This is a genomic window from Nonomuraea sp. SYSU D8015 (assembly GCF_008065375.1).
GTDB lineage: Bacteria > Actinomycetota > Actinomycetes > Streptosporangiales > Streptosporangiaceae > Nonomuraea.
Genome location: NZ_VJYI01000041.1, coordinates 1 through 53926 on the forward strand (window position 1 = coordinate 1; position 53926 = coordinate 53926).

The window sequence follows — 53926 nt, forward strand, 5'->3', positions numbered from 1 at the left end:
TCGATGTCACTGGTTCTTGCCGTCACCCTCGCAATCCTCTCACTGTTCCGCTCCCCATCCACATTTTGCGTGGTCACGTCGTCGCATGACGACGAACCAAGGCGGGCGGCACAGCGTGAGCCCGGGACGCCCGAAAACCGGCACGGCGGCACCGGGGAACCCCGCCAGGATGGGCCCCACTCGGGTTCGTGTCGCCAGCCCCAGTGCGCCACGAAGCGCTGATCTGTCCGTACGGAGGCGAAAGACAGCCGTTGCTCTGTCGTCGTGGCGGCGGAGCAGAGAGGTGGAGGCAGCCCAACCCCGGAATCGTGGGGAAGGGCGGGAGCAGCCTCGACAAGGTCGGGTCGGCCCAGCACTACCGGATGGGCCGGGCCCGGTGAGTGAGATGAGAAGGTGCAGCGTGTGAAACCGGTGTCGTTACGCCGCGCTGATGTGACGCCAGCTCAAATCCGGTGGATACGGGCTGGTCAGCGGCAAGTGGGAGAGCCGTTTCCGCTGCGATCCCGTTGCCGGACGGCCGCTCCCGACCGGCGCCCCCTGCTCCGCGCCGTCCTGGTTGCGGCGGCCCTGCTGGTGGCACTTCTGCTGGCGCAACTGCACGCCGCGTAACGCTGGGGTGAAGCCCGACAGCACTCCACAGGAGAGCAGGAGCACCGGCGGCGCGACCCGCATCCGGCGGGCCGGCGTATGCGAGCTCACGAGGCGGGTCGGCGATCTTCTCCCGACCGGCGAACTCCTCCAGGGTGAGGGTCAGTGGCAGCATCGAGAGGAAGTCCCGGACAGCGGGGCTGTCCTGGTCGATCGTCACCTCGACTCGCGTCGAACCTTTCGAGAACCGTACTACGGTTCCGACGACCTGATCAGCACTCGCCTCCGTAGCCACCGTGGGCGGGGCGGACGGTGTCGGCGATGGGGCGGATGTCGCCGACCGGGTCGAGGTTGACGGCGCGCTGATCGTGTCCGATGCGCCGCAGCCCGCAAGGACGACAGTGGTTAGCAGGCTTCCGGTCGCCACGAGCGTTTTCAATCTCACGTGCCATTCCTCTCAGGTCGACGTGGAGTGGATAGGAGCCGATCCACCGTGGTCCAGCCGCGCTCGCGGCGCTTTTCCGATTGAATCGCGGTCTGCGACTGTGAGGGAGTTCCGATCGGGAGGGGTACTGACAGGGCACCCTTCACGCGCCATCAGTCGACCCGGCCACGGATGTCGTGACAGGGACGAGACCGCGAAGGCATGCCGTCGGGGCGAAAGGAGCAACGATGCCGATACCGCTCACTCTTGGGCGGGACCAGGCAACGGGGAACTGTTCGATCATCCCGTCTCACATGAGTTCGCCACGATGCTGCCACTGACGCTGGCTTTCGCGGACTTCAACAAGGTGGAGAGGGTCGCCCGTCTGGCGCGGCCGCTCGCCCTGCGCGGTGTCCCGGATGCTGATCAGCCTCGGCCGGATGAGATCGGCTATTACGCCCCGGCGCAGAGCCTCGTGCTCTACTACTCGCACGTCGGCCGATGGCCCGGTTTGGTGCGGATGGGATCCTTCGCCTACTACCGGGACGCCCTCCGTGCGCTCCTCGACGGCGTTGCCGTGCACGTCGCTGCGGTTACCCACCGCGGAACGGGTGAACGGTGGCCTGGCATCGCGAACGGGCTGCCGTCACCGACTGCTCGCGACGGAGATTTGGTGATCGCCTCGGTTCACAGGAGATCGCCGGCCGCGGCATCGCCATGCGCATGCACTAAAACAGGACGCCCGGTCCTTGGCGCGCAGCTGTGGAAGTCGATCACCGGCCAAGGAACGGGCGAGCGTAGGAGCATAGGACCCAGAGTGCTGATCTCGGTGGACATGGAGGGATTGCAGGCACCGTCCATCCCCTCGGAGACCACCCCGGAGCGGAATGTCCATGAGCGTGGCCGGAGGTTGATGACGGCGGCGGCCAACGCCGTGGTGAGTGCGTGATCGTTGCCGAGCCGAGGGCCGAGGTGCTGGTGGCCGGTGCTCACAGCCGCTACCGCAACATCCTGCCGAGGAACTCGGCGTCGGCGGTCGCCCGATCGGGTGCGGGAAAGCCGCTCTGGGGCCGCCAGAAGGTGTGCCGGTGAACCATGTGTCCAGCCACCGGTGTCTCGGGCGGGGGGATGCGGTTGGGCTCGGGCGGCCGCGACGATTCGCTCCAGGGCCGCCGCGTGTCGCTCGAAGGCTTGCCGCCCTTCCGGGGTGAGCTGTACGTAGGTGCGCCGTGTCCCCTTCTCCTGGCTCTTGCGTACCCAGACGTAGCCGGCGTCGGTCAGTGCCGAGATTTGCTTGGACAGTGCCGAGTCGCTGGTCCCGATCGTGTCTCTCAGGAAGCCGAACTCCACCCAGTTTGCCGGGGCCAGCAGCGCCACCATCGACAGCCGGGCCGGGACGTGCAGGAACTCGTTGAAGAAGGGGTCCATCAGCCGTGCCTGCGGTCCTGCTGGATGATCCACTTGTAGATCCGGCGGGCCAGGGGGTTGGTCGCGATGAACGTGACGACCATCGCCCCAGCGGTGATCGTGGCCGGGGCGGGCAGATCGAGTGCCCAGGTGATGATTCGGAAGACTGCGAAGGCGACCATCAAACCGACCCCCATCCCACGTAGAACACGACTTCGAGCGTGGTGGGCGTCCTGCGGACGGAGGACCTGCGCTGCTGGACGATCAGCGCCCCCCAGCGACCGCGCATCCGACCAGGCCGGCAGCGGCGGCCCATGAGCCCTGGAGATCGAACGGCGCAAACATGAGGAAGAGCACCAGCATCGAGGTGATGACATAGGGGAGGGCGAAGCCTTGGCGTACGAGTTGATCATGGGTCCTGTCCTGGAGGCGGCGGATGTTCTCGAGCGAGGACTGTGTGTGAACGGTCCGGTCCGTGCCGCCAGCCGGCGCCCTCAATGCCAGGGCCCGGGTGGGCCGGAGGCAGGCCTCCGCGGCGGCGTCTACCATTACCGACGACTCACCGTTAGCGATCGGACAATTACGGATATGCAGGTTGTGGGGCGGGGCCGGTTTCTAGGGGGAGCGCCGAGCCTGTCATGGCGCGGGTGTTTGTGCGCGATGACCAGGAAGGGCGGACGTCCGCGCTCCCACCTCCCGCACACCCCAAGGACACCGACGGCGTGGTCGAAAGCCCAGCGGCCTGAGCGCTGCGCCCACGGCCACCTGCAGCCGTGGAGTCCCCGGCTCTCCAGGCTGGCACCACCATGACCGTCGAGGGGTGGCGCCGAGGATTACCCGCTCGTGCGCTTCGTCGTGGTCCTGCGCCCACCGGCGGCCGCCACAGGCCACTCAAGGACCCCGAAGGCCGCCAGCGCGCCAAGCGCCCCGTAGTAGGCGATGCGCTCGGGCGGCGGCACGAACCTCCGGGCGACGTCGGCGTAGCGGCCGAGCTCCTGCCTGCCGATGTGCGGCATCGGGACGCGCGGCTTCGGGACGACCTCCAGGTGCGGCATCCGCATCTCGGGCGGGCGGACCTCGATGCTGAGCATCGGCAGATCCAGCGTGAGCCACTTGGTCCCGTTCCCGTCCGATATGGCGGAGGCGCGCCCGCGCGTCTGGGATACGGCCATGATCCCCGCCTCCAACACAGGAGAATGAACTCTCCAGGAACCCTTTCCCCCGGCCGTGCGCCCATTCCGGACGGGCGGAGAATTGACGATTTCCGGTGGACCATGGCAGCCGGCTCGGCGACCGCTCTCTCTCCGACCGGGCAATGCGCCGGCTCAGGCGCGCCTGCCTGCCGATCCGATCTTCTCGACAGCTCATGGCGATAACGCCCACGCGATGCCCCGCAAGGCAGCTCCGGCACGCCTGGAAAGATCGCCGGTGGTGTTCTTCAATCAGGCGGTGAAGCTCCTCCCGGGCAATCCTGGCCGCGAGCGCCCTTGCCCTTCCCGATCGCACGCCGCCATCTCATGTCCGCTTTCCGACATCACGGGCGGTTGTGGGAGTCGTGTCCGCGTTGCCGATACCGCATCCCACATTCACCACCAGACGTCTCGACGCAGGGATGTGCTTCTCCTGCTGACAGGCAACCTGCGGTGCCGGGAATCAGTCGTGGCCTGAGGGCCGTGAGCAGCGCGTCCGCCGCGGCGTGTGCTCACGCGGCGGCGGACGCGACGGTGTCTCTTGTTCCGCGAGCGGTCGTTGTGGGGGACCCGTCCGAGACTGATGGTCTCCCTTCGGTCTCCCCGATCCACTTCGCCGGCCCTATAGATGTCGAACGAGGTTGGAACGGTCAGGTCAAGGGCCTGATCCAAAGCCTGCTCTGCAGGATTTGAACCTGTGACCGTCGGATCCCAAGTCCGCCGACTGGCCCTGGCTGGTCTCGATCGCGGCCGAGGATCTGCTCGCGCCGGCCCTGCGGCGCGGCCTCCGCAGGAGGAGGCCGGCCAAGCACGACTTCGACCCGGAGGACAACGTCCTTTCCGGCGGTGTCCCGCCTCGGTGAGGAGCGCCGCCCGCGTTACTCGGCGAAGCTGAGGTTCTGCGGCTCCTCCGGGAGGGTCGAGTCGATGACGGGGATCTCCTGGTCGGTCTCGTGGAATTCCAGATCGGTCAGGTCCACCGCGCCCCGGCCGACCAGGAGCATGCCGAATTTCAGCGAGGTCGACTCCTCCGGGATGTCCATGATGATCTCCATCGGGGTCCAGCCGGTGGTGCCGCGCAGCGGGCGGTCATCCATGTTGTCCAGGACGAGCATCTCTTTGCCGCTGTCGGCGCGCAGCCACAGCCCGGCCGAGACGGTGACCTCGTGCGCGCGCATACGGGCCGCGTAGCGCACCCGCCTGCCCCGGAACCTCTTGGCCGAGATGCCCTGGACGATCGCGCCGAACCCGGGGGCGTGCCCGACGCCGGCACGCAGGCGGAGCCGTACGACGGCGGGCTCCGCCAGGCCCACCTCGTAGTCACCGGAGCGGCTGCCGGTCAGCTGCCAGGGCGGCGGCAGCGGCTGCAACTCCTGCCGGGTGATCTGGGCGAGTGCCTCGGTGTAACGCTCTCCGGTGGTGGCCATCCGCTCGCGGACCAGACGCTTGAGATCCTTGTCACGTGGCATGAACGTCTCCTTCGACCGTCCCCAACACCGGCTCGGTGACGACATGCAGGCAACTGTCGGCCCGGGAGTGTGCCCCCCTTCGCCCGCTCGTGGCCCGGTTGGGGACAGGCCTCAGGGCTCGGCGACGGACCGCGCCGTGAGCCCATTGAACCTCATGCCACCGGGGATCGGAACCCTCGTCCCACCCACTTCGCGGCCCGATCAGAGCTGCAGCAGGCTGCCGTGCTGGTCGATGTGGTCGGCCGACTCGTCGTCGAACCAGACGCCGCCGGTCGCCAGGTAGCGGAAGCGGTGGATGCCCGGCGGGAGGATCACCGAGACCGTCCGCATGCCGTGGCGGCGGGCCCGCAGCTCGTGGCGGCCGGGCGCCCAGCCGTTGAAGTCGCCGACGACGCTGACGACGCCCGCGGGGTGGCCGGCGGGCAGGACGAAGGTGATCCGGGTCTTCTTGCCGAACAGGGGTGTACGCCTGAGCACTGCGATCCTCCCAGGGGGGCGATGAACGGCCCCAGCCTGACGGGCCAGGAAGCCGGGAGGAACAGGACACGCGGCACGTAACCTACATTTCACCTGCGGTGCCACCTGGAACGGGCTCGGCGAAGCGGGCTACCGGCTCTGATCGATGAGCTCGCTGACCTGGGCGGCCTCCGCGGAGCCCAGGCCGGTGAACAGGTCGAGCGCCTCGGCCCACGCGGCCATGGCCGCGTCACGGTCGCCGAGGTCGGCGTGCGCGCGGCCGATCTCACGCAGGACGCGGGCCCGCCACAACGACGCGCCGAGCTTGCCGATCAGATCGCCGCTGCGGGTGAAATGCCGCAGAGCCTCCCGTATCCGCCCCTGCCGGTGGCAGATCTCGCCGAAGGCGTAGGTGGTCAGGGCCTCGCCGAGCGCGTTCCCCGATCGCACGAACTCCTTCAGGCTCTGGCCGAGCACGTGGGTGGCCTCGTCGAACCTGCCGACAGCTCCGTAGGCCTCCCCGAGACGGCGGAGCGTCTTCGGCTCTCCGCCGTCGTCGTAGTCGAGATCGCCGGTGAGCCGCAGGCTCTCCTCGTAGTACCTGATCGCCGCGTCCACCTGCCCCTTCTCGTAGTGGGCGATGCCGAGCCCGCGCAGCAGGCGGGACCGGTCGAGGCTGTTGCGGCCGCCGGCGGTCAGCTCCAGCCCGGAGTGGCAGACGTCGATCGCGTCGTCGTACCGGCCGACCTCCAGGTAGACGGCCGACAGATCGAGCAGCGCGTGGAGGGCGCCGCCGTCGTCGCCCAGCTCGCGGAAGACCGACACCGCGCCGGTGAGGTCGGCGAGCGCCGCCTGATGGTCGCTGAGGACGTGCCGGCAGACGCCGCGGCCGGTCATGGCGTACGTCGCCCCGTGCCGGTCTCCGGCGTCGGCGAAATGGCGCAGCAGCGACTCGAACTCGGAGAGCGCGTCGTGGTACCGGCCGCGCTCGATGTCCATGTCCGCGAGGATCAGCCGGGCCCTCATGACCTCGTCCGTGTCCCCGAGCGTCATGACGGCCCGCTGGATGCGGACGACGTCGTCGTAGAAATGGTGGGCCGCGAGGTACGACGTGAGGTGATAGGCGAGCTCCGCCGCGCTCTCGGTGCATTTCAGCTCCACGGCGAGGGCCACGGTGGCGACCAGGTTGTGGCGCTCGGCGGCGAGCCATTCGTAGCCGACGGCCCGTTGAGGAGCCGAGCCGGTCGGCCCGGGCGCGGCCGGCCGGGGAAGGTCGCGCACCGCGGCACGGGTCCGGTCGAGGCATTCGGCGACCAGCCCGTACAGGGCCTGGCGCCGTTGCCGCTCGTTCTCCTCCGCCTCGGCCCGGTCCCGGGCGTACACCCGGAGCAGGTCGTGCATGAGGTACCTCGGCTGACCGGCCGCGTCGGTCTCGCCCGGGGTGAGGAGCCCGGCCAGGACGAGGGCCTCGATCGCCGCGTCCGCGTTGCCCGCGGGCTCGCCCAGCAGGGCCGCCACCGCCCACTCTGCGGCGCTCTCGAAACCGGCCAGGCCCAGCAGCCGGAAGGCGCGCTGCGCGGTGGGCGGGAGCGCCGCGTAGCTCACCGCGAAGTTCGCCCGCACGCTCTGCTGGCCGAGTGCCAGCTCGTCCAGCCGTTTCCTGGTGTCCTCCAGCCGGGCGGCGAGATCGCGGAGCGGCCACGACGGCCGGGCCGCGAGCCGGGCGCCGGCGATCCTGATGGCCAGCGGCAGCCGCCCGCACGCCTGGAGGATCGCGTGCGCGGCCTCGGGGTCGCTGGCCAGCCGGGACTCACCGGCCATCCGCGCGAGGAGATCGCGGGCCTCCGTCCTCGACGGCGGGTCGAGGGAGACGGCGGCGGCCCCTTCCAGCATGAGACGGCTCCGGGAGGTGATCAGGACCGCGCTGCGCGGAGTGCCCGGGAGCAGGGGCCGTACCTGGGCCTCGTCGGCCGCGTCGTCGAGGAGCAGCAGCACCGCGCGGTCGGCCAGCCGCGACCGGTACAGCGCGGCGCGCTCGTCGCACGACGCGGGGATCGCCGCGCCGTCCACGCGGAGCGCCCGCAGCAGCTCCGCCAGCAGGTCGCTCGGGTCCCGGGGAGAGGGGGAGGCCCCCGCGAGCCGGAGGAACAGCTGACCGTCGGGGAAGTGCGGCCGCAGCCGGTGCGCGAGGTGGAGGGCGAGGGTGCTCTTCCCCACGCCGGGTGTGCCGTGGACGGTGGCGATCAGCGGCGCGCCGGCGCCGCCGCCGAGCATCGCCGCGCTCAGCGACTCCAGCTCCTGCTCCCTGCCGACGAAGTCGCCGATGTCCGGCGGGAGCTGGCAGATCGCCGTCCAGCCTGCGGCTTCGACGACGGCGGGCCGGTTCAGCGACGGGTCGTCCGACAGGATCGCGGCGTGCAGCCGGGTCAGCTCGGGGCCGGGCTCGATGCCGAGCTCCGCCACGAGGACCGTGCGCGCCTCGCGATAGACGTCCAGGGCCTCGGCCCGCCGCCCGGCCCGGTAGAGCGCGAGCATGAGCTGCGTCCGGGCGCGCTCCCACAGGGGATGGGCCTCCACGATCGCGCGTAGCTCGCCGGTCAGCCGGTCGTCCCGGCCCAGGTCGAGGCGGACGTCGATCCAGTCGGCCCGCGCCTGCGCCAGCTGTTCCTCGAGCTCGGTGATCCTGGGGGTCATGGCGCTGCTGAGCCGCACGTCCTCGGCCGGCCTGCCGCGCCAGAGCGAGAGGGCGCGCCCGAACTCCCGGTCGGCGGCCTCGAGGTCGCCGCGTCTGGCCTCGCGGCGGCCCCGCTGGACGGCGTCGTCGAAGACGAGCAGGTCGAGCCGGTCGCGATCGAGGGGGAGGAGATAGCTCGATCCCTGCGTGTGCAACGAGGCGATGCCCGACAGCGACCGCCGCAGCTGCGAGATGTAGGTCTGGAGATTGGCCACCGCCGACGAGGGGGGCCGGTCCCACAGAGCGGCGATCAGGCGGTCCCTGGAGATCGGGGTGTTGACGTGGAGCAGGAGCGTGCTGAGCACCGCGCGCGGCTTGCCGCTGAGCTGAACCGGCCCGCCCGGCCCGTGGGCGAGGACCGGGCCGAGAATCGAGAAGTCCGGCCGGGGGATGTCGTTCACCGCGGAACCTCCTGAGCGTCAGCCGGCCTCGGTCGCCGCGTCGAATGCGACGAAAGATCACCGACATCATGACTGGTCTGCCACGGCTCCGCCGGACCTCTGGTGATATGCGGCGTTCTGTCGCCTATGGCGAATTTATGGGGGCCATGTGGAGCCGCCCAACATCATGGATCTCAGCGCTCCGCCCCTGAGAGGAGGATTGACATGAAGATCGAAGTCCGCAAGGTCGAGGCCGTCAAGGCCACCGTCAAGGACGGGTAGTCAGCCGTCCTCTCATCGCGGGGACGGTACCCCCAGCCGTCCCCGCCACAATGCTGCCCGAACGATTGGGAGACCCGATGCGTGTCGTCTTGAAGGAATGCGCCTGGGAGCCGCTCGGCGAGGACCTGATAGTGGTCTATGACCCCCGGGAGGCGCTCACGCTGGCCGATCCCGACGGGCAGGTCGCCGCTTTCCTCACCGAGCTCAGCCGCGGCCCGCAGACAGTGGAGGAGCTCCGCTCCGCCCTGGCCGCGCGCGGCGTGGACGTGACGGAGGAGGACGTGCGGTCGGGCCTGGAGGGCCTCGACTCGCTGGGGCTGGTCGAGAACGCCGACGAACGGCAGCTCGGCGACCCCGTCGCAGACGAACGCCACTTCTCCAACCTCACCTTCTTCGGCAGCTTCGCCGGTCTCGGCCGGTCGCGCGCCGGCCACGTCCGGCGGCTGCGCGAGGCGCACGTGCTGGTCCTCGGGGCGGGAGGGGCCGGCTCCTCGATCGTGCAGTGCCTGGCGGGACTCGGCGTCGGCGCGATGACGCTGGTGGACCGCGATGACGTGGCGCCGCGCAACTTCGCCCGCCAGTTCCTCTACCGGCACGAGGACATCGGCCGTTCAAAGGTCGACCGTGCGGCCGAGTGGGTACGCGAGTACGACCCGGGCATCGAGGTCCGCGCCGTCGACCGGTGGATCTCCGGTCCGGAGGACCTGAAGGACCTGACCGACGGCGTCGACCTGATCGCGGGCGGCCTGGACGGCGAGGACGACGCCCACCTGTGGGTGAACGAGGCCGCTCTACGGGCCGGGATACCCCTGGTCAGCGGTGGGATGGGCCGTACCCAGCTGATGTACTGCTCGGTCGATCCCGGCAAGAGCCCGTGCTTGCTGTGCGACGAGTCCGACCGCCCCGACCCGGGGGAGCCCACCTCGGCAGGCGTCGCCCAGCGGCTCACCCGCGGGATGCGCCTGAACAACGCGCTCATCGGCCCGATCGCGATGCAGATGGGATCGCTGATCGCGTACGAGGCGCTGCGTTACCTGACCGGGTTCGAACCGCCCCGCGCCGCCGGCGCGCGCGTCATGCTGGACCTGCGGACCGGCCTCGTCCCGGTCTGGGAGCCCTTCCCCAAGGACCCCGACTGCCCGGCGTGCGCCCTGGCCCCGGTGAGATCCGCGTGAGCACCCCCGAGGCGACGACGGTACGGCTGCGCCCCCTGAGCCTCGTCGAAGAGGGCGACGAGGTCCTGGTCGGTGACCCGGAGACCGGGGTCTTCATCACCATCCCCGCGGTGGGCGGGGTCGTGATCGCCGCACTCCAGCGCGGCGCGACGATCGAGGAGACCGCTGCGGAGGCGGAGGCCTTCGCCGGAGAGCCGGTCGACATCCCGTCGTTCGTGGAGACCCTCCAGGAGCTCGGCTTCGTCGAGGACGGCTCCGGCGAGGAACGCGAGGCCGCGCGCACCGCGCCCATCCAGGGGCGGCGGTGGCTGGCGGGCATCAGCCAGGAGGCCATCCGCCCCTTCTTCAGCCCCATGGCCTGGGCGTTCTACGCCGCCTGCGGCGTCTTCAGCGTCGCCGTCTTCGTCATGGTGCCCTCGCTGTTCCCCGACCCGGCCGAGGACGCCTTCGCCTTCGCCGACATCGGCCTGAGCGCCGTGCTGCTGATGCCGTTTTCCATGGTCTCCATGGCCCTGCACGAGTGCGGGCACTGGCTGGCCGCGCGGGCGATCGGCATCCGGTCGCGCTTCGGCGTCGACCGGCGCCTGATGCTGCTCGTCTTCGAGACCGACCTCACGCAGGTGTGGGCGGTGCCGCGCCGGCAGCGCTACGGCCCGCTGCTCGGCGGGATGGCGATCGACGCCGTCGTGCTCGCCCTCCTGCTCGGCGCGCGGCTGCTGATCCACACCGGCGTGTGGTCGCCGCCGGACCCGGTGGACTCGACGCTGGCCGTGTGGGTGTTCGTCAAGCTGGCCGGATTCCTGTGGCAGTGCATGATCTTCCTGCGTACCGACCTGTACGCCGTCATGGTCAACGTGCTCGGGTGCCGCAACCTGTGGCAGGTCAAGACGCTGATGCTGCGCCGGGCGTTCGGCCGGCTGACCCCCGAGCAGGCCGCGGAGCTGGAGGCCGCCGCCCCCGCCGACGTCCGGGCCGCGCGCTGGTTCCGCTGGGTGTGGCTCGCCGGGTCGCTCGGCGTCCTGGCCTGGTTCGCGTTCTTCCTGCTGCCGGTCGTCGTGGTGGTGCTCCAGTGGGCGGCGGCCGGCGTCGCGCTCGGCCCGCTCACCGGCCAGTTCTGGTGGGCGCTCCTCTGCGCGACGCTGCTGCTCGGCCAGGAGACGCTCGCGATCGTGCTGGCCGGCAGAGAGTACGCCCGCCGGTTCGTCGCCTGGCGGCGGCAGCGGTCACGCGCCTGAAGCCGGGCGGCGTCACAGGGCGCTCGCGTGGCCGCGCGGCGGGGCGGTGGTGCCGCGGACGACGAGGCGGGCGTCCAGGATGAGCTCGCGGGAGGGCAGCCTGTGGTCGTCCAGGCGCTCCACCGCCGAGCGCACGGCGAGCTGCGCCATCTGCTCGGCGTCCTGGCGCACGGTGGTGAGGTTGATCCGGGACAGGTGCGCGATGTGGCTGTCGTCGTACCCGACCACCGAGACGTCCTGCGGGACGCCGACGCCGGCGCGGCTGAGCGCGTGCATGAGCCCCATGGCGCAACGGTCGTTGCCGGCCAGCACGGCGGTCGGCAACCGGGCGTCGCCGAGCAGCGTATCGCCGGCCTTCTCGCCGGACTCCTCGGTGTGGTCGCCGGGCAGGACCCGGATCTCGTCCTGCAGGCCGAGGTCGCGCATGGCGGCGCGGTACGCGCGGCGGCGCTCGGCGGAGCCCGGGCCGTCGCCGCCGTCGATGTGCACGATGGCGCGGTGGCCGAGCCCCACCAGATGATCGACGGCCTGCCGCATGCCCTTGTTCTCGGCGGTGTGGATGCTGTCGACGCCGTTCGCCGGCACGCGGCGCCCCACGACCACGGTGGGGGTGTGGGCGCCGAGCTCGGCGAGGTAGGCGTCCTCGGCGTTCGGGCCGAGCAGGATCAGCGCCTCGCAGCGGTGGCCCAGCAGTGACTCCACGACCCTCCGCTCGTTCCGCGCGGGGCCCAGCGCGCTGAGCAGCACCTCGTAGCCGAGCCGCTCGGCCTCGGCGTAGATCGCCTCGACGAGGTCGGCGTGGAAGGCGTTGCGGATGTTGATCATCACGCCGAGGACCATGCTGCGTGTGCGGGCCAGCAGCCGGGCGGCGTTGTCCGGCCGGTAGCCGAGCTCCTCGGCGGCGCGCAGGACCCGCTCGCGCGTCTCCTTGCTCGCGCCGGGCTCGTTGCGGAACACGAGCGACACCAGCGCCCGTGACACGCCCACCCGCGCGGCGACGTCGGCCATCGTGGGGCGTTTGGCCCGCGCCGAGCCGCTGCCCCCGGACGACTCGGCTCCCGCACCGTGCTCCACCATCAACCCTTTGACATCCCGTGTGACCCGCCTCATAGTAGCAGCGACTAGAGCGCGCTAGAAGTACGGCACGATACGGCTCCGGGGCGCGGGCCATCGCCATGCGCCCGGCCGACTTCTTCTGTCTGTCTGGCGTGCTTAACCCCTGCTCAATCGTGTATTGCTATGGCGTGACTTTGTTAGGACATCGTATTGACAGGTGACTTCTCCGCCAGGTTACATCGTCGAAACATCGCCGAACGGATGACTGTCGCGCTCTAGTGATGGGAGAAGACGTTGTCGAAAACCGGCCCCCTGTCCAGGATCCGCCTGGGCACGGCCCCCGACTCCTGGGGCGTCTGGTTCCCCGACGACCCGGGCCAGATCCCGTGGGACCGCTTCCTCGACGAGGTCGCCACGGCCGGCTACGAGTGGATCGAGCTCGGCCCGTACGGCTACCTCCCCACCGACCCGGAGCAGCTCCGCGACGAGCTCGGCCGGCGCGGGCTGCGGTTGTCCGGCGGCGCCGTCTTCTCAGGCCTGCACCGCGGCCGGGACGCGCTGAAGCAGGCCATCGAGGAGTGCCGCGCGGAGGCCAGGCTGCTCACCGCGCTCGGCGCGAAATACCTGGTCTCGCTCCCCGAGGGCTACACCGACCTGGACGGGACCCTCACCCAGCCCGTGGACCTGACCCCCCAGCAGTGGAAGGACCTCACCTCCGGCATGTCGGAGCTGGCCCGCGTGCTCCGCGAGGAGTCCGGCGTGGAGCTGGTCTTCCACCCGCACGCCGACAGCCACGTCGACACCCAGGAGCGCGTGCTGCGCTTCCTGGAGGACACCGACCCCGAGGTCGTCTCCCTCTGCCTCGACACCGGTCACATCTCCTACTGCGGCGGCGACAACATCGAGATCATCCGCGCGTTCCCCGAGCGGATCGGCTACGTGCACCTCAAGCAGGTGGACCCCGAGATCGTCCGGCAGGTCCGCGAGGAGAACCTGTGCTTCGCCGAGGCCGTGCGCCGCGGCGCCATGATCGAGCCGCCCGCCGGCGTCCCGGCCATGGAGCCGCTGCTGGCCGAGCTCGGCCGGCTGGACGCCGACCTGTTCGCGATCGTCGAGCAGGACCTCTACCCCTGCCCGGCCGAGGTCCCCCTGCCCATCGCCACCCGCACCCGCACGTACTTCAACGGCTGCGGACTGCGTCCATGAAAGGAGAGGCTGTGACCATCAAGGTCGGTGTCATCGGAACCGGCAACATCGGATCCGACCACGTGACACGTCTGGCATCCCAGGTCGTCGGATCGGCGGTGGCCGCCGTGTTCGACGTCGACGCCGCCCGCGCGCGGCAGGTCGCAGCCGGGGTGGGCGCGGTGGCGCACGCGAGCGCGCTCGACGTCGTCGAGGACCCCGGAGTCGACGCCGTGCTCATCGCCTCGCCCGGCGACCTCCACGCCGAGCAGGTCCTGGCCTGCGTCGCCGCCGGCAAGCCGGTGCTCTGCGAGAAGCCCCTCGCCACCACGGCCGCCGACTGCCTCAAGGTCCTCGAGGCCGAGGTCGCCGCCGGCCGCCGGCTGATCCAGGTCGGCTTCATGCGCCGCTACGACCCGGGCCACCAGGTCGTCAAGAACGCGATGGACGACGGCACGATCGGCGAGGCGCTGCTGGCCCACATGGTGCACCGCAACGCGGTCGTGCCCGACTCGTTCACCAGCGCGATGGCGATGACCGACTCGGTCATCCACGAGATCGACACCACCCGCTGGCTGTTCGGCCAGGAGGTCGTCCGCACCACCGTCGTCGCCACCAGGCCGAGCCCGCTGGCCGCCGCACACCTGCGCGACCCGCAGATCGTGCTGCTGGAGCTGGCCGGCGGCGGCGTGGTCACCGTCGAGGTGTTCGTCAACTGCCGGTACGGCTACGACGTGCGCTGCGAGGTCGTCGGCTCCACGGGCGTCGTGGCGCTGGAGAACCCCAGCGCCGGCGCGCTCGTCAGCGGCGGGCGGCGGAGCGAGGCGGTCCCGGCCGACTGGCGGGTCCGGTTCGGCGCGACGTACCTGGCGGAACTGCAGGAGTGGATCACCGGCCTGCGCGCCGGCGTCGTCGGCGGGCCCAGCGCGTGGGACGGCTACGCCGCCACCGCCGTCGCCGAGAGCGCCGTCGCCTCGCTCGAAACGGGCGACCCCGTCCCGGTCGGGCTGGTCGAGCGGCCCGGCCTCTACGCCTGAGAGGACATGCGACCATGAAGATCGCTCTCGACCCGTACATGCTGCGCCGCACGCCGCTGCTGGAGCTTCCCGGCATCGTCGCCGAGCTCGGCTACGAGTACATCGAGCTGTCGCCGCGCGAGGACTTCCTGCCCTTCTTCCTGCACCCGAGGGCTGACCGCGACACCGTCGCCGCCTTCAGGTCCGCCCTCGACGCCGCCGGCGTCAAGCTCGCCTCCGTGCTGCCGCTCTATCGCTGGGCAGGCCCGGACGAGGAGGAGCGCCAGGCGGCCGTGCGCTACTGGAAGCGGGCCATCGAGATCGCCGTCGAGCTCGGCTGCAACGTCATGAACTCGGAGTTCAACGGCCGTCCCGAGCAGGCGTCCCGCAGCGAGGCCATGTTCTGGCGGTCGATGGAGGAGCTGCTGCCCGTCTTCGAACGCGAGGGAGTGGAGCTGCGCCTCGAGCCGCACCCCGACGACTTCGTCGAGGACGGCAAGACCGCCGTGGACATGGTCCGCGGCATCAACTCCCCGCTGGTCTCGTTCCTCTACTGCGCGCCGCACACCTTCCACCAGGGCGGCAACATGACCGAGATCATGGAGTACGCGGGCGGCCTGCTCACTCACCTGCACGTGGCCGACTCCTTCGACCACCGCGCCTCCTCCGGCCTGCGTTACATCGTCAACCCGCCGGGCTCGACCGCCCGCGTCCACCAGCACCTGAACATCGGCCAGGGCGAGGTCGACTGGGACGAGTTCTTCCGCACCCTCGGCCGCCTCCGCTTCGACGGCATCATGACCGCGTGCGTCTTCGCCTGGGAGGACAAGGCCCGCGAGTCGAATCTGTTCATGCTCCAGGAAATGACCAAGCGGACCGCTTCATGGTGACCTCGCGATAGTGAACGGTGTCTATGGAGGTGCGCACAGATTAGGCGAGCGTCGCCTCGGTCACAAGAGTGAGAGGAGGAATCCGCCGCGCCGGCGGGCTCGATGGCACGATCCAAGACCGCTTCAACCTGGGAAAATGACGATTCGAGGTCGATGTCCGGCCATGTAACGCATGGGTAACGGCTTCTTGTCGATCCTCTAACTGCGGCCTAATCTCCAGGAGACCGGTTTCTATCCGGCTCCCCCTTCTCGCTGGAGATCGATCTGCCATGCCCGCACGGCACGCCTTACGCGGTCTGCTCGCCGCGATCCTGCTGCTCTCCTTCCTCGCCGCGCCGCCCGCCGCGGCCCGTTCCCTGCCCGCGGGACAGGTGGACGTGATCACGTTCGGCGACGCGGCGTCCGAGAGCGCGCACGCGCTGAAGGGCGAGTTCACCTCGGCCGTCGACGGCGCGCTGGGGGAGCGGGCCAGGGTGGCCCATCCCACCAGCCCGCCCGGCGTCAAGGGCGGGGAACTGCGGTTCAGGATGGCCGTCGACCCGGTCGCCCAGAACTACTTCACGCTCAAGTTCTGGGGCGGCGACGCCTCGCCGTACAAGACGATCGCGTACGTCAACGGCGAGCAGATCGGCTACCGGCGCTCGGGCGACTACGAGGCGATCAACATCGGGTCGAGCAGGCCGCTGCCCGGCCGCTTCCACTACAACACGATCATGCTGCCGCTCGAGCACACGCGGGGGCAGCAGGTCGTGGAGATGACGGTCAGGACGTACGACGGCGGCTTCGCCCAGCCGGTGACCGCCGACTCGCGCGGCTACTACCGGGCCTACACGCACACCACGGCCCACCTGGACGTCTCCGGCGAGAAACAGGGATCGGTCACTCCCGACACCACGCCCGCGGCGGGGCCGTCCGAGGCCGAGAGGCAGGCGGTGATCGACCGCTACCGGCAGAGCCAGATCGCCCTGTTCAACCAGTACAGCGCCCAGCTCGACGCGTCGGCCGGGGCCAAGCTGTCGATCGTCCGCTACCAGGACGACCTGCGCTTCTACGCCTCCGCCCTGCTGGAGCCGTGGTCGCCGGCGAACACGCCCGCGCTCAGGAAGGCCGCCCTGGAGCGGATCTTCAAGGTCGTCGACAACCACGTGAAGGACTACTACGCCAACACGCGCCTGCTGCTGCGCGGCGGCCATCAGGGCGACTGGGGCGGCTACTACGGAGCCCTGGGCGAGGCGCTGTACATCGTCGAGAACCTGATCCCCGAGGTCTACGGCGCGCAGGCGTTCCAGGAGTTCCTGGACAGGCCGTTCGCGACCGGCACCCAGGACGGCCCGACGTCGCTGAAGGGCGCGGACTGGGACGGCGGCGAGCTGTCCCGGCGCGAGGCGTGGGAGCGGGTGCTGAAGGCCAACTTCGACTTCGCCCGGTCACGCCTGTCCTACATCTACAACCAGGTGATGTACACCTACGAGGGCGCGTGGGAGGCGCACGAGGGCCTGCGGGTGATCGGGTCGCGCTTCTACGAGGGCAAGGCGAGGAGCCACCGGATCCTGCTGGAGGCGCTCGGCGTGGAGCCCTTCCTCGGCGAGGAGGTGCTGGTGGGGCCGGACGGCCGCGACCTGGACCTCTACCACTCGCTCTTCTACCACGACCAGACCGCCCGCTTCACCGACGACTACGTCCAGATCGTCGGCAAGGGCCTGGCCAGGTCGAAGCTCGACGCGGCCGGGAGGCCGGTGCGTCGCCTGCCCTACGGCGAGCACTACACCGGCATCACCAAAGCGGGCTTGACCAGGGAGAACACCTTCGTCGCCAACTACGGCGAGGCCACCAACTACCTGCCCGAGTGGTTCTTCCGCACCTGGGGCCACGAGGGCGACGAGCGGCTCAACGACGAGATACTCAAGCTCGCGCTGAAGAACCTGCACGCCCGCGGCTACACGCGCTACACCGACACCGACGACGCCGGCAAGCGCGTCGCCCGCGCGGAGATGGTCGTGGACGAGCGCAACACCGCCTACCCCGGCTGGCCCGCCTACGGGCTTCGCAACACCGAGGGCCGGGTCATGGAGTACGTCGCGCTGGAGAAGCACATGACCGAGCACGCCGGGCGCTACTCCGGCGAGGAGTGGGAGGAGTACCGGCGCTACGCGGCCGAGGCCGCCGGGTTCGTCCAGCAGCAGCTCGCCGACAACCAGTACTTCAACACGTTCTCCTCCGTCGAGGCCAAGCGCAAGTACGACCTGTGGCTGCCCGAGACGTACGCCTACCTGCGGGCGAGGCGCCCGGCCGGGCACGTGCTCCCGCAGACCGACTTCGCCGCCTACACACCCGCGGAGATCGCCGCGCTCGGCGTGGACCCGGCCCGCTACGAGCGGTTCGCGTTCGCGGACGTGGACAACATGTTCGTCTCCATGCGCGACGGCGACACCCGCATCTTCGGCTCGCTGTTCGAGCGGCAGCGCGGCGTCGCGGGGAACGGGCGGCTGCACGTCCTGCACCGGGACCACCACCAGATCGTGCAGCTCGCCACGGACACCCGGTTCACCTTCCGCGACTACAACCTGCGGATGGACAACATCGACGTCGACTTCATGGAGGACCAGCAGAAGGCCGACGGCGGCCTGCCGCAGGCCCTGGCCGGTGAGGTCCTGCCCGCCGCCCACCAGCCGGGCGTCGGCACCGTGCGGCGCGAGAACTACGAATTCGACACTCCCTACTCCGGGTACGCCGATTTCCTGACCGCCCGCTACGGGGGCTACGTCTTCGCGTTCAACACCACCCGGGACGCCTACGGGAACAAGCGGTCGTTCATCCTCGACGTGCCCGGCGACGCGGTGGACCTGGTCTCGGGCCGGAGAGTGGCCGCGGGCGCGGTGAGCGTGCCGCCCGAGACCGCCATGGTGCTGAAGCTGGGCGGCGCCGTCGCGGAGCGGCCCAGGCCGCACCACGTCGACTTCGTGCAGGCGTTGCGCGACCGCCACGGCGTCACGCTCACCTGGAAGCCGGCCGCCGGCGCGGAGTCGTACACCATCCGGCGGGACGGCCACGTGATCGCGACCGATGTCCGCGGCACGACCTTCAAAACCGGCAAGCAGGGCTCCTACACCGTGACCGGGGTGAACCGCCACGGCTCCGGCTGGGAGTCGCAGGCCGTCGAGCCGCCCGCCAAGCCGCTCGACCGCGTCGGCGAGGTCACCGGCCGCGTCACCACGACCGGCCGCCGCGTCGAGATCAGCGGCGGGAACGGCAAGGGCCTGGGCGAGGGCGACGACTACTACCTCGACAAACGCGACATCCAGGACACCCTGCTGTTCTCCGGCGAGGTGCTCACCGGCAGCGGGTCGATCAGTGCCAGGATCGACCGGGCGCAGGGCCCGGCGAGCGGGGTGATGCTGCGTGCCGACGCCCGCTACATCTACTTCGGCGCCGACGCCACCGGCAGGCTCGTGCTGCAGAACCGCACCCGCGACTCCCGCCACGACTGGCAGGACGACCGGCGCAGCCCGATCGACGCCGGCCTCCAGGGCTACACCGCCGTCGGCCACCCCTACGTCAGGCTCACGCGCGACGCCGACACACACGTCGTCCGGGCGTGGGCGAGCAAGGACGGCCGGGCCTGGTCGTACGTGGCGGAGCTGTTCACCCCGTTCCCCGAGGGCGTCCACGCGGGGGTGGCGGCCGCGACGGCGGCGACCTTCACCGACGTCGAGGTGGAGCGGCACCGCGAAGGCACCCTCTACGCCCGCGTGGAGCGGGTCAAGGACCAGGTGACGCTGCGGTGGAGCAAGCCGGACACCGCGACCCGGTTCACCGTGTACCGCAAGGATGGCGCAGGCTGGCGGCCGGTGCTGTCCGACGCGCTGACGTTCGCCTTCACCGACGAGCCGCTGCGCCACGGCACCCGCTTCTACCGGATCGCCGTCATCGGCGCCGACGGCACCGAGCGGCCGGCCTCGGGCCTGCTGATGGCCACCGCCGAGCCGCTCGCCACCGTGATCGCCGAGGCGGAGAAGCTCCCCGCGGCCGACTACACCAAGGGCAGCTACCACCTGCTGACCAGGGCGATCGCCGAGGCGAAGTCGGGCGGCGAGGAGGAGACTCTGATCAACCGGCTCTACGCCGCCGTCGAGGGGCTCGTCCCCGTGAGCGCGCTGCTGCGGAAGATCGCCCTCGAACCGTCCATGGTCGAGGCGTCCACGGTGCCGTGGGGCGGCGGCGGCACCAAGGCCGAGAACGGCTGGCGCGCCTTCGACGGCGACACCGCCACCTTCACCGACACGACCACCGCGGCCGGCTGGATCGACGTGCGTCCGGCGCAGCCGGTGGCGCTGGACGGGCTGCGCTACCACCCCCGCTCCACCCACGTCACCCGGCTCAACGGCGCCGTGCTCCAGGGCTCCGCCGACGGCGGCGCCACCTGGACCGCCCTGCACACGATCAGCGGGGTCGACGTCGCCCGCTGGTACGACGTCACGCTGCCGCGGACCGCGGCCTACCCGTGGCTGCGCCTCGCCTTCCCGTCGGGCAACGCCAACGTGGCCGAGCTCGACCTGCTGGCCATGGGGCTCGACCGCACCCTGCTCGACCTGCTCATCGAGGAGGCCGAGGCCATCGACCCCGGACAGCGCACCGAGGCGCTGAACGCCGCGCTGCAGCACGCCACGTCCGGCTTCACGACCCAGGAGGAGATCGACGCGGCGGCCGACCGGCTGCTCGCCGCGATGCCCCCGCAGCCCTGAGCCGACCGGATGCGGGCCCAGGTCGACGCCGGGGCCCAGCCGTGGAAGGAGATGATGCTCACGGTCTACTACCCGCTGCAGGGCCACACCAGCGTCGGCGAGAGCGTCCGCCGCGGGCTGGAGGTGCCCTTCATCGAGGCGTACAGCAAGAAGGCCGCCCCGGAAGGGGGCGGCCGCTCCTCTAGCCGTGCCAGATGCGCCGGTAGGCCTCGCGGTAGCCGCGCGGCTCCCACGAGGTGGAGCCGTCCACGTTCTCGGTCGTGGTCAGGTGCACCGGCGTGACGTAGCCGCTGGGAGGGCGGCCGGCGAACGCGCGGTTCAGCTCGTCGACGATCTGGGCGCCCTGCGCGTTCAACGGCTCGGGGACGGTCGCCTGCTGGAACTGCCGGTCGCGGATGCGCTGGAACGCCGACGGATCGCCGTCCCCGGCGCCGATGGAATACGGGGGCCCGCCGCCGTTCCGGCCGGCGGCACGCAGCGCCGGGGCGGCGTCGGCGAAGTAGACGTCGTTGATGGCGGCCGAGTACGTCCAGCGCTCGCCGAAGCGGGACAGCAGGGAGGAGACCACCACCGGCGTGAGGGTGCCGGTGTCCGGGAGCGGGATGTTCTCGTACGCGAGGAGCTTGACGCCCCGGCAGCTCAGCAGCGTCTTCTTGATCAGCTGGGACTTGTTCTCCGCGAAGGGGATCGAGGAGTCGGTGAAGATCACGACGCCGGCGTCGCCGTCCGACTTCGCGATGATCCAGTACGCGCTGATCCGCGCGACGTCCTCCACGCGGCTCGTGACGTTGGTGAAGAGCTTGGGGTTGGCGCTGGGGCCCGGTGACGTGGTCGCGTGCCAGCCGACGAGCGGGATGCCGGCGTCGTCGGCCTGTTTCACCTGCTGGGCCACGGTGCCCGGGTCGAACCCGCCGATGACGATCCCGGATGACCGGAGCGCGAGGGCCTGGCCGAAGGCCGACCGGATCCCGGCGGGCGTGCCCTGGCCGTCGATCACGCGGACGCGCCAGCCGATGGTCCGCGCCGCCTCCTGGACCCCTTTGGCCGTGCCGGCCACGCCGGGGTTGGTCATGCTGGAGGCGACGAAGGCGATGCTCTTTCCGGGAACGGCGCGGGGCCCGGTCGTGGGGCCGTCCCAGGGGGTGTCGACCGCTTCGGCCCGCGCGACCGCCCGCTTGGCCGCGTTCGCCATGTCGGGGCACGGGCTCGCCGCCCCGTCGCGGCCGGGGGCGCGGTCCGGCGCGGGGCCGCGGGTGCAGCCGCCGGCGAGCACGGCGGCCAGCGCGAGAGCGGTGGCACGACGCAGGAAGCGGTTCATGCCCGGCTCCCGCTGGTGGCGCTGGTGCGGCGGCGTGCCGAGTAGCCGGCCAGTCCGACCGCGATGAGCAGGGTGATCCCGTTGAACAGGGGCGTCACCCAGAAATACGCCCCGAGCTGGCTGAGGCCGGACAGCCCGATGGCGAGGACGGCGACGGCGACGACGGTGCCCCACGGGTTGGCCCGCCCGGGCTTGATCGTGGTGGATCCGAGCAGCGCGGCCACGAAGGCGGGCAGCAGGTGGTCGAGGCCGACGCTCGGGTTGCCGATCTGCTGCTGGGCGGCGAGCAGGATCCCGGCGAAGCCGGTCAGAAGGCCGGAGCCGGCGAAGGCGAGGACGACGTAGCGGCGGACGGGGATCCCGACCAGCTCGGCCGCCCGCGGGTTGGAGCCGATGACGTAGAGGTAGCGGCCGAGCGCGAGCCGCTCCAGCACGATCCACAGCACGGCCGCCAGGGCCAGGACGTAGAAGGCGGGGACCGGCAGGGTGAGGAGCCTCGAGTCGTACAGGTCGGTGAGGCCCGCGGGGAGGCCCTGCGGGCCGGGGAAGATCCGGGCGCCGCCGGTCACCCACCCCGTGACGGCGTACATGATGCTGCCGGTGCCGAGCGTCGCGATGAACGAGTCGATGCGCGCGTACTCCACCAGGAAACCGTTCACCACGCCGACCGCGATCCCGCCGGCGAGCACGGCCAGGCAGGCCTGCGGCCACGGCCATCCGGCGTTGACGATGAGGAGAAGCGTCATGACATGGCTCAGGCCGAGGCCGTAGCCGATCGACAGGTCGAAGTTCCCCGTGATGATGGGGATCATCGCGCCCTGCGCCAGAATCGCGGTGATCGCGTAGGCGGAGATGATCGCCGTGAAGTTGGCCATGGTCGGGAACGTGCCGGGCAAGGCCAGCGCGAACACCACGAACAGGACGAACCCCAGCCCCGGCAGCCCGTAGCTGCCCAGGAGACGGCCGGCGGAGATCCGCCGCCGGACGAGCTCCCTGATCAGCATCGATCCGCCCGGCGGGAGACAGGCGTGGCCGTGGCCGCGTGGGTGAGCGCCGCGACGGTGAGGCCGCCGCCGCTCAGCTCGGCGGTCACGGCTCCGCGTGCGAACACGAGCGCGCGGTCGCACATGTTCACGACTTCCTCGAAGTCGCCGGAGACGAGCAGGACGGCCAGCCCGGTCGCCAGGGCCTCGCCGAGCAGCCGGTGGATCTCGGACTTGGCGCCGACGTCCACTCCCGCGGTGGGCTCCTCGAGGATCAGCAGCCGGCGGCCGGCCCCGAGCCAGCGCCCGATCAGCACCTTCTGCTGGTTTCCTCCGGACAGGGCGGCGAACGGCGCCTCCGGGTCGGCCGGTCGGACCTGCAGGGCCGTGACGACGGCCGCCGTTTCGGCGCGCTCGCGCCCCGGCCCCGTCGCGCTCAGCGGCGAACGGCCGCGTGCCGCCGGGTTGGCCAGCAGGTTCTCCCGCACGCTCAGGTCCTGGGCGGCGGCCTCCTCCGCCCGGTTGCTCGGCAGGAGGCCGATGCCCGCGCCCACGGCGGCCGCGACCGAGGCCGGCCGGTACGGCCGCCCGGCGAGGACCACCCGGCCCGACAGGACGGGGGACGCGCCGGCCAGCGCGCGCCCGACGTCCACGTGCCCCGCCCCGGCGAGTCCCACGAGGCCGAGCATCTCGCCCCTGCGGAGGGCGAACCCGACCGGTCCCGCCTGCCCGGTACGCACGCCGGACAGGCGCAGGAGGACCTTCCCCGGCCTGCGGACGCGGCGCCGGTGGACCCTGGTCTCGCGGCCGACGATGTCGCGGACCAGGTCGGCGGGGCGGCGGCCGGCCAGCGGCCCCCGGCTGACGAGGCGTCCGTCGCGGAGGACGGCGACGCTGTCGGCGATCCGGTAGACCTCGTCGATCCGGTGGGTGACGTACAGGATCGCGTGGCCCCGATCGCGGAGCGTCCGCAGGACGTCGAAGAGGACGGCGCAGTCGGCGGCGGGCAGGGAGGCGGTGGGCTCGTCGAAGACGAGGATCCGCGCGTCCGTGGCCAGCGCGCGGGCGATGGCGACGAGCGAGCGCTCGGCACGCGTCAGGCGTGCGATCGGCGTGTCCGGGTCGAGGCGGCAGGCGACCGTATCCAGGGCGTCCGCGCCGCGGCGGCGTACGGCGCGCCAGGAGATGAGGCCGCCGCGCCGGGGGTATCCGGCGCCGAGGGCGATGTTCTCCGCGACGCTCATCCACTCGACGAGGCCGAGATCCTGGTGGATGAACGCCATGCCGCCGGTGGCCGCGTGACCGCCCAGGGGGGCGGCGGCCACGCTGATCTCTCCCTCGTCGGCGTGGTGGATCCCGGCCAAGATCTTGATCAGGGTGGACTTGCCGGCGCCGTTCGCGCCGAGCAGGGCGAGGATGCTGCCGCCGTGGAGGTCGAGGTCCACTCCGCGCAGCGCGTGGGTGCCGCCGAAGTGCTTGCGGAGGCCCCGGATCCGGACAAGCGGATCGGGGACGGTCGCTGATCCCGGTCCGGCCGGGTGGATGTCGTCGTGCACAGCTGTCTCCGCGGGACTCCGTCACCCGGCGCACGGGCTCGTGGAGCTCGCTCGATGTGATCGTATATGACCCGAGGTCACAGGCTCGGGGATCACCCCTGGTCGAGGTCGCGTGAGGACCAGGTTTTGACGATCTGCGACCGGGACGTGAAGTTCAGCTTGCGGAGGATGTTCTCGACGTGGCACTCCGCGGTGCGTTGCGAGATGACCAGGGCGTCGGCGATCTCCTTGTTGCTGAGGCCCTTGGCGACGCACTCGGCGATCTCCCGTTCCCTGCGGGTGAGGAGGGAGGCCATGTCGGACTCGGGCGGGCGGGCCTCCGGGCGCCGGCCGCGCCTCTCCTCCAGCGCGAAGGCGGCGGCCTGGTCGGGGGTGAGCTGCGCGCCGCGGTCGAAGGCCGCCGTGAACCGCTCTTCCCTGAGGTGTTCCCTGAGGGTGGCCGCGCACCGGTCGTGGGCGCCGGCCAGGTGCCCGACCCCGGACAGCGACGTGCCGATCGACCGCCAGACCCCGTGAGCGGCGCCCAGCATCTGGGCGGCCTGCTCGTACTGCTTGTCGTCGGCGAGGATCCAGGCCAGTCCCTCGACGCACTGGGCGAGGCCCAGATGGTCGTTGCAGCGCAGCTTCAGCCGCACGGCGTCCCGCATCATGGCCGCGGCGTCCCGGAGCGCGCCCTGCCGCCATCGGCCGAGGGCCGTGACCCACAGCGCGTAGGAGACCGACCACTCGGCGTTCGCCTCCCTGGCCGTCTCCAGCACCTCCTCGCAGAGCTCCGTGGAGCGTGGATCGTCCTTGAGCACGGCGGTCATGGCCAGTTGGAAGAGCACCACGAACACGTGCCCCCGATGGCCGAGGGCGCGACGCCGCACGAGGGCCTCCTCCAGGAGCGTGAAGGCCCGGTCGAAGTCTCCCGCCAGCAACGCGGCGAACCCCGTGATGTGGATCGTGCCGGCGAGCTGGGCCTCGTCGCCCAGCCGCGTCGCCAGCGTCCGGCACTCCTCCAGCAGCGGCTTGGCGGCCTCCTGGTCGCCCCGCAGCAGTACCAGCCACGCGTCGACCCACAGGGCCTTGGCCCGGACGGCCCCGGCGTCCGGCTCCAGCGCGAGCCCCCGCTCCAGCCAATGGTGGCCTTCGCTCGGGGAGCTCCACGAGAGCCGGTGGCTCCACATCGCGGCGGCGATCTCCAGCGCGGCCCAGGCCTCGCCGGGCTCGCTCAGGCAGAACTCCAGCGCGGCCCGCACATTGGCCTGCTCCTGGGACAGGCGGCCGAGCCACGTCATCTGGTGCTCGCCGAACCACTCCTCCTCCGCCCGCGCCGCCAGGCTCCGGCACCAGTCGCGGTGGCGCAGCCGAAGGTCCTTGGCGTGGCCGGAGGCGACGAGCCGGTCCCATCCGTAATGGCGGATCGTGTCCAGCATGTCGAAGCGCACGGCAGGGCCCTGCCCGCGGCGCTGCACGATCGACTTGCCGACCAGCCGCCCCAGCACGTCCAGCACGTGGTCCCAGGCCGCCTCCTCCCCGGAGCACACGTACTCGATCGCCTCCAGGCCGCAGCCGCCGGAGAAGACCGACAGGCGCTCCCACAGCACCCGCTCCTCGGGGGTGCACAGGTCGTAGCTCCAGTCCAGCAGCGCCCGCAGCGTCTTCTGCCGCGGCGGCGCGGTGGTCGGCCCGGTCGTCAGCAGCCGGAACCGGTCCTCGAGGCGGTCGACGATCTGCTGCACGGACAGCACCAGCACGCGCGCCGCCGCGAGCTCGATGGCCAGGGGGATGCCGTCCAGCCGCCGGCACAGCCGCGCAACGGCCGGGAAGTTGGCGTCGTCGACCTTGAACCCGGGCACGACCGACGAGGCCCGGTCCTCGAACAGCCGCACCGCCTCGTTCTGCAGGAGCCCCTCGCCGGACGGCTCGGCGTCCCCCGGCACCGTCAGCGGCGGCACCTCGAGGACCTGCTCCCCGGCGTTACGGAGCGGCTCCCGGCTGGTGGCCAGCATCCGCAGCCCGGGGGCGATGGCCAGCAGGTCGCCGGCGAGTGCGGCGCACTGGGGGAGCAGGTGCTCGCAGTTGTCCATCACCACCAGGAGACTCTTGTCCTCCAGGCATTCGGTGAGGACCTCCATGTCCGGCAGCGGGCATCCGAGGGTGCTGGAGACCTCGTTGATGAGAAGGTCCCCGGCCGTCAGCGGCGCCAGGTCGATGAACCAGACCCCGTCGGGGAACTCCCGGGACAGCTCCCCGGCGATCCGCTGCGCCAGCCGGGTCTTGCCCACCCCGCCCACGCCCACCAGGGTCAGCATCCGGCCGGTGGAGAGCAAGCGCTTGCCCTCGGCGAGTTCACGCCTGCGACCTATGAAGCTGGTGAGCTCAAGCGGCAGATTCCCCGTGCGCGTTCGCGCCGTCGCCCCCATAGCACCACACTCCACGGTCCTCGCCCTAGGTACCGCTACCCCCGGCGGGCAATGCCATGACAGGGCGGACGCAAACCCTGCCCTTGTGAGGCCCCTGCCCGCCACGCGCGGCTGAACACATGCCCACGCCCACGCACTCGGCCCTCCCCGGCGGCACCGGCTCCGCGCGTGCCGGAGAAGGCACGACAGCGCGGCTTCCCCAAGGGCCCTCCGGTCGACTACGGCGGGTGAGGAGGAGCCGAGGGCGCTCGTGACGAGGTGCCGAAAAGCGGGCCCTAACGGGATTTCACCCGCGACGACGGCGTGGCCGGCGCCTTCGGGCGGCCGACGCGGGCCACGTGCAGGAGCGACAGGGGGTCGGCCACCTCCAGCCGCTCCGCCAGCACCTCCCGGGTGGGCGCGCAGTCGATGAGCTGGCTCAGCGGGTGCGTGGTGTAGCCGAGGCCGGACAGCGTCAGCCAGTGCCGCATCAGCACGCGGCCCTGCTCCACCTCGTCGCCGGGCGGGCCGACCAGCACCAGCACGTCCCCGTCGTAGTCCAGCAGCCCCCGGGAGGCCCCGGCCAGCAGCCGGGGGAGCCCCAGGGGACGCAACGCCGGATACAGAGCGAGCGAGGCCCGCAGGGCGAGCGCCTCGAACCGGCTCAAGGCCAGCGCGCGGTCGCTGAGGCCGTCGAGCAGGTAGCGGCGGTGCCGCCGGGTGAGCCGCAGCCAGGCACGCAGCTCCCGCGTCACCTCGCCGTCGCCGAACTGGTGCAGGTCCGCCGCGTGCAGCAGGTCCGCCAGGTCCCGGCAGGCCACCCGGCGCGTCCCGGCCAGCCCCTCGGCCACGTCGTCCGGCAGCCGTCCCGGGTGGTACTCGCCGCGGTTCGCGCCGCGCGCCCGCACGTCCGCCGTGGTGAACGGCGTCTCGTACGGCTCGGCCGCCTCCTGCAGCCAGCCTGCGCGCCGCGGCCCGGGATCCGGGCGGAAGCCCACGGACAGGCCCGCGTCCGCGCACACGATCAGGCAGCACTCCACGAACGCGCCCAGGCTGAGGCGCAGGTCGCGGCCCGTGGGGTCGCTGATGGGCAGCGCCCTGTCCGGGTCCCAGCCGACCGCGACCGCGTCGCCGGTGTAGATCAACGTCCAGGGCTGGGTGTTGTGCGCGCTGGGCGCACGCCAGAAGTCGGGCTCCAGCGCCCGCAGCTCGTCCACTCAGAGGTCCTTGGCGTAGAAGGTGTAGCCGTGCAGCGGGCGCCCGCCCATCGCGACGTACTGGGCGGCGGAGCCGGGGTTGGTGCGCTCGACGTACGTGCTGCGCAACGTGTGGTACCCGCCCCGGCGCAGCCCCTCGTGCAGCTCACGCGAGAGCAGCCGCATGTAGCCGTGGCCCTGCTCCTCCGGGACGGTGCCCTTGATGACGAGCACCGCCTCGCGCCGGTAACGGGAGCGGGTGGCGAGCAGGCGGAGCTGGTTCAGCAGATGCAGATCGCCCCGGCATTTCACGACGAACTCTGAAATGTCGGGCAGGCAGAGCACGAACGCGATCGGCCGCTCCGCCTTCGTCAGGTACAGCAGCAGCGCCTCGTCGAGCAGGTGCGCCAGCCCGTCCGTCTGCGCCGCCAGCTGCTCGGCGGAGATCTCGGTGTAGTAGCCGAGCTGCGCGAAACTGGCGTTGAGCATCTCGCGCAGGATCGGCAGCTGCTCCTGGACGCGCCTCCGGTCGCCCCGGTGCACCCGCAGCCCCTCGGCCTCGATCCGCCGGTCGTCGAAGTCGAACACCGGCTTGTCCGGCACCGGGCAGATCCAGGTGTCGGACTCGAACCGGCGGGCGAACCCGTACGCCTCGTACGCGACCGGGTAGTACGGATGGTTCCACGCGCTGTCGATGAAACCGCGCTCGCCGAAGCCCGAGGTGATGACGCCGCCCGCCTGGTTGGGCAGCAGCGAGACCGGGCCGAACGCGGTCTGCCGCCCCGCGGCGCGCCCGGCGGCGCAGACGGCGTCGAACAGCTCCTCGGCCGCTCCCTCCGCGAACTCCGTCAGCCCGAACAGCTGCGCCGGCCGGCCCAGCTCGGCGTCCAGCGCGGCGTCCGTGTGCAGCGTCGTGCGCGCCACCACCTGACCGCGCCGCCGCAGCACGTACATCGGCACGCCCTGCCGGAACCACGTGCGGACCTGCGCGTGCAGCGGCGGGACGAAACGCGGCTCGCCCCGGTAGAGGCGGTCGGTCAGGGTGAGGAACTCGCGCAGCCCGCGGCGGGAGCCGACGCGCTCCAGCGCCGTCACTTCCGCCTCACCCGCGGCCCTTCGCCGTCCTCCGTCGACAGCGGCGTGAACGTCTCGATGTGCGCCATCGGGCCGCCCTCGGCCCGCCAGATCCCGTTGCTGTAGCCCTCGGGCTCGGCGTTGTAGAGCCGGATGTAGCCGCCCGTGGCGTTCTTCGTGCCGTCGGTCACCCACCGCATGAGCTTGCGGTGGTGCCGGCTGCGGGCGAAGCGCAACAGCGCATCGCGGTCCTCGAAGAACGCCAGCGTGCCGAGCGTGTACGGGAACTCCCAGTAGATCTTGTGCCAGCAGTAGCCGCGCATCCGCTTCATGTCGCGCACCATGCGGAACCACGTCAGCGTCAGCGTGAATATCGACAACGGCCCCCGGTAGCGGGTGGCCCCGACGAACATCGCCGTCGCCTGCCCCTGCGGCGGCGTCCTGCTGAAATCGGTGGTCCTCATGCGTCCTTCACCAGGTAGACGTTCTTCATCTTGGTGAGCCCGGTGAACGGGCCCTCACCCAGGTCGTAGGTCCTGACCCGCAGGTCGGCGGCCGTCGGGTCCTCCTTGAGCGACTCGGCGAAGTCGCGCGAGACGGCGCTCAGGTGGGCGACGACGCCCTTGCGGCAGATGGCCGCCAGCTCCTCGCGGTCGACGTCGCCGCGTACCTCGAGGTTGATCACGGGACGATACTCCAGGCCCGGCAGCTCCTCCAGCGACAGGCAGAACCTGTTGATCGCGGCGGCGTACGGATTGCCCTGGTAGAGGCCGTACTCGACGTCCTGCGGATACAGGTTCGCCCCCATGTAGGAGATCGTCGAGTCCTTGCGGCCGAACAGGAACAGCAGCGGCAGGTTGAGCCGCTCGTCGGTCCACGCGCGCTCGTACTCCTCCGCGCCGAGGGCTTCGCGCACCTCGGCGAGGGTGTGGAGCCGGGCCTCGTCGCCGACGTTGTAACGGAGCTTGGGCTGCAGGCAGCTCTTGGTGTTGATGGTGCACAGCAGCTCGCCCTCCGCGTTCACCTCCAGGAACGTCTCCAGCGGGTTGTAGTGGAAGATCATCGGCAGCCGCTGCTCGCCAGGGCCCAGCAGCCGGTCGCGCAGCTTCTGGTCGGTGGCCAGGCGCTTGCGCAGCCACACGCTGAACCCGCTCTCGGCGCCCATGCCGATGGTCAGATCGCTGGCGCCGTAGCCGGAGCGCACCTCCTCGAAGCGCTCCTCCAGGTAGTCGCGCAGCGCCTCGGTCATGCCCTCGCCGCCGACCATCCCGCGGATGCGGTAGTCCCGCCACGGGAAGCCCGTCTCGTCGAGCCGGTCGCGCAGGTGCTTGAGGAACGGCGGGTACGCGGCCACCACGTAGTCGTAGCCGGGCCCGAAGTGCTCCAGCGTGTCGGCGATCTTCTCCAGGTCGGGGCCGGTGTTCTTGACCATCGCGATGCGGGCCATGGCCGTGCCCGTGGTGGTGCCGGTGGCCCAGGCGCCCATCGAGTACGCGTTGATCACGAACAGCCTCTTGCCGGGGAAGACCAGCTCGATGTACCCGGCGGCGTTGCGGTAGATGCCCTTGAGCTCACGCGGCCCGCGGACCCAGTTGTACGGCTTGCCGCTCGACCCCGACGACTCGTCCACGATCACGCCCGCCCGGTGCAGCCTGCCCTCCTGGCAGCGGCTCTCCTCGTCGTAGGCGCCGGCGTAGTTGTGCTTGGTGGTCTCGGGGAAGTCCTCCAGCCGCCTGGCGTGCTCGGCGCCGTGCTCCCGCAGGAAGTGACGGTAGGCCGGCACGTCCACGGCGGCGAACTGGCAGGCCACCCTGGCATGCCGGGCGGCCACCCGGTCCAGCGCGGGATGGTAGGTGCGCGCGACGAGCCGCCAGACGGCGGGATGCATCGCGCCCAGCCGGTACGCGCCGGTCAGGAACCAGGAGTAGGCCTGGAGCCTGACCCTGCGCCAGCGCTGGCGGGGGGTGAGCGGCCCGAGGAAGGGGCTGAGGCGGGTCATGACAGGTGAGGTTAGCGATGCCCGATTGGAGATCACTGAAAGGCGACTTGAACGACATGGGCGGAATCCCGGACCGCGGCGGATCGCCTCCCCACGAATGCGGCACGGATTCTTCCGCATTAGCCCCTACCGTGAAGTCCACCCGATGAGGAGGACACGGTGATCGAACTGTCATGGCCGCAGGTGAGTGCGCGACGGCTGGAGCGGGCCGGGCTCGGCTCCCCGAGACACGCGGAGCCGGCCGAGGTGGTGGCCGCGATGTGCGGGGCGCACGCTCAGGTCATGTCGGCCGCCGAGCTCTCCGTCGGCCTGCGGCTCGGCGGCGTGACGCGGGCGCACGTGCGCGAGGCGCTGTGGGGCGCGCGCACCCTGGTCAAGACGTACGGGCCGCGCGGCACCGTGCACCTGCTGCCCGCGGGCGACCTGCCCATGTGGGTGGGAGCGCTGTCGTCCGTACCGAACCCGCACCGCGGCGCCCCGCCGGCCATCAGGATGACGCCCGAGCAGATCGACCAGGTGGTGGCGGCGATCCGTGAGGTGCTCGACGGGGCCGAGCTGACCATCGACGAGCTGAGCGACGCGGTCGTCGCCGCCACCGGCCCGTGGGCCGGCGACCTCGTCATGCCCGCGTTCCAGGGCATGTGGCCGCGCTGGCGGATGGCGATGCACCTGGCGGCGCACCGGGGCGCGTTCGTCTTCGGCGCGGGCAGGGGCCGCAAGGTCACCTACACCGCCGCGCCCGCGACACCGCCCGTGCCGGACGCTCCCGCCCGGCTGGTCCGGAGCTACCTGACGGCGTACGGGCCGGCCACACCCGAGCAGTTCGCGCAGTGGGTCGAGGCGCCGGTGCGGTGGGCGGCCCAGGCGTTCGAGACGGCGGGGGTGGAGGAGGTGCTGTTCGAGGGGCGGCCGGCCTGGGTGGTCGCGGGCGACACGGCGGTGCCCGAGGACCCGCCGCGGGGCGTGCGGCTGCTGCCGTACTTCGACGCGTACGTGGTGGCCGGGCGGCCGCGCGAGCTGCTCTACCCGGGCGCGGCGGCGAAGCGGGCGCTGTCCGGCGGCCAGGCGGGGAACTACCCGGTGCTGCTCGTGGACGGGACCGTGAGCGGCGTCTGGCACCAGCGGCGCTCCGGCAGCAAGATCGACATCACGGTGGAGCCGCTCCGCGACCTCACCGCCGGCCAGCTGCGGGAGCTGGACGAGCAGGTGGAACGGGTGGCCGAGGTGCTGGAGGGCCGGCCACGGCTGACCATCGGCTCGGTGACGGTCGGCCCGCACGCGTGACACTCCCTATCACTGCCTAACATGCCGTACTCTAGGGAGTGTTATGGAGCAATACACCGTGGAGCAGGCGGCCGGACTGCTGGGGCTGCACGTCAAGACCGTGCGGAACTACGTCCGCGACGGGCGCCTGCCTGCCGTGCGGATCGGCAAGCAGTACCGGATCGCCAAGGACCACCTGGCGGCCTTCGCCGGGATCCCGGTCGGCGCTCCGGAGATGCGGCGGCACGCCGAAGTGTCCAGCATCGTGGAGGTCGACGGCCTCGACAGGCGCGCGATGGACCGGATCAGCACGATGGTCATGGGATCCCTCGCCGGGCGGCCGCACGGGGTGCGTGTGGAATTCGTCTACGACGAGGAACGCGCGCACCTGAAGATCATCGTGCTGGGCGGGCTCGAGGTGAGCGCCCAGGTGCTGCGGATCATCGACGCGCTGGTGCGGGACTGAGGGCGGCTCCCCGCCCACACCCGAAAGATCATGGACTTCCTGGAGACCACCCATGCCTGACGACGGCCTGTACATATGCGCGCCCGACGGCCCGCTCCTGCGCAGCAACCGGGACGCGCTCGACCTCATCGGCGAGGCGTGGGGGAGCGGCGCCACCTGGGTCGCCGTGCCCGCCGAACGCCTGCACGACGACTTCTTCTCCCTGCGCACCGGCGTGGCCGGGGAGATCGCGCAGAAGTTCGTCAACTACCGGCTCGGCCTGGCGATCGTCGGGGACATCTCCCGCTTCACCGAGGTCAGCTCGGCCCTGCGCGCCTGGGTGCTGGAGTCGAACCGGGGCGACCACCTCTGGTTCGTCCGCGACCTGGACGAGCTCGCGGCCCGGCGCGCCTGAGCCAGGAAGGTCACGCCTGGCCGCGCACGGCCGCCTCGACGCCGTCGAGCAGCACGGCCAGGCCCACCCTGAACGTCTCGCCGACCCGGTGCTCGAGGTATGGCTCGCCCTCCGCGGGCCCGTCGTCGTCCTCCGACTCCACCCACCTCACCATGGGGAAGCGCGCCGCGAACCCCGGCGCCACCGCCTCCAGCAGCGACGAGCGCGCCTTCCACCACTCCTCGTCCGACACCCCGGTCTCCGAGGGCGCCTGGCGGGACTCGGCGACCGTCCTGGCCGCCCCGCGCACGAAGTCGTACAGCAGCGCCACCACGCCACGCAGCCGTCCCGGCGGCAGGCCCGTCAGCCGCAGGATGCCGACCATGGTCTCCAGCGCCGCGAACTCGTTCGGCCCCAGCACCGGGCGGGCCTGCGACACCTGCAGCACCCACGGATGACGCAGATAGAAGGCCCGCATGTTCTCGGCCCACGCGGTGATGGCCGGGCGCCAGCCGCCGCTCAGGTCATACTCGGCGGGCAGCTCGGCCATGGCCCGGTCGTACATGAGGTCGACCAGCTCGCCCTTGCCCGGCACGTACGTGTAGAGCGCCATCCCGGTGCGGCCGAGCCGTTCGCCGACCTTGCGCATGGACAGGGCGGCCATGCCCTCGCCGTCGGCCACCGCGATGGCGGCGTCGACGATCTCGTCGACGCTCAGCCCCGGTTTGGGGCCCGGCCGGGTGTCGCCCCGCTCCTCGGTGCGCCACAGCAGCGCCATCGAACGGCGCGCGTCCCCCTGACCGGCGTAAACGACCAACGCGGCGACTCTCCTCGCGGAACAACTCCTTACGGCATAAAGCGTAGCAGCGGCGTCCGGCTCATTCCCGCGGGCGGTGGGCGGCCACGGTGGCCAGCATCTGCCAGGCGGCCTCGGGGCGGAGCGTCTCGTCCGGGTCGCCGATGAACGGGTCGAGCACCACGGTCTCCGCGCCGAGCCGGCGCAACTCCTCAAGGTCGTCGGCGACCTGCTCGATCGTGCCCTCGCCCGCGCGCCGCTCGGGCCCCGTCACCGGAGCGTCGGTCAGCCGCAGCAGGATCCTGGGGGCGAAGACCGGCAGGGGGCGGCCCTGGCCGGCGGCGATCGCCTCCAGCCGCGGCAGCGCCTCGCGCAGCCACGGGAGCGTGTTCCTGAGCGGGTGCCAGGCCTCGCCGAAGCGCACCGCCCGGCGCAGGGCGGCGTCGCTGCCACCGCCCACCCAGATCGGCACCCCGCCGGAGCGGTAGTCGGACTCGTCGGCCCAGGCGGCGCGGATGGCGGCGAGGTGCTCGTCGGTGAGCCTGCCACGCCGCTCGTGCGCCACGCCGAGGGCTTCGAACTCCTGCCGCGCCCACCCGACGCCCACGCCGAGCACCAGCCGCCCGCCGCTGAGGTCGTTGAGGTTGGCGGCCATGCGGGCCACGAGCAGGGGATGCCGGTACGGCACGATGAGGACCGTGGTGCCGAGCCCGATCCGGGCGGTGGCGCCGGCGAGCCAGGCCAGGGTCGTGAACGGCTCGTAGAACGGCGCGGGATACTGCTCCGCTACGTCAGGGGTGATCACCACATGGTCGGACACCATCAGCAGGTCGAACCCGAGCCCTTCGACGGTCAGGGCCCATTGCCGCAGGACGCCCGGGTCGGTGCCGGGGCCGAAGTTCGGGACGTTCACGCCGAGTCGCATCGGATCATGGTAGCCGGGGCCTGTGGAGGACGCGGCGAACGCCCGGGTCCCGGCGCCGCCTTGTGGCCGCGGGGACCCGGGCGTTCGCCGGTGAGATCACTCGCTGATGCGGCTGGTGAGCCCGTTTGCGGTGCCCGGCGAGCTTTCGGCGAACGACGAGGTGCGGTTGAGCCGGTCGCGGTCCCTCATGTCGTCACCGGGGAGGTCGTCGAAGAAGTCGGTGTTCTGGCAGCCGTCGGTGTCGCGGGTGCCGGCGAACACCCCCTGCTTGGTGACGTGGTGGTAGGTCTGGTCGTCGTTGACCCCGACGTCGCAGTGCTGCGGGTAGTGCTGAGACCAGTCGCCCCAGCTGTCGTTCCACCTGTCCCTGGTCCCCGAGTCGTCCCCGGCGGTGGCCGGGGCGGCGCCTCCGAACAGCACGGCCGCGGCGAGGAGCGCACCACCGGTGGCGATGAGGCTACTTCTCATGATTCCCCCTGTGATCACGAAGTGACATCGGCCATCACTATACGTAGCGATCTTGTGGGGGTGTCGTACCGCCACGCCCGCTTTTCGCCCAACAAGGGAAGCTCTTGCCCACGACATCACCGCACCTGGTTGAAGAACTCGGTCAGCACGGGGGCCGGCGTGCCGGGCGCGACCGTCGGGGCGATGGCCTCCCGCGCGGTCACGTCATCTCGCGGGAAAAAGAACCTCGGCGCCGACCGGCAGGTAGCCGGCCGCCAGGAAGGCCCGCACGCTGGCCGCGTTGCCGGGCGCGATCTGCGCCCACACGGGATCCCGTACGAGGTGGCGGGCGGACCGGGCCAGGAGCCGCCCCAGCCCGCGGCCCCGGTGGCCCGGCTCGACCTCGACCGCCGCCTCCCACCGCCCCGCGACGCCGCGTCCCACGGTGAGCAGGCCGCCCTCGCACGTCCACACGCGTACCCCGTCGCGGTAGCCGAGGGCGCGCGCCACCCGCGGATGATCGGTGCCGGTGATCTCCTCCAGCGGAACCGGGGGAGGGCCGCCGAGCGGCCGGGCCAGGCCCAGCAGATCCACGGTGCCGATCCCGCGCCCGGTCCGCTCCGCGAGCGCCTGCAGGAACGGCGGGCCGAGCGGCGCCGAGAGGTCGTCGGGCGGGAGCCGATCCCTGATCCACTCCGGGGCGAGGTCGGCGAAGACCACGTGGTGCCCGGTGAACGCGATGACGCCTGCGTCGCGGGGCGACGGCTGGGGCAGGATCGTCAGGCCGCCGTCCGCCTCGGGCGTCCTGCCGCGCTCCACGTCCGCGAGGAGATCGGCCAGCGACCGCACGCTCATGCCTGCCCCTGGCGGGTCTCGACGGCGGAGAGGTAGGCGAGGATCCGGTCGCGGTTGCGGGACAGGCAGTCGATGCGCTGCTGGATGCGCTCGGCCTCGGACCTGAGCAGGTCGGCCAGCTCCGAGGTGAGGCAGTCCGGATGCAGATGGATCTCCTCGGGTTTGTCGAGGAACGGGATGATCCGGCGGATGATCTCCGTGGTGAGACCCGAGTCGAGCAGGCCGCGGATCTGCTGGACGCGGTAGACCGCCGACTCCGGGTAGTCGCGGTAGCCGTTGCCGGCCCGGCCGGGGTGCAGGAGGTCCTGCTCCTCGTAGTAACGCAGCATCCGGGTGGGGACGCCGGTGCGCTGCGACAGCTGCCCGATCTTCATGGTGCGCTCCCTCACTTGCCTTCACATTGATGAGAAGGTTTCAGCATGGTCGCATGTCTGATGCGATGATCGCCCGGCGGATGCCGTGGCCGGGCCTGCTGGCCCTGTTCACGGCCGCTTTCACCGCCGTCATGACCGAGTTGCTGCCCGCCGGGTTGCTGCCGCGCATGGCCGGGGCGCTGGACGTTCCGGAGGCGCGGGTCGGGTTCCTGGTGACGGGCTACGCCGTGGCGTCGTGCCTGGCCGCGATCCCGCTGACGGCGCTGCTGCGCGGGTTGCGGCGAAGGCCCGTGCTGGCCGGCGTGCTGGCCGGGTTCGCGCTGCTCAACGCCGTGACCGCCGTGTCGTCGTCGTACGCCGTGACGTTCGCGGCGCGCCTGCTGGCCGGGGTCATGGGCGGGCTGCTGTGGGCCATGCTGGTGGGGTACGCGGCCCGCATGGTGCCCGCCGGGCGGCGGGGCCGGGCGATCGCGATCGTCTCCGCCGGGATCACGGTGGCGTTGTGCGCGGGGATCCCGGCGGGCGCGGCGCTGGCCTCGGCCTTCGGGTGGCGTTGGGCGTTCGGCGGGCTGTCGGTCGTGGCGGCCGTGCTGGTGGCGTGGGTGCTGTGGAAGGTGCCGGACTTCCCAGGCGAGGCGGCCGGGGCGCGGACGCGATTGCGGGACGTGGCGGTCCTGCCCGGCGTCCGCACGGTGCTGGGGGTGACGGTGCTCGTGCTCGTCGGGCATCAGGCGGTGTACACCTACCTGGCGCCGCTCGCGGAGCTGTCCGGGGCCGTGGAGACGAGCGTGGTGCTGCTCGTGTTCGGCGTCGGGACGGTGGCCGGGATCTGGGTCGTCGGGGCGGTGATCGACCGGTGGCTGCGGGCGGCGCTCCTGGTGGTGCTGGCGATGGTGGCGGCGGCGATGCCGGCGCTGGGCGGCCCGGCCTGGGTGCTGCTCGCGGCGGTGGCGCTGTGGGGGGCGGCGTTCGGGGGAGTGCCGACGCTGCTGCAGGCGGCCCTGGTGAACGCCTCAGGGCCGGCCGACGCGGACGTGGCCACCTCCATGCAGACCACCGTCTACAACCTCGGGATCGCTGCCGGGTCGCTGACCGGCGGCGTGGTGCTGGAGGGCGCCGGGGCGGGGGCGCTGCCGTGGACCGCCCTGCCGCTGGTGGCCGGCGCCCTGGCGGTCGTGGTCGCGGCGCGGCGGCACGCGTTCCCGCCGCCGCGCCCTACAGGCCGTGCCTGGCCAGGGGCTCCACGAGCTCGCGCTCCTCGTACGACAGATGCGACAGCAGGCTGTCGGTGAGCAGGTCCACGGCGGAACGCAGGTCGCCGAGGCGGCCGGCCGGGTCGCCGACGAACGCCACGAGCGCCCGGTCGATGCGCTCCAGGATCTTGTGGATCGCCTGGTGCTCCTCCTTGAGCCGGTCCAGCACCGGGGCGAGCGCGGGCTCGGCTCGGCGCAGACGCGGGAAGATCATCGCGTCCTCGCCGCTGTGGTGCATGGTGACGAGCCGGCAGTAGGACTCGCAGTAGGCGCCGACGGTCCAGTTGTTCTGGCGCATGGTCATGGTGTTGATGTGGGACCGGGCGGCGGCCGCGTCGAGCGCTCCGGCCGCGACCTGGTCGATCAGATCGCGCAGCTGGGCGAGCTCGGCACGCAGGTGGTCGTGGACGTCGATGAGGTGCCGGCCGTTGGCCACCTCCCTCGGGGTGTAGCTCCTGCCGGGATCGGGCCGCGGGGCGGTGGGGCGGGTGCTCTCGTCCCACACGCGCAGGTCGGACAGGCGTACGCCGTCATCCGGGGTCGGGGTGATCGCGAGCGCGGGGCCGTCGTCGCGCGGCCGTCCTGCCGCTTCGGGCGCGTTCTCCCGGTCTTCCGCCGGGTCGCGGCGTTCGTGGCCGGGCGCGCGGCGTCCGGCGGCGACCAGCTCGCGCACGGCGGGCGCGGTCTCCGCGGCGAAGCGCTGGATCTGGCCGGGGTCGCCGCCGAGGATGAAGACGCTGATGCCGTGCTCCAGCGCCAGCTCGGCGAGCTGGGCCGGCGGCAGCTCCTCGCCGAGGTTGAGCAGGCGGCGGACGTCGCCCGGCGAGCGGCCCGCCTCGGCGGCGGCCTCGTCGATGACGGCGTTGCCCTCGGCGATCTCGGCGGTGGTCCTCAGGTAGGGGAGGGAGGGCAGCCAGCCGTCGGCGAGCCGGCCGGTGAGGCGGAGCATGCGGGGCTTGTACGCGCCCAGCCAGATGCCGATGTCGTGGGCGGGCCGCGGCCCGCGCGGGGCGCCGTCGACCCGGTGGTACGTGCCGTCGTACCGGATGCCGCCGGGCGCGTCGGTGTCCCACGCGGCGCGGATGATCTGGATGCCCTCCTCCAGCGCGTCCACGGCCTGGCCCGGGGTCAGGCGCGGGGCGCCCATGGAGGCGATGGCGTCCCAATACCCTCCCGCGCCCAGCGCCAGCTCGAACCGGCCGCCGCTGAGCAGGTCCAGGCTGGCGGCGGCCTGGGCGAGCATCGCCGGCGGCCGCAGCGGCACCGGGTGCACGTTGCCCGCCAGCCTGATCGTCTCGGTGGCGGCGGCGACGTAGCTCAGCAGCGTCCAGGTGTCGAGGTGGGCCGGCTGGTACGGGTGGTCCTGGAAGGTCACGAAATCGAGCCCGGAGCGCTCGGCGAGCTGGGCGAGTGCCACGACGGTGCCGGGGTGTTGCGCGGACGGCACGATGTTGGCGCTGAAGAGCAGATCGTGGCCGTAGTCGGGCATGGAAGGGCTCCCTGGGGTCGTCGTGCCGCGCCAGATTAGTTGGTGGTGCGAACAGTTGGTTGTACGAAGGAAAATAGTTCGTGTCGCGAACGGCTGTCAACTAGACTCGATGGCGTGGTCACGACGAGAGAGCCGGTCCTGCACTTCACCCAGGCGCTGGTCCGGCTGGCCCATCTGGTGCAGCAGGTGTTCATCGAGGTCGGCAAGGAGCACGAGCTGACGCCCCAGCAGACCCAGCTGCTCTGCCTGCTCACCGGCGGGCCCGTCGGGATGACGGAGCTGTCGCGTTCGCTGCACCTGGAGAAGTCGAGCCTGACCGGACTGGTCGACCGGGCCGAGAAACGGGGCCTGGTGGCCCGGGTCCGAGACGCGCGCGACCGGCGGACCTGCCGGATCGAGCTGACCCCCGAAGGGCGGCGGCTGGGGGCGCTGGCGCACGACGGGGTGAGCGAGCGGCTGGAGGCGCTGGCGGGGGAGCTGCCCCGGGAACACCGGGACGTGCTGGCGTCCGCGATCGGCGGCATCCTGGCCGCGCACACCGCGCGGACCGGCCGCGTCTGGTCCGGCGCCTGAGCCGAGCGCCACGCGAATCAGGCCGGCGTCCGAGCGTCACGCGAAGCACTGCCGCGTCCGAGCATCGCGGGAAGCGGCCCTGAGCCCGGGGCGTCACCTGAAGAAGTCGTCCAGCTCCCGTACCGCCTCGTCGAGGTCGTCCGCGACGCCGCGCCGCAGCAGCCTCACGTAGAGCCCGTCACCGGTGACTCCCAGCCGGCGGATCGTGGCGGCCCGCGCGCGCATGCTCGCCTGGACCTCCTTGATGATCGCCTCCGGATTGCCCGTCCACCCGTAGACGTCCAGGAACAGGCGGAGCCGCGCGGGCCGCGACGCGAAGTCGCCGTAGCCCTCCGACGCGGCCACCCGATGGGCGTGGAGCGGCACCCAGCACTGCGCCATCAGCGCCACGTCCGCGTCGAGCGTCGTCGGCCCGGCGAAGTCCCAGTCGAAGAAGCCGACCAGGCGGCCGGAGCGCCAGGCGGCGTTGCACGGACCGGCGTCGTTGTGCCCGATGATCAAGCCCGGTGACCAGCGCCGCCCGGTGCGCCAATGGGCGTCCGCGGACGGCGTGAAATCGGCCACCGCCGCATGGTAGGCGCGCAGCCAGCGCGCGACCTGGACGAGCGTCTCGTCCGTACGCGTCCACTCGGGCCACACCGAGCGGGCCCCGATGGCGTCGCCGTCGAGGTAGGTGAGGATCTCGTGGGCGTCGGCGTCGACGCCCACGACGCGCGGGGCCCCTTCGAACCCCTTCATCTCCAGATGCCGCAACAGCTCGTGGACCGATCTCGTCCACGCCCGCACCGGCCGCCGGACCGTGTCTCCCACGCGAACCGCGCCGGCGTCATTGCCGCCGCCCAGCTGAGTCCCGGCCACTCGCCACCTCGTCAGGCCTCCGTACACGTCACGGTCACGGCTGACATGTGCGGTCGGCTTTGCCGTGCGGCAACGAAGCGGTCACCCGCCTGGCCGAACGCCTCCCCGAGAGCCGTCGCCTGCCCTCCGATGCCATGAAACATCAAGTGGCAACCGGTTTCCACCACGAGATCCCGCAGCCTGCGGATCGGGCGTTTGATCAGCAGAAGTCGATCCCCGCGGGCGTCGCTCCACGGCGACGCGCCGTCAACGGCGGCGGGGGCGGCGGCCCGTGCCGCGTGGCCGGCCGTGGTGGCCCTGCTCCCGCTTGGGGCGGGGTGACGGTGTCGGCCCGGTGTGGGTGGACGGCCAGTGGGCGGGGCGGGCGAGGGCGTGGGGGAGGCGGGTGGCGGCGTCGCCCTTGGCGGCGTTGACCTGCGCCTGGGTCAGGAAGACGCTGCCGGTCAGGTCGGCCCCCGCCAGGTCCGCGCCCCGCAGGTCGGCGCCGATCAGGTCGGCCTGGCGCAGGTCGGCGCCCCGCAGGTCGGCCCCGATCAAGTACGCGCCCCGCAGGTTGGCTCCCCGCAGGTCGGCGCCCCTGAGCCGGGCCCCGATCAGGTCGGCCCCCCTGCGGTCCTTGCCCCGGTGCCCGGCCCTGACCAGCTCGCTCGTACGCAGCAGCAACCCGTTGACCTCGCCCCGGTGCGCCGCCACGTCGAGCTTCTCCAGCACGCCGGCGGGCTCGCGGGTGAGCCGCTCCGTCTCGTCGAGGGCCTGCCGCAGCTCGGCCCGGATCGGCCGGGCGGGCTCCAGGGTGAGCGCCTCGGTCAGATACCACAGCAGCTCGTGCAATTGCCGCATGACCGGGAACACCGCGTACATCTGCCGCGCCGTCGCCGGCGCCTCACGCCAGCTCCGGCCCTCGAACGTGACCTGCGAGACCTTCTGCCCGGCCCCGAAGCAGTCGAAGACGGTGCAGCCGGGATAGCCGCGCTGTCTCAGCTGCTCGTGGATGGAGCAGCGGAAGTCGTCGCGCAGATTGTGGCATGGGTCGCCGGCCGCCTTGTCGGCGGCGAAGTCGGCCGAGGCCGCGAACGGCAGCGCGACGCAGCACAGCCCGAAACAGCTGCCGCAGTCGGCCACCAGGCCGAGCTCGCGCGGGTCGGTTGCGGGCAACGTGCTGGTCTCCTCGTGGATGGTGGCAGATCAAGGGTACTCAAGGTTGCGAGTACGGCGTCGTCGCGGCGCGGCCGGTCACCCGCCGAAGCGCCGCTGACGGGCGGCGAAGCTGCGCAGCGCCCGCAGGAAGTCGATCTCGCGGAACGCCGGCCAGTACGCCTCGCAGAAGTACAGCTCGGAGTAGGCCGACTGCCAGAGCAGGAAGTTGGACATGCGCTGTTCGCCACTGGTGCGGATCACCAGGTCGGGGTCCGGTTGCCCGGCGGTGTAGAGGTGCTTGGCGATGTCGTCCACGGTCAGCGTCGCGGCCAGGTCCACCATGGACTGGCCGGCCTCGGCCCGCTCGTACAGCAGCTCGCGCAGGGCGTCGATGACCTCCTGGCGGCCGCCGTACCCGATGGCCAGCGTGAGGTGGAAACCGGTCGTGCAGGTGCGGGTGGCCTCGACGGCGCTCTTGAGCGCGCGGGCGGTGGTGTCGGGCAGCATGTCGAGCATGCCGGCGACGTGGACGCGCCAGCGGGCGTCCGGCCGGTCGAGCCGGTCGGCGACCATCTGCTCGATCACCTTCAGCAGGAACGCGACCTCCTCGTCGCCGCGGCGCTGGAGGTTCTCCGTCGAGCAGAGGAACACGGTCAGGTGCTGGATGCCCAGCCCCTCGCACCAGGACAGCACGTGCTCGATGTGCTCGGCGCCGTACTTGTGGCCGATGCTCGGGTTGGCCAGGCCCATCTGCCTGGCCCAGCGCCGGTTGCCGTCCATGATGAGGCCGACGTGTCTGGGCAGCGGTCCGGCCATGACCTGGCGGCGCAGGCGGCGGGCGTACAGGGCGTGGAGAAGATCGGTGATGCGCACCCTTCCAGGATGGCGCGGCCGATGGGCACGGCGTGCCATTTGATCGCGTCCCCGGCGAGGCGACCCCCTGCGAGTTCGGTAAGGCTTACCTTATATGCTGCCTCCTCGTGAACAAGCGGCGTCGTAACGTAAGACAGGACCCACCCTCCATGCGCCCCACCGTCCGCGGCATCCTCATAGCCCTCGCGCTCCCGCCGCTTCTGGCCGGCTGTTTCCCGGCGAGCGGCAGCGACACCGCCGCGGGAGGACCGAAGCGGCTGAGGGTCGCGCTCGCCGTTCCACCCGCCCAGGCTCTCTCGCCTTACAGCAACGACGCCACGGTGCTGAGCAAGCTGTCCGTCGCGGAGGGTCTGACCGCCTTGGACCGGCACGGCGCGGTACAGCCCGCCCTCGCGAGGTCCTGGACCCGGACCGGCGCCACCACCTGGACCTTCGACCTGCGCAAGGCGTCGTTCCATGACGGCACCGAGGTCACCGCCGAGGCCGTCGTCAACGCCCTCGGCCACGCGAGCGCCGCCGAGCCCAAACCGCGGGTGCTCAGCGACGTGACGCTGACCGCGAAGGCAGAGGACGCCGACACCGTCACCATCACCACGAAGAACCCGGACCCCATGATGCCGATGCGCCTGGCCAGCCCCGCCCTGGGCATCCTGTCGGCGAAGGCGTACGGCCAGGACGGCACCGTCAGCCCGGTCGGCACCGGCACCGGCGCGTTCGAGATCAAGAAGCTCGCCGGCAAGACCACGGCCTCCCTCGACCGTTTCGACGGCTACTGGGGCGGCAGGGCGAAAGCCCCCGGCATCGACGTGAGCTGGATCCCGGACGGCGTCGCCCGCGCCAACGCACTGCGCTCGGGCGACGTGGACATCGCCGAGTGGATCCCCACCTCCCAGGCCAAGCTGCTCGACGAGAAGACCCGGCACGAGGTCCCGTCCGTACGCACGGACAGTCTGATACTCAACACCGGCGACGGGATCTTCAGCGACGCCGGCCTGCGCGCCGCCGCCCGTGCCGCCGTGGACGGCTCCGCCCTCGTCGGCTCGGTCTTCGGCGGCTACGCCGACGCCGCTCAGGGCCTTTTCGGGCCCGCCGTCCCGTGGGCGGCCGCCCACCGTGCGGCGGTCGCCGGACGGGCGACGGCCGCGACCACCGGACAGGTGCAGGCCCAGACCAAGGACAAGACGGTGCGCCTGGCCACCTACACCAACCGCAGTGAGCTGCCGGAGGCGGCGACCGTCCTCCAGCAGCAGCTGGAGAAGGCCGGGTTCAAGGTGAAGCAGGACGTCCGGGAATACACCCAGATGGAGGCCGACCTCCTCGCCGGCCGATACGACGCGCTCGTCTTCTCCCGGGTCACGCTGCTCGACACCGGTGACGCGGTGGCCTACCTCGCCAGCGACTTCGCCTCCGGCGGCGCCTACAACATCGCCCGCCTCGAGGACGCCGCGGTCGACAAGGCCATCGCGGCCGCGGCCGAAGAAGGCGACATGGCGAAGCGCCAGCAGAAGATCATGGCGGCGGAGGCGGAGATCCTGCGCACGGACGCCGTCGTGCCGCTCGTCCACGAGAAGGTCGTCCAAGGCGTCGCCGACGGCGTCGAGGGAGTGCTGCTCGACCCGCGCGAGCGCTCCCTGATCGGCACCGGCACGCACATCGGCTAGATGGGCACCGGACCGGCGTGGCGGGCAGGGGCCGGTCGCCTGCTCGCCGGGGCCGCACTCCTGACGACCGTTGCGCTGCTGCCCTGGCTGTCCCGCATCGACCCGGCGCTGACCGTGCTGCGGGCCCGCTCCGGCGAGCAGGATCCGACGCCGGAGGCCCTGGCGGCCATACGGGAACGACTCGGCCTGGACGACGGACCCCTCGCCCTCCTCGGCCGCTGGCTCGGCGGGCTGCCGCGCGGCGACGCCGGGACCTCCTGGGTGTCGGGCGAGCCGGTGCTGCCCCAGGTGACGGCGGCGCTCGGGGTATCGCTCACGCTGCTGACGGGCGCGCTGGCGGTCACGCTGGCGACCGCCGCGGCGGTCTGCGCCCGCACGGTCTTCCTCGGCTCGCGGCGGAGGATGCGGTACGGCCGCGCGGGTGGCGGGGCCGCGCTGGTGGCCGCGCTGCCGAAATTCATGCTCGCTTCGATCCTGGTCACGGTAGGCGGGGTGTGGCTGCGCTGGTTCCCGTCCGGCGGCTGGGAGGAACCGGCCTCGATGGTGCTGCCGTCGCTCGCGCTGGGCCTGCCCAGCGGCGCGATGATCGGCGGGCTGCTCGACCAGGCGCTGCCCGCCGCCTTCCACGAACCGTGGGCCCGCACCTGGCACGTCGTCGGATTCCCGCCCGGCCACGTGGCACGGCACGCGGTGCGCCGCGCCCTGCCCGCGGTGCTGCCGCAGCTCCTGCCGACGCTGGTCGGGCTGGTCGGCGGCGCGGTGGCGGTGGAGAAGATCTTCAACATCCCCGGGCTCGGCCGGGTCGTCCTGGACGCGGCCGTGGCGCAGGACCTGCCCGTGCTGCAGACCGGCACGCTGGTGCTGATCATGCTCGGCACGGCCGCCGGCCTCCTCCTGGGGGCGCTGCGGCGGTCCCTGCTGGGGCCCGCGCTCCGGGACGGCGCGCTGCCCGCCCTTCACCGCCCGCCGCTTGCCGTGAAGAGGTCGCTGCGGTACGCCGCCGGGTTCTGCGCCGTCGCGCTCCTCCTCCTGGTCGCGGCCGGGCTGGCGAAAGACCCCCTGCACGTGGACACCGCGGCCCGGCTCCTCCCGCCGTCCGCCGAGCACCCGCTCGGGACGGATTCGCTCGGCCGGGACCTGCTGGCCAGGCTGGGGCACGGCGCTCTGCGCACGACCGCGGTGGCGGCCGTGGTGACCGTGGCCGGTGTGGCGGCCGGCCTGCTGCTGGGCATGCTGCCGCGGGTGAGCGCCGGGCTGACGGACGTGGCGTCGACATTGCCCGCCGTGCTGGCGGGGATGCTGGTGGCGGGCCTCGCCGGGCCGTCGGTCCTCGGCGCGGCGCTCGCGGTCTGCCTGGTCGGCTGGACCCCGTACGCCGCCCAGGTGTCGGCGCTGCTCGAACAGGAGCGGGCGAGCGAGCACATCGCCGCCTCGATCGGGCTGGGCGCCGGGCGGCTGCACCTGCTGCGCCGTCACCTGCTGCCGGCGCTCGGGCCCGCGCTCCTGCGCAACGCCCTGCTGCGGCTGCCCACCACGGTCCTCGTCCTGGCCTCACTGGGCTTCCTCGGTCTGGGCGAGCAGCCGCCCACGCCCGAGTGGGGGCGGCTGCTGTCCGAGAACCAGGCGTACGCCGAGCTGGCGCCATGGACCGTGTTGGGCCCCGCCGCCGCGCTCGCCCTGCTCGCGGTGCTGGCGGTCACGGGCGCCGCGCTGGGGCGAGAGGTCCGGGCCGGGCGGGGCGAGCGTGCGCTCGTTCGCGCGCGGCGGATCAGCTCGGCCTCGGCCGCCTGATCAACCGGCCTCCTCGGTGGTGGCGGGCCAGGCGTCGCCCCAGCCGGCGTCCCTGGCCTGACGGTAGACGTCGCCCTGGCGCTTGGAGACGATCACGTCGCGGACCCCGTCCTGCTCGGTGCACAGGCGCAGCGACACCACGCCCTTGCGTTTCTGCGGGTGGCGCAGCACCCGGGCGCCGGCCCGCGGCCACCGGCGGGACGTGGCGGCGACGTAGGAGAACTTCTCGTCCTCGAAGCTCAGCGTGCCCGCCTTGACCTGGCGGTGCAGAGAGCTCCTGGGCAGCCTGACGGAGAAGTGGCACCAGTCGCGTCCCTGCCGGATGGGGCAGCGGCCGTCGTGGGGGCAGGGGGCGACGATGGTCATGCCCTGCTCGGCCAGCGTCTCCCTGGCCGCGGCGACGGTGGCGTAGCCGGCGGGGGTGCCGGGCTCGATGATGACGACCATGGCGGCGCCGGAGGCGAGCCAGCGGACGACATGCGGGCGATCCGCCTCGGGGAGCTCGCCCAGCGCGTACGACATGGTCGCCAGATCGGCCGCCGGCCGGTCGAGGCCGGGCCGGATGGAGGCCTGCCGCCAGGTGGTGCCGCGCACGGCGGCGGCCTCCGAGGTGCGGGCCAGGCGCCGGCCCAGGTCGATGACGTGCGGGTCGTGTTCGATGACCGTGACCTGCCGCAGGCTCGGCCACGTCGCGCCGGCGGCCCAGATCGCCGCGCCGGTGCCGCCGCCGGCGTCCAGGTGCGTCGTCGGCTCGAAGCCCGGCGCCAGCGCGGCCGCCTGCCGCATGGCGGTCGCGGCGGCGGCGTAGGTGGCGGGCATGCGGTACGCGGCGTAGGCGGCGACGTCGGCCTCGCCCCGCAGATGGGCGACACCGGTGGCGGCGCCGGTGCGGTAGCGCTCGGTGAGCTGCGCGACCGACCGGGACAGCTCCTGCGGGGAGTAGCGGGCCAGGGCCTGGTCGAGGGCGGCTCTGAGGTCGTCGGGGAGCATGGCGGGTTTCACCTTCGTGGGGACGGGTCGGGGGGTCACAGGGATCGGGCCTCGGCGAGGGGACGCCAGGCGGTCGCGGCGATGGCGGCCATGACGGCGGCGGCGATCCAGTACGGCGCGGTGATCGTGAGCGTGTGCGCGATCAGCCCGCCGACCAGCGCCCCGAGGGCCGCCCCGCCGACGTCGAAGAGCGCGTTCACGCTCCCGACCCGGCCCAGCAGCCCGGCCGGCACGGCCCGCTGCCGCAGCGTCGCCGCGATGACGCCCCAGACCATGGCGTGGATCCCGAACACCACGAGCACCGCCGCGGCCGCCCACGGCGCGGTGACGGCGGCCAGCGCGGCATGGGTGCCGGCCTCGACGAGCAGCCCGGCGCGCAGCAGCGCCGTCGCCCCGAACCGCGCCTGGAGCCAGGCGGCGAGCCCGGTGCCCGCCAGCCCGCCCACGCCGAAGGTGGTGAGCAGCAGCCCGTAACCGACCTCGGACAGGCCGAGCCGCTCGCGGGCGTAGAGCACGAACACCGAGAACGCGGCGCCGAACATGACGTTCGCCAGGCCCATGCTGACCGTGAGGGTGCGCATGAGGCGGTGCCGCCACAGCCACCGCAGCCCGGCCGCGATCTCGGCCCGCAGCCCGCCGCCGTTCCCGTACGGCTGCGCGGGCACCGGCCGCACGGTCGCCACGATCGCGGCGGCCACGGCGAACGACACCGCGTCCACCCCGAAGGGCAGCGCCGCCGCGACCGCGAACAGCCCCGCGCCGACCGGCTTGGCCAGGAACTGGTTGACCACGGTGAACGTCGCCATCAGCCGGGCGTTGGCGGCGGCCAGCCGATCCTGCGGCACGACGGCGGGCAGGAGCGCCGCCGCGGCCGTGTCGGCCAGCGTCTCCCCGACGCCGAGCAGGAAGAACGCCAGGTAGACGACAGGGAGGGCGGCCATGCCAGCCGCCACGGCGCCGGCCAGGGCGGCGAGCACGAGAGCGCGCAGCAGGTTGACCGCGACGATGAGCCGCCGGCGGTCGAGCCGGTCTGCGTACGCGCCGCTGACCAGCGCGAACAACAGCCAGGGCAGTTGCTGGGCGAACACGGCGCCGGCCACGAGCGCCGGGTCGGAGGTGAGCGAGGCGACCAGCAGCGGCCCGGCCGCCAGGGTGATGCCGTCGCCGAGGTTGGAGACCGCGGAGGCGGTCCACAGCTTGGAGAAGTCCGCGCCGAGGCGCGCGGACGTGGGGGCACGCAAAAGAGCTCCTCGAACAAGGTGGGGAACGGTCGGTGACGCGAGCGACCGCTTCGGACGAGGAGCATCGCCCGCCGGCACAAGCCCGACGGCGACCGGCTAGGACGTGACGCGCCCTCGCCGTGAAGCGGCGGCGGTGACCTTGCCGAGACGCATATGAACCCCCATCTATAGCGCGATATCCACCCGGGGACATTATGAACCATGCCGGACGTGCGGGCACCGCTGGTCGGGGCCGCGCAGCAGCGCCTCGATCCCGCCGCCGGCCACGCTGCGCCGCCGGCGAACAACCCCGTCAGGGGTTCCGCCCCGGCGGTAGCGTCGTGCTCATGGTGATCGTCGGCGGCGTCGAGATCGCGTACGAGGAGGCCGGTCCGGCGGCCCCGGCGGGCACGGTGGTGCTGCTGCACGCCGGCGTGGCCGATCTGCGCATGTGGGAGCACCAGTTCCGGGCCCTGGCCGGGCGCTACCGCGTGATCCGCTACGACCGGCGCGGCTCCGGCCGGTCGGGCGACGCCGAGGGCGAGGTGTGCCATCACGAAGACCTGCTCGCCGTCATGGACGCTCTGGAGGTCGAGCGGGCCGCGCTGATCGGCTCGTCGATGGGCGGCGCGTACGCCGTCGAGGCGGCACTCGCCGCGCCCGCCCGCGTCTCGGCCCTGGCGCTGATCGGCTCGGGGCTGGCCGGTCACGCGTGGTCGGCCGACATGCTGCGGCAGGCCCGCGAACGCGTCCACAGCTCGGTGCCGGCCGACCGCCTGGCCCGCTACCGCGCGGGCGCGGCCGACCGGGTCGACCCCGGCGACGTGCGCGCGATGGCGGAGGCGCACACGCTGTGGCAGGTCGCCGGCCCCGGCCGCGGCCGCGACGCGCTGTCCGCCGAGGTGTGGGAGGCGGCGGTGGAGATGTGCCGCCTGGTGTTCGAGCGGGCGTGGACCGGACCCCGATCGTCCGAACGCCACCTGGCCCCGCCCGCCGCCGGCCGGCTCTACGAGGTCGCCGCGCCCACCCTCGTCATCAACGGCCTGTCGGACGTGCGCGGCATCCAGGAGGTGTCGGGCCTGCTGGCGGCGGGCATCCCCGGGGCCCGCCGCATCGACCTCCCCGAGACCGGCCACCTCCCGCCGCTGGAACGCCCGGCGGAGGTGACGGCGGCGCTGACGACGTTCCTCTCGGCCGTCGACCTGGCAAGCGCCGGCCCGGTTTCCTGAGCCTCGGCGGTCGACCTGGCAAGCGCCGGCCTGGTTTCCTGAGCCTCGGCCGCCGACGCTCTCGTGGCGTGCCCTATCGGCGGGCCGACAGGCCGGCGGCGTCGCCGAGCGATTCGAGGAGGTCGCGGAGGGTGCCGGCGAGGGCCTCGCGGCGCTCCGCGCTCAGCGCGGCCAGCACGCGGTGCTCGGTCGCGACGTGGTCAGGCAGAGCGCGCTCGATCAACGCGAACCCCTCATCGGTGAGCGTCACGTAGACGCCGCGCCCGTCCGACTCGCTCGGCGTGCGCCTCACCAGCCCGCGCTCCTCCAGCCGGTCGAGCCGCTGCGTGATCGCGCCCGAGGTGACCATGGACGCCCGCATGAGCTCGGCAGGCGTCAGCCGGTGCGGCGGGTCGCTGCGGCGCAGCGTGGCGAGCACGTCGAAAGACGACCGGTCGAGCCCGTGCGCGGCGAACGTACGCTGCAGCTCCGCGTCGATCAGCCGCGACAGCCGCGACAGCCGCCCGATGACGGCCATCGGGGAGACGTCCAGGTCAGGCCGCTGGGCTTCCCATTGCTTGAGCACGAAGTCGACGTGATCTGCCACGGCTCCACCCTAGCGATGTCTTAGCGGTGAGGTAAATCACTGGCCAAGTCGCTTAGTGCTGAGATACTTTGTCTTAGTGCTAAGTAATCGATGGGGAATCGTCCTGCTGACCGCCCTGACCCCTGCCATCTGGGGCACCACCTACTACGTCACCACCGAGTTCCTGCCGCCCGGCCGCCCGCTGCTCGCCGCGGTGATCCGGGCCCTGCCCGCCGGGATCCTGCTCGTGGCCATCACCCGCCGCCTGCCCCGGGGCGTCTGGTGGTGGCGTGCGCTGGTGCTCGGGGCGCTCAACATCGGCGTGTTCTTCGCGTTGCTGTTCGTGGGCGCGTACCGGCTGCCCGGAGGGGTGGCGGCGACCGTCGGCGCCATCCAGCCGCTGCTGGTCGCGTTGCTGTCGGCCGGGCTGCTGCACGAGCGGCTGACCCCGCGCACCATGGTCGCCGCCGTGGCCGGCGTGGCCGGGGTCGGGCTGCTCGTGCTGCGGGCCGACGCGCGGCTGGACGTCCTCGGGGTCGCCGCCGCATTGGGCGGCGCGGCCGTCATGGCCGTCGGCGTCGTGCTGAGCAAGCGCTGGCAGTCGCCCGCGCCGCTGCTGGCCACCACCGGCTGGCAACTCGTGGCCGGCGGCCTGCTGCTGCTCCCCGTGGCGCTCGCCGTCGAAGGGCCGCCGCCGGACACGCTGACCGTCGCCAACCTCGCCGGGTACGCCTACCTCACGATCATCGGGGCGGCCCTCGCGTACGCGCTGTGGTTCCGGGGGCTGCGGGAGCTGTCGGCCACCAAGGTCACCTTCCTGGGCCTGCTCAGCCCCGTGGTGGCCACCGCGCTCGGCTGGGCGGTGCTCGGCCAGCGGCTCACCACGGCCCAGGTGCTCGGCGCCGCCATCGTGCTGGGCGCCCTCGTGGCCGCCCAGATCCAGCCCACCCGCACCCGGCCGCCCACGCCGGCTGCGGCGCCCCGCGTACTGGCCGGAAAGCAATCCTGACTTCTAATCCGACGGTCGCAGGTTCGAATCCTGCAGGGCGCACTTTGATCATGGGTCTGACCTGTGGGAACGGTCCATCGGATTCGGTCTGGAGCAAAGTTCTAGGGCGATCGTGCCTGCACACCATGATCCATTCACCGTCCGTGAACTCTGCGGAAAGAGCAGCGGCCCCGCAGCCGCCGGAGAAGGCGGCGATCGCGGGGCCGGATGCTTAATCCGACTGTCAGGCTCTCAGGGAGAGGAGTTTTCCGGGCTGTGTCCGGTCTTCGTCGTCGAGGAGCAGGGCGGCGGTCTTCTCGGCCGCCGCGGTGGCCACTTGCGCGTAGACCGAGGTGTAGGTGTCGGTGGTGAATGCTGGAGGTGTGTCCCAGCGTTTCCTGCACCACCTTCATCTCCACCCCGGCCGCGAGCGATGCGGCGCCATGGCGCAGGTCGTGCAGGCGGATCGGTGGCAGGCCGGCCCGGTAGGCGAGCCAGAGGAACTGGTCAGAGACGTGCTGGGGGTGAAGTCGGTCGCCGTCGGGCTGGGTGAAGACGAATCCGCTGTCCTTCCATGCCGACCCTGCGGCGAGGCGCTCCTGACGTTGCCGCTGCCGGTGCGCGCGCAATACCTGAACGGTTTCGGCGTCCAGGGCGATGGTGCGTACGGACGCCTCTGTCTTCGGGGTGCCTTCGTGTACCTGCCACGCCAGCTGTACCAGCTGCCAGTTGACCGTGAGGGCTTGGCCGTCCAGGCGACCTCCTTCCAACGCAGCCCGCAGGCTTCGCCGCGGCGGAGCCCGCGCAGGGCGATGAGCCGATACAGGGCGAACAGCCGGTGGCGTTGGGCTTCTTCGAGGAACAGGCGGGTCTGGGCGGGCGTCCAGAGCATCACCGGGGAGGGGCGCGGCACGCTGGTGTAGGCGTCGATTGGGTCGACCCGACGCCCGCTCCGGCGCTGTTTCTCGGTGCGCCGATACTCGCGGAAGTCGGCCTGCCACGTGTGGACTCGATCCTCGGTCCACACCAGGGGCTTGGGTCGGGTCTTGGGTGGCATCTCCAGTATGGCGGCGGGGTTGAAGCCGATCAGCCGGTCCTGCCGCATGGCCATGTTGAGGGCGTGCCGCAGGGTGGCGCGGATGTTGTGCATGGTGGTGATGCTGATCGGGCGCCGGTATTTGACGCTGGCTCGCACTGCGGGGTCGGGGCTGGCGCGGCGTTCGGCGATGGTGTCGTTGAACTCCTCGATCTGCTCGAACATCAGCGCGATGTCGCTGACCTTGAGCTGATCCAGGCGAAGTTGCCCTAGATAGGGGGTGAGCTAGAGGCGGATGTGGCCTTCGTAGGAGCGGCGGGTGGTCTCCTCGATCTTCCGCTTGCGCGTGAGGAACTCCTCCAACCAGGCGGCTACGGTGAGGTCTTGCCGAGTCTTGATTTTGCGGCGGACGGTCTCCGCCTCGGGTAGCACTCCGGTCTCGGTCAGGGTGCGCTTGATCAGATCGGCGATCTGGGTGCGGGTGGCGGGCTCACGCGGATCGGTCAGCGCCAGCAGCTCACGGACCCGGGCGAGTTCCGCTTCGGCCTCGTCTTGGCTGGCGAAGCCGCCGCGGCGGAGCGGGCCGCGGCGTGTGCCGTCGGGGCGGGGCGGGAGTTCGATCTGGTAGTCCAGATGCCGTGCCGGTAGCTCCACCCGCCGCCGGGGCGGCGCAGCTTGGGACATTTCTGCCCCAGCGCCTTGCCGTCGTCTCCGCGGCAGGAGCAGCGTTTGAACGTGCTGCCATCAGCCATCGCGTGTCCCGACCTTCCTCTCATCAGTGGTGCCGGTGTGGTCGGTATGGCCGAGGAAGGCGAGCAGGGCGGCGGCGGGCACCAGGTACTTCTTGCCGATCCGCAGGATCCGGCAGGGGAACCGGCCCCATCGACGGGGTCACACAGAAGGGACGAGTCCCTCGATACCAGTGGGTCAGGCGCGAGCACAGATCACCGATGCCGACCGGGACTTGGTCGACCGCATGCTGACCCGCAAGCTGGAGGCCGCATGAGCAGCCGCCACGCCACAGCGGGCGTCGAAGGCTGGCTTGTCGGCGACGGCGACCCGTTCGTCAGCCCTGACCGGTTGACCCGGCGGTAGACATCGACGCTGTGTCCCGTTATGGCGCCGACCGATGGAACCTGTCGGTCCTGAACGCCAGCTGCCACGGCAGCGTGGTGATGGTCAAATGGGACGACTACACCGACCTGGTGATGTGTTCCTCGATTCGCCGGACGGGCTGGTGCATGATCAACATGCCCACCCCTGAAGAGCTCCTGGACCGCAAGGCGACCAGCCGGGCCCTCTGGCGTTCCGCCGAAACGATCCGCACGCACATGGGCTATTTGCGTGACTTCGTGAACTGGTCGACGGGAAACGGGATCAAAGGCTCGCACAGGTCACCACCGGCGACCTCGAAGCCTACGCCGCCAGTGTCGGCATCAAGGGCAGCCGAGAAGTCACCAAGATTTTCTACTCCATCAGTCTGCTCTGGGGTTATGGGCCGCATCTGCTGGCGCAGGATCGCATCCCCATGCCTCCCTGGGAAGCGGGAGATCACAGTGATTACCTGCCCGAAGCTGACGCCATGGGCACAACCGCACCTATTCATCCGGCGGTGATGTCTCCGCCGCTGATCTGGGCGCTCCGGTTCGTGGAGGACTTCGCCGAGGACATCATCGCTGGGTGGCGGGTCACGTCCACGGACGTGGTGTATGAATCGATCTTCGCGTGATCCTGTTTCTGCAGGTTAAGCGGTAAGTGTCTGCGGGAGCGGTTGCTGGATCGGTGTGTCGCTGGCGACGAGCTGGACGCGGGCTTTGGCCAGGATGTCCAGGCCCATGTAGCGGCGGGCTTCGACCCACTCGTCGGTCTGTTCGGCCAGCACCGCTCCGACCAGCCGGATGATCGCGGCCCGGTCGGGGAAGATGCCGACCACGTCGGTGCGGCGGCGGATTTCCTTGTTCAGCCGTTCCTGCGGGTTATTGGACCAGATCTGCGGCCAGATCTCGCGCGGGAAGCCGGCGA

General features: G+C 71.8%; 48 protein-coding genes, 1 tRNA gene and 2 pseudogenes. 18 read left to right on the plus strand and 33 right to left on the minus strand.

Annotation, left to right across the window (positions count from 1 at the left end; all coding sequences use genetic code 11):
- Window positions 1–417: 417 nt before the first annotated feature.
- Window positions 418–699 carry a hypothetical protein gene (locus tag ID574_RS61280; RefSeq protein WP_223168140.1) on the minus strand — a complete coding sequence of 94 codons (282 nt, stop codon included), beginning with the start codon at window positions 697–699 and terminating at the stop codon, window positions 418–420.
- A 31-nt stretch (window positions 700–730) separates the two neighbouring features.
- Window positions 731–1033: pseudogene (locus ID574_RS63305) on the minus strand (cyclophilin-like fold protein); the annotation flags it as partial.
- 100 nt (window positions 1034–1133) lie between these two features.
- Between ID574_RS63305 and ID574_RS63310 the strand changes: the two are divergent.
- The gene (locus ID574_RS63310) at window positions 1134–1961 is read left to right on the plus strand and encodes a cyclophilin-like fold protein (protein WP_223168131.1); all 828 of its coding nucleotides are present in this window, start codon (window positions 1134–1136) and stop codon (window positions 1959–1961) included.
- A gap of 215 nt (window positions 1962–2176) precedes the next feature.
- Here ID574_RS63310 and ID574_RS63315 read toward each other — a convergent pair.
- The 7 genes and pseudogenes from ID574_RS63315 to ID574_RS56780 form a co-directional block, all read right to left on the minus strand.
- Window positions 2177–2440, minus strand: a pseudogene (locus ID574_RS63315) (winged helix-turn-helix domain-containing protein); the annotation flags it as partial.
- Window positions 2440–2601 (minus strand): hypothetical protein, encoded by a 162-nt coding sequence (locus ID574_RS56755; RefSeq protein ID WP_188197401.1) that lies wholly within the window; start codon window positions 2599–2601, stop codon window positions 2440–2442. The pseudogene ID574_RS63315 and the gene ID574_RS56755, both read right to left, overlap by 1 nt.
- Before the next feature lie 651 nt (window positions 2602–3252).
- A complete protein-coding gene (locus ID574_RS56760; RefSeq protein WP_188197402.1) occupies window positions 3253–3591 on the minus strand; it encodes a hypothetical protein in 339 nt (112 codons plus the stop codon).
- Between the two features lie 699 nt (window positions 3592–4290).
- Window positions 4291–4350 (minus strand) — tRNA-Pro (locus ID574_RS56765).
- Between the two features lie 137 nt (window positions 4351–4487).
- Window positions 4488–5078 (minus strand): hypothetical protein, encoded by a 591-nt coding sequence (locus ID574_RS56770; protein WP_188197403.1) that lies wholly within the window; start codon window positions 5076–5078, stop codon window positions 4488–4490.
- A gap of 201 nt (window positions 5079–5279) precedes the next feature.
- Window positions 5280–5555, minus strand: coding sequence for an isoamylase early set domain-containing protein (locus ID574_RS56775; protein WP_188197404.1), 276 nt, complete (start codon window positions 5553–5555; stop codon window positions 5280–5282).
- Window positions 5556–5684: 129 nt separating this feature from the next.
- Window positions 5685–8669, minus strand: a complete 2985-nt coding sequence (locus ID574_RS56780; protein WP_188197405.1) for an AfsR/SARP family transcriptional regulator — start codon at window positions 8667–8669, stop codon at window positions 5685–5687.
- Between the two features lie 338 nt (window positions 8670–9007).
- Here ID574_RS56780 and ID574_RS56785 point away from each other — a divergent pair, with 338 nt between their 5' ends.
- Together ID574_RS56785 and ID574_RS56790 are read left to right on the plus strand one after the other, a co-directional pair.
- Window positions 9008–10105 (plus strand): HesA/MoeB/ThiF family protein, encoded by a 1098-nt coding sequence (locus ID574_RS56785; RefSeq protein ID WP_188197406.1) that lies wholly within the window; start codon window positions 9008–9010, stop codon window positions 10103–10105.
- Window positions 10102–11340, plus strand: coding sequence for a hypothetical protein (locus ID574_RS56790; protein WP_188197407.1), 1239 nt, complete (start codon window positions 10102–10104; stop codon window positions 11338–11340). The genes ID574_RS56785 and ID574_RS56790 overlap by 4 nt, the downstream gene beginning before the upstream one ends.
- A gap of 12 nt (window positions 11341–11352) precedes the next feature.
- Here ID574_RS56790 and ID574_RS56795 read toward each other — a convergent pair whose 3' ends face one another.
- Window positions 11353–12417 carry a LacI family DNA-binding transcriptional regulator gene (locus ID574_RS56795; RefSeq protein ID WP_223168132.1) on the minus strand — a complete coding sequence of 355 codons (1065 nt, stop codon included), beginning with the start codon at window positions 12415–12417 and terminating at the stop codon, window positions 11353–11355.
- A gap of 273 nt (window positions 12418–12690) precedes the next feature.
- Here ID574_RS56795 and ID574_RS56800 point away from each other — a divergent pair, with 273 nt between their 5' ends.
- From ID574_RS56800 to ID574_RS56815, 4 genes are all read left to right on the plus strand, one after another.
- Window positions 12691–13602 (plus strand): TIM barrel protein, encoded by a 912-nt coding sequence (locus ID574_RS56800; RefSeq protein WP_223168133.1) that lies wholly within the window; start codon window positions 12691–12693, stop codon window positions 13600–13602.
- A gap of 11 nt (window positions 13603–13613) precedes the next feature.
- Entirely contained in the window at window positions 13614–14618 is a 1005-nt protein-coding gene (locus ID574_RS56805; RefSeq protein WP_188197408.1) for a Gfo/Idh/MocA family protein, read from the plus strand.
- A 14-nt stretch (window positions 14619–14632) separates the two neighbouring features.
- Entirely contained in the window at window positions 14633–15487 is an 855-nt protein-coding gene (locus ID574_RS56810; protein WP_188197409.1) for a sugar phosphate isomerase/epimerase family protein, read from the plus strand.
- A gap of 269 nt (window positions 15488–15756) precedes the next feature.
- Window positions 15757–20229 (plus strand): fibronectin type III domain-containing protein, encoded by a 4473-nt coding sequence (locus tag ID574_RS56815; protein WP_188197410.1) that lies wholly within the window; start codon window positions 15757–15759, stop codon window positions 20227–20229.
- A 181-nt stretch (window positions 20230–20410) separates the two neighbouring features.
- Here ID574_RS56815 and ID574_RS56820 read toward each other — a convergent pair whose 3' ends face one another.
- From ID574_RS56820 to ID574_RS56855, 8 genes are all read right to left on the minus strand, one after another.
- Complete coding sequence (locus tag ID574_RS56820) at window positions 20411–21547, minus strand: substrate-binding domain-containing protein (RefSeq protein WP_188197411.1); 1137 nt, start codon at window positions 21545–21547, stop codon at window positions 20411–20413.
- On the minus strand, window positions 21544–22551 hold the full coding sequence (locus ID574_RS56825; RefSeq protein WP_188197412.1) for an ABC transporter permease: 1008 nt from the start codon (window positions 22549–22551) through the stop codon (window positions 21544–21546). Before ID574_RS56825 ends, ID574_RS56820 begins: the two co-directional genes overlap by 4 nt.
- Window positions 22545–24086, minus strand: a complete 1542-nt coding sequence (locus tag ID574_RS56830; RefSeq protein WP_223168135.1) for a sugar ABC transporter ATP-binding protein — start codon at window positions 24084–24086, stop codon at window positions 22545–22547. Before ID574_RS56830 ends, ID574_RS56825 begins: the two co-directional genes overlap by 7 nt.
- Before the next feature lie 92 nt (window positions 24087–24178).
- On the minus strand, window positions 24179–26401 hold the full coding sequence (locus ID574_RS56835; RefSeq protein ID WP_188197413.1) for a helix-turn-helix transcriptional regulator: 2223 nt from the start codon (window positions 26399–26401) through the stop codon (window positions 24179–24181).
- Window positions 26402–26769: 368 nt separating this feature from the next.
- On the minus strand, window positions 26770–27690 hold the full coding sequence (locus ID574_RS56840) for a nitroreductase family protein (protein WP_223168136.1): 921 nt from the start codon (window positions 27688–27690) through the stop codon (window positions 26770–26772).
- Window positions 27691–28764, minus strand: coding sequence for a hypothetical protein (locus ID574_RS56845; protein WP_188197414.1), 1074 nt, complete (start codon window positions 28762–28764; stop codon window positions 27691–27693).
- Window positions 28761–29207: a DUF4188 domain-containing protein gene (locus ID574_RS56850; protein ID WP_188197415.1), complete on the minus strand. Its 447-nt coding sequence runs from the start codon at window positions 29205–29207 to the stop codon at window positions 28761–28763. The genes ID574_RS56845 and ID574_RS56850 overlap by 4 nt, the downstream gene beginning before the upstream one ends.
- Window positions 29204–30742 (minus strand): phenylacetate--CoA ligase family protein, encoded by a 1539-nt coding sequence (locus ID574_RS56855; RefSeq protein WP_188197416.1) that lies wholly within the window; start codon window positions 30740–30742, stop codon window positions 29204–29206. The genes ID574_RS56850 and ID574_RS56855 overlap by 4 nt, the downstream gene beginning before the upstream one ends.
- 159 nt (window positions 30743–30901) lie before the next feature.
- Between ID574_RS56855 and ID574_RS56860 the strand changes: the two genes are divergently transcribed.
- Genes ID574_RS56860 through ID574_RS56870 form a run of 3 tightly spaced genes read left to right on the plus strand, consistent with a single transcriptional unit; the run spans window position 30902 to window position 32865 of the window.
- Complete coding sequence (locus ID574_RS56860; RefSeq protein WP_223168137.1) at window positions 30902–32026, plus strand: winged helix DNA-binding domain-containing protein; 1125 nt, start codon at window positions 30902–30904, stop codon at window positions 32024–32026.
- 43 nt (window positions 32027–32069) lie between these two features.
- Entirely contained in the window at window positions 32070–32471 is a 402-nt protein-coding gene (locus tag ID574_RS56865) for a helix-turn-helix domain-containing protein (RefSeq protein ID WP_188197417.1), read from the plus strand.
- Window positions 32472–32523: 52 nt separating this feature from the next.
- Window positions 32524–32865 carry a DUF4180 domain-containing protein gene (locus ID574_RS56870; RefSeq protein ID WP_188197418.1) on the plus strand — a complete coding sequence of 114 codons (342 nt, stop codon included), beginning with the start codon at window positions 32524–32526 and terminating at the stop codon, window positions 32863–32865.
- Between the two features lie 10 nt (window positions 32866–32875).
- Here the strand turns inward: ID574_RS56870 and ID574_RS56875 are convergent, their stop codons facing one another.
- The 5 genes from ID574_RS56875 to ID574_RS56895 form a co-directional block, all read right to left on the minus strand.
- On the minus strand, window positions 32876–33661 hold the full coding sequence (locus ID574_RS56875; protein WP_188197419.1) for a TetR/AcrR family transcriptional regulator C-terminal domain-containing protein: 786 nt from the start codon (window positions 33659–33661) through the stop codon (window positions 32876–32878).
- Window positions 33662–33722: 61 nt separating this feature from the next.
- Window positions 33723–34565, minus strand: a complete 843-nt coding sequence (locus tag ID574_RS56880) for an LLM class flavin-dependent oxidoreductase (protein ID WP_188197420.1) — start codon at window positions 34563–34565, stop codon at window positions 33723–33725.
- Window positions 34566–34661: 96 nt separating this feature from the next.
- Window positions 34662–35033 carry a hypothetical protein gene (locus ID574_RS56885; RefSeq protein ID WP_188197421.1) on the minus strand — a complete coding sequence of 124 codons (372 nt, stop codon included), beginning with the start codon at window positions 35031–35033 and terminating at the stop codon, window positions 34662–34664.
- A 204-nt stretch (window positions 35034–35237) separates the two neighbouring features.
- Entirely contained in the window at window positions 35238–35867 is a 630-nt protein-coding gene (locus tag ID574_RS56890; protein WP_188197422.1) for a GNAT family N-acetyltransferase, read from the minus strand.
- Window positions 35864–36241 (minus strand): MerR family transcriptional regulator, encoded by a 378-nt coding sequence (locus ID574_RS56895; RefSeq protein ID WP_188197423.1) that lies wholly within the window; start codon window positions 36239–36241, stop codon window positions 35864–35866. Before ID574_RS56895 ends, ID574_RS56890 begins: the two co-directional genes overlap by 4 nt.
- Before the next feature lie 53 nt (window positions 36242–36294).
- Between ID574_RS56895 and ID574_RS62195 the strand changes: the two genes are divergently transcribed.
- Window positions 36295–37533, plus strand: coding sequence for an MFS transporter (locus tag ID574_RS62195; protein ID WP_188197424.1), 1239 nt, complete (start codon window positions 36295–36297; stop codon window positions 37531–37533).
- On the opposite strand, the gene ID574_RS62620 is transcribed toward ID574_RS62195, so the two are convergent.
- Entirely contained in the window at window positions 37457–38983 is a 1527-nt protein-coding gene (locus ID574_RS62620; protein WP_188197425.1) for an LLM class flavin-dependent oxidoreductase, read from the minus strand. The genes ID574_RS62195 and ID574_RS62620 overlap by 77 nt on opposite strands.
- 114 nt (window positions 38984–39097) lie before the next feature.
- On the opposite strand from ID574_RS62620, the gene ID574_RS56910 reads away from it, so the two are divergent.
- Window positions 39098–39556 carry a MarR family winged helix-turn-helix transcriptional regulator gene (locus tag ID574_RS56910; RefSeq protein WP_188197426.1) on the plus strand — a complete coding sequence of 153 codons (459 nt, stop codon included), beginning with the start codon at window positions 39098–39100 and terminating at the stop codon, window positions 39554–39556.
- A 93-nt stretch (window positions 39557–39649) separates the two neighbouring features.
- Here the strand turns inward: ID574_RS56910 and ID574_RS56915 are convergent, their stop codons facing one another.
- The 3 genes from ID574_RS56915 to uppS all read right to left on the minus strand — a co-directional run bounded on the left by ID574_RS56915 (window position 39650) and on the right by uppS (window position 42463).
- Window positions 39650–40414 (minus strand): phosphotransferase, encoded by a 765-nt coding sequence (locus ID574_RS56915; RefSeq protein WP_188197427.1) that lies wholly within the window; start codon window positions 40412–40414, stop codon window positions 39650–39652.
- A gap of 246 nt (window positions 40415–40660) precedes the next feature.
- Window positions 40661–41569: a pentapeptide repeat-containing protein gene (locus ID574_RS56920; RefSeq protein WP_223168138.1), complete on the minus strand. Its 909-nt coding sequence runs from the start codon at window positions 41567–41569 to the stop codon at window positions 40661–40663.
- Between the two features lie 78 nt (window positions 41570–41647).
- On the minus strand, window positions 41648–42463 hold the full coding sequence (uppS, locus tag ID574_RS56925; RefSeq protein ID WP_188197428.1) for a polyprenyl diphosphate synthase: 816 nt from the start codon (window positions 42461–42463) through the stop codon (window positions 41648–41650).
- 110 nt (window positions 42464–42573) lie between these two features.
- Here uppS and ID574_RS56930 point away from each other — a divergent pair, with 110 nt between their 5' ends.
- Window positions 42574–44085: an ABC transporter substrate-binding protein gene (locus tag ID574_RS56930; RefSeq protein WP_188197429.1), complete on the plus strand. Its 1512-nt coding sequence runs from the start codon at window positions 42574–42576 to the stop codon at window positions 44083–44085.
- Window positions 44086–45876: an ABC transporter permease subunit gene (locus tag ID574_RS56935; RefSeq protein WP_188197430.1), complete on the plus strand. Its 1791-nt coding sequence runs from the start codon at window positions 44086–44088 to the stop codon at window positions 45874–45876.
- On the opposite strand, the gene ID574_RS56940 is transcribed toward ID574_RS56935, so the two are convergent.
- Window positions 45877–46866 (minus strand): small ribosomal subunit Rsm22 family protein, encoded by a 990-nt coding sequence (locus tag ID574_RS56940; protein ID WP_188197431.1) that lies wholly within the window; start codon window positions 46864–46866, stop codon window positions 45877–45879.
- Window positions 46867–46901: 35 nt separating this feature from the next.
- Window positions 46902–48107 carry an MFS transporter gene (locus ID574_RS56945; protein WP_188197432.1) on the minus strand — a complete coding sequence of 402 codons (1206 nt, stop codon included), beginning with the start codon at window positions 48105–48107 and terminating at the stop codon, window positions 46902–46904.
- A 326-nt stretch (window positions 48108–48433) separates the two neighbouring features.
- Here ID574_RS56945 and ID574_RS56950 point away from each other — a divergent pair, with 326 nt between their 5' ends.
- The gene (locus ID574_RS56950; RefSeq protein ID WP_188197433.1) at window positions 48434–49315 is read left to right on the plus strand and encodes an alpha/beta fold hydrolase; all 882 of its coding nucleotides are present in this window, start codon (window positions 48434–48436) and stop codon (window positions 49313–49315) included.
- Window positions 49316–49388: 73 nt separating this feature from the next.
- Here the strand turns inward: ID574_RS56950 and ID574_RS56955 are convergent, their stop codons facing one another.
- Entirely contained in the window at window positions 49389–49901 is a 513-nt protein-coding gene (locus tag ID574_RS56955) for a MarR family winged helix-turn-helix transcriptional regulator (protein ID WP_188197434.1), read from the minus strand.
- A gap of 76 nt (window positions 49902–49977) precedes the next feature.
- On the opposite strand from ID574_RS56955, the gene ID574_RS56960 reads away from it, so the two are divergent.
- Complete coding sequence (locus ID574_RS56960) at window positions 49978–50889, plus strand: EamA family transporter (RefSeq protein ID WP_188197435.1); 912 nt, start codon at window positions 49978–49980, stop codon at window positions 50887–50889.
- 134 nt (window positions 50890–51023) lie between these two features.
- Here ID574_RS56960 and ID574_RS62625 read toward each other — a convergent pair whose 3' ends face one another.
- On the minus strand, window positions 51024–51893 hold the full coding sequence (locus tag ID574_RS62625; RefSeq protein ID WP_336245674.1) for a tyrosine-type recombinase/integrase: 870 nt from the start codon (window positions 51891–51893) through the stop codon (window positions 51024–51026).
- A gap of 123 nt (window positions 51894–52016) precedes the next feature.
- On the opposite strand from ID574_RS62625, the gene ID574_RS62630 reads away from it, so the two are divergent.
- Window positions 52017–52157 carry a hypothetical protein gene (locus ID574_RS62630; protein WP_336245675.1) on the plus strand — a complete coding sequence of 47 codons (141 nt, stop codon included), beginning with the start codon at window positions 52017–52019 and terminating at the stop codon, window positions 52155–52157.
- Window positions 52158–52189: 32 nt separating this feature from the next.
- Here ID574_RS62630 and ID574_RS62635 read toward each other — a convergent pair whose 3' ends face one another.
- On the minus strand, window positions 52190–52588 hold the full coding sequence (locus tag ID574_RS62635; RefSeq protein ID WP_336245676.1) for a hypothetical protein: 399 nt from the start codon (window positions 52586–52588) through the stop codon (window positions 52190–52192).
- Between the two features lie 844 nt (window positions 52589–53432).
- Here ID574_RS62635 and ID574_RS56970 point away from each other — a divergent pair.
- Window positions 53433–53633 carry a hypothetical protein gene (locus tag ID574_RS56970; protein ID WP_188197436.1) on the plus strand — a complete coding sequence of 67 codons (201 nt, stop codon included), beginning with the start codon at window positions 53433–53435 and terminating at the stop codon, window positions 53631–53633.
- Window positions 53634–53648: 15 nt separating this feature from the next.
- Here ID574_RS56970 and ID574_RS56975 read toward each other — a convergent pair.
- Window positions 53649–53926 (minus strand): transposase (locus ID574_RS56975; protein ID WP_188197437.1); only part of this gene is annotated, 278 nt, incomplete at its 5' end.

Excerpts from the sequence above, each read along its gene's own strand:
- ID574_RS56850 (WP_188197415.1), bottom strand. The coding sequence starts at position 29,207 with ATGAGGACCACCGATTTCAGCAGGACGCCGCCGCAGGGGCAGGCGACG.
- ID574_RS56870 (WP_188197418.1), top strand. The coding sequence starts at position 32,524 with ATGCCTGACGACGGCCTGTACATATGCGCGCCCGACGGCCCGCTCCTG.
- ID574_RS56770 (WP_188197403.1), bottom strand. The coding sequence starts at position 5,078 with ATGCCACGTGACAAGGATCTCAAGCGTCTGGTCCGCGAGCGGATGGCC.
- ID574_RS56820 (WP_188197411.1), bottom strand. The coding sequence starts at position 21,547 with ATGAACCGCTTCCTGCGTCGTGCCACCGCTCTCGCGCTGGCCGCCGTG.
- ID574_RS62630 (WP_336245675.1), top strand. The coding sequence starts at position 52,017 with ATGGTGGTGATGCTGATCGGGCGCCGGTATTTGACGCTGGCTCGCACT.
- ID574_RS56970 (WP_188197436.1), top strand. The coding sequence starts at position 53,433 with ATGCCTCCCTGGGAAGCGGGAGATCACAGTGATTACCTGCCCGAAGCT.
- ID574_RS56760 (WP_188197402.1), bottom strand. The coding sequence starts at position 3,591 with ATGGCCGTATCCCAGACGCGCGGGCGCGCCTCCGCCATATCGGACGGG.
- ID574_RS62620 (WP_188197425.1), bottom strand. The coding sequence starts at position 38,983 with ATGCCCGACTACGGCCACGATCTGCTCTTCAGCGCCAACATCGTGCCG.
- ID574_RS56930 (WP_188197429.1), top strand. The coding sequence starts at position 42,574 with ATGCGCCCCACCGTCCGCGGCATCCTCATAGCCCTCGCGCTCCCGCCG.
- ID574_RS56935 (WP_188197430.1), top strand. The coding sequence starts at position 44,086 with ATGGGCACCGGACCGGCGTGGCGGGCAGGGGCCGGTCGCCTGCTCGCC.
- ID574_RS56940 (WP_188197431.1), bottom strand. The coding sequence starts at position 46,866 with ATGCTCCCCGACGACCTCAGAGCCGCCCTCGACCAGGCCCTGGCCCGC.
- ID574_RS56785 (WP_188197406.1), top strand. The coding sequence starts at position 9,008 with ATGCGTGTCGTCTTGAAGGAATGCGCCTGGGAGCCGCTCGGCGAGGAC.
- ID574_RS62635 (WP_336245676.1), bottom strand. The coding sequence starts at position 52,588 with ATGTCCCAAGCTGCGCCGCCCCGGCGGCGGGTGGAGCTACCGGCACGG.
- ID574_RS56755 (WP_188197401.1), bottom strand. The coding sequence starts at position 2,601 with ATGGTCGCCTTCGCAGTCTTCCGAATCATCACCTGGGCACTCGATCTG.
- ID574_RS56795 (WP_223168132.1), bottom strand. The coding sequence starts at position 12,417 with ATGGTGGAGCACGGTGCGGGAGCCGAGTCGTCCGGGGGCAGCGGCTCG.
- ID574_RS56810 (WP_188197409.1), top strand. The coding sequence starts at position 14,633 with ATGAAGATCGCTCTCGACCCGTACATGCTGCGCCGCACGCCGCTGCTG.
- ID574_RS56815 (WP_188197410.1), top strand. The coding sequence starts at position 15,757 with ATGCCCGCACGGCACGCCTTACGCGGTCTGCTCGCCGCGATCCTGCTG.
- ID574_RS56855 (WP_188197416.1), bottom strand. The coding sequence starts at position 30,742 with ATGACCCGCCTCAGCCCCTTCCTCGGGCCGCTCACCCCCCGCCAGCGC.
- ID574_RS56825 (WP_188197412.1), bottom strand. The coding sequence starts at position 22,551 with ATGCTGATCAGGGAGCTCGTCCGGCGGCGGATCTCCGCCGGCCGTCTC.
- ID574_RS56880 (WP_188197420.1), bottom strand. The coding sequence starts at position 34,565 with ATGCGACTCGGCGTGAACGTCCCGAACTTCGGCCCCGGCACCGACCCG.
- uppS (WP_188197428.1), bottom strand. The coding sequence starts at position 42,463 with ATGGCACGCCGTGCCCATCGGCCGCGCCATCCTGGAAGGGTGCGCATC.
- ID574_RS56950 (WP_188197433.1), top strand. The coding sequence starts at position 48,434 with ATGGTGATCGTCGGCGGCGTCGAGATCGCGTACGAGGAGGCCGGTCCG.
- ID574_RS56885 (WP_188197421.1), bottom strand. The coding sequence starts at position 35,033 with ATGAGAAGTAGCCTCATCGCCACCGGTGGTGCGCTCCTCGCCGCGGCC.
- ID574_RS56895 (WP_188197423.1), bottom strand. The coding sequence starts at position 36,241 with ATGAAGATCGGGCAGCTGTCGCAGCGCACCGGCGTCCCCACCCGGATG.
- ID574_RS56865 (WP_188197417.1), top strand. The coding sequence starts at position 32,070 with ATGGAGCAATACACCGTGGAGCAGGCGGCCGGACTGCTGGGGCTGCAC.
- ID574_RS56890 (WP_188197422.1), bottom strand. The coding sequence starts at position 35,867 with ATGAGCGTGCGGTCGCTGGCCGATCTCCTCGCGGACGTGGAGCGCGGC.
- ID574_RS62195 (WP_188197424.1), top strand. The coding sequence starts at position 36,295 with ATGTCTGATGCGATGATCGCCCGGCGGATGCCGTGGCCGGGCCTGCTG.